The sequence below is a fragment of the Brevibacillus borstelensis genome (genome assembly GCF_037834415.1).
GTDB classification, from domain to species: domain Bacteria; phylum Bacillota; class Bacilli; order Brevibacillales; family Brevibacillaceae; genus Brevibacillus; species Brevibacillus borstelensis_A.
In genome coordinates, this window is record NZ_JAUMSJ010000003.1 from 56,778 (window position 1) to 113,348 (window position 56,571).

Here is a 56,571-nt window from a genome sequence, read left to right on the forward strand (position 1 = left end):
TTTTTGTAAAGACGGCTGACCAGGGAAAAATCGCGGATGAAAAGCCGGTCTGGAGGATACGCGTGTTAGTCTTGCCAATTGTTCACGTAATTATTTCCCCGTTTGCCAGCATGCATGCGAAAGAAGACCTGTCTGAAACATTGCCTACCATGCTCAAGGAGCAAATGATGCTCGGTGTGTGATTCGGTATACCTTCCGCTGACTTGTATACCCTTCGACCAATTCAATATCTTGGTCGTAGACGCGGTATCTCTTTTTGAGCAGGGAGCGGAGATCGGCATGTGTCTTGCTGTCCCCGGGAGCGCCTGTCGCCTCTACGACCAGCATCCCCTTGACGGTTTCTCCTGTTACCGCCGTTCTTTTTTTCCCCGGCTTGACCCAGAGAATCAGCTCTGTGACCTCACGCTTCCACGCCCCTGCCTTCTCCCATTCTTCACTGATGATCTGAAAAGACTTTCCGGGCGACTGCTTTCTCCTCGATGCTTCTATCTCCCTGCTTGCGGCTCGTGCGGCTCGCTTGGCGGAAACGGCTCGGCTCGGCGTGATTTCGATGGCTTCGACTCCGCAAATCTGGTCGAGCATTCCTGGCAAACGGTGCAAAAACCACATGATTGTATCATAAGGAGGTTCTTCGCCGCAGCGCTCCGTGACAACTTTGTACAGTCCGTTTTCCACCATTTCGGCGATCATCAGCCAGCCCGGTCCTTCCGCTTTTCGTACGGTCAACTTCATCCTTCACACCCCGATTGGTTGCATATACAACTATAAGGGTAGCAAAATGTAGTTGCATGTGCAATCAGTTATTTCTCCAAGTGCTCTCGAAGCCTGAGGACCATACTCAGGAATACGCCTTGCTCTGCTTTTGAAAACGGCGTAAACACTTCTCGCGTGAAATGATCCCGCACTGCTTCCAATGTCTTTTCCATAACCTCTCCTTTATCAGGGGACAATTTCACGATATAGCTGCGGGCGTCCTGGGAATGCGGCTCCGTTTGCAACCAGCCTTTTTTCAACAGCCCCGGCAAAATTCGCGAGATCGTTGTTTTATCGCGCAGCGTTCGCTTCCCCAATTCGGAAGGCGTAAGCCCGTCCGTCTGTGCGATTGCGACCAGCAGCTGCCATTGCTCAGGGGTTATGTCAAACGGTTCAAGCACTTTGGCTGTCTCTTCCCTGATCAGCTGACCTACGCGATGCAGATTGTGCCCGAGACTGTCTCGAAAGCGGTCTGTCATGTACCTTTCTCCTTTGTCGTCATTTTTTTTGCCGGGTAGCTGCTGAACTCATCGTTTCGTTCGAAACAACGGAGCCGCCTCTTTCCCCGATTATCATTCTGAAAATTGCCAACCGAAACAATCCTCTTTCTTTTATATCAGAGCTCCCTTATACTTGTATCTTACTAAAAAACCTTTTACGGGAAGAGAGGAATTTGTAGCATGGCTTGGCTGCAGAACATCATCTCACGCTATGATACCACGATTTGGATACGCGTGATCGGAACCATCCTGACAACGTTTGCCGGTTTTATGCTCCGCCCTTTTCTCGCTTTCTATCTGTACGATCGGATGGATGGGAATCTCCTCGTAGCAGCAATGGTTACAAGCCTCCAGCCTCTCACCAGCATCGTCGCCAGCCTGTATGCCGGCGGACTTGCCGACCGCTATGGACGAAAGCCCTTGATGGTCGCTGCCCTGATCATTGAGGCCATTTCCATGGCAGGCTATATTTGGGCCGAATCCTTGCTTGCCTTTGCCTTGCTGACCATTTTGAACGGCATCGGAGCCTCTTTGTTCTGGCCTGCCGCCAGCGCCCAGGTGACGGACGTCGTGCCGGAAGAAAAGCGCGGCGAAGTATTCGCTTTGCTCCACACCGCTTTAAACATAGGGGCTGCCGCCGGACCTCTTATCGGCGTCACCCTTTACAAAATCAATCCGGCGATCGCCTTCGGAATTTGCTCGGCGGCGCTGATGATCTATTGCCTGCTGATCATCTGGAAAATCCCTGAGACACTGCCCATGGAAAAAAGAGCGTCCGGAAAACAGGGGGGAGAACAGACGGAAGCTGTCCAAAATACACCCAAGCTGCGCCTGCGCGAGCATACCACCCTGTTGTGGATGACATTGGCTGCCGTCCCCGTCTCTCTGTTGTACTCCCAGGTGGAAATCATCCTTCCGCAGCATTTGCGTACACGCTTTGACGACTTTTTGACGGTGTTCGCCACCTTGCTCACGATCAATGGGGTGCTGGTCGTCTGCTGTCAAATCGCCATTGCCAAGTTTGCGGAGCGTTTCCTGCCGGAGCGAATTATTTTCGCAGCCTATTTGCTGCTCGGCTGCGTCGGATTCGGCTATGGGTGGGCTCCTGTTTTCTGGCTCCTCGTGGTGGCAGAAGCCATTTTTACGATTGGCGAGATGCTGTACGGCCCGCAGATCCAAAAGGCCATTTCAGTCTTGGCGCCAGTGGAGCTGCGCGGCAGATACTTTTCCATCTTCGGCGCAAACTGGGGAATCACCGGGACGCTCGGGCCTTCCACCGGAGCCGTCGCTTTTCGCAACATCGGCGGTACCTACTGGTTTTCCATTGTCGGCCTGCTCTTGTTCATCGCCGGTCTGTTTCAGTACCGTTTGGTGAAAAAGGCGGTGAGAAAGTCGTCTTCCGTACCGGCTGAAACGGTGGTGAATGTATCCGCATCTTGAGCTAAAACCGCACCGGCAGTTGCCCGTCGAAATGAGAGAGCTACATAAGGTTTCTACGATCCTCGGCGGGTTCATCAACCTCGCCGTTTCCTTACAAGCCAAGGTCTGGCAGCTGCCCGGACCTCGGCTTGTTTTTTCTTGTCAATTAGCTGTGTGCCGCGTATCGCAATAAAACAGGATTGCCGGAACGGCGTCTGGGTGATTATGCGGCCCGATCATCAACATATCACGAATGTATTCCTTCTGGTAGGGAAAAATGGGAGTACTTACCTTTTAGAGGAGGTGAGAGCGATGCCGCGGATTAAAGCGGCTGCTACCGCCGTTCCAGCAAATGAAGTGTCCCAAGAGGCTTCCCAGGCCTTTGCCCGTCTGTTGTTCCAGGATGCTTTTCCCGACATCGACCGGCTGATCGGCGTCTTTTCCCACAGCCAGATTCAAAAGCGCCATTTTTGCATGCCGCTGGAATGGTTCGGACAAGACCACAGCTTCGCCGAGAAAAATCGGCTGTACATCGAACACGCAGTATCCCTCGGTGCCGAGGCGGCAAGACGCTGCCTTGCGAACGGCCATTGCACAGCGAATGATGTCGATTGCCTTGTGTTTGTGTCCAGCACGGGTATATCCACACCGAGCATCGACGCTCACCTGCTGAATCACCTCGGACTGCGTTCTGACATCACGCGAATCCCTCTGTGGGGGCTCGGCTGCGCCGGGGGAGCCATGGGGCTTTCCCGCTCCTGCGAATACGTCAAGGCATACCCAAAGCGACGCGTGCTCCTGCTCAGTGTGGAGCTATGCGGCCTGACTTTTATTCGTCAGGATGTCTCCAAAAGCAATCTGGTTGCCACCTGTCTGTTTGGCGACGGCGCTGCCGCTGTGCTCATCGAAGGCGATGAAGCGGCGGAAACTGGCCCTTCCGATCAGCCGCAGATTCATTTTTGCGCAGCGCGTTCAAGGACTTGGGCAGGCACACTGGATGTCATGGGCTGGGAGGTAATCGATCCGGGACTTAAGGTCGTCTTTTCCAGAGACATTCCTAGCCTGATCCTCCGGTCTATGCATGAGGACGTGGCGAGCTTTTTGACGTCCCTCGGCACAGCTGTGGAGCATCTGCGTTATTTTATTTTCCACCCGGGCGGCGCGAAAGTGTTGGCGGCCTACCGTGAAGCCCTGCGTCTCCCCGCTTCCTCGACCCGTTTTTCAGAGGAGGTGCTGCGGGATTATGGAAACATGTCATCTCCTACTGTCCTCTTTGTGCTGGAAAAAAGTTTGGAAAAGCCCTGGGCAAAAGGTGAACAAGGCTTGATAGCGGCTCTTGGCCCCGGCTTCAGTTCCGAATTAATCCTGCTGGAAGCGAGGTGAGACTGTGCCTTTTTTCCTGACCGTCTATTTTGCAGTGGTCCTCCAGCGCATTCTGGAGCTCAGACTCGCTTCGCGAAATGCCCGGCACATCCGTTCAATGGGCGGCTATGAAGTGGGGGCAGACCACTACAAATACATTGTGCTTTTGCACATCTGCTTTTTTGCCGCGCTGCTGGCCGAGGGCATATGGCTGCAAGGCAAGCCTGCTCCCTGGTGGCCCCTGTCTTTTTCGCTCTTTCTATTGGCGCAAATTCTTCGCTATTGGTGCATCCTTACTCTCGGAAAACGCTGGAACACGAGAATCTTCATCCTTCCCGGCGCCCATCCCATTCGGCGCGGCCCTTACCGCTTCCTCCGGCATCCCAACTACTGGATCGTGACAATCGAGCTCCTGACTCTGCCGCTTACCTTTTCGGCCTGGTTCACTGCCGTTTTCTTTACGTGCTGCAATCTGTGGCTGCTGCTGCGAGTCCGTATTCCCGCCGAGGAAAGAGCCTTGTACAAGGAGCGTTAAAAAAGCTTCAATCGCAGCCCTTTCGAAGCAGGCTGGTTCTTTGCTAGAAGAAACCTTTTATGCGATTCAACAAGAGTTTCGCATTTTAAAGCGACCAAACTTCCCTGCACGATAAAAAAAAGAACCCGAAGCTTCATTCGGGTTCTTTTTGCATGTTTATTTCGCATCATTTTCGGGTAGTTAAGAAGAAGGTTTTTTCGATTTTTGGGATTCCCACTACTGACACGAGGTGACCTGTTTTGAAAACGACCAGCAAAGAAGGCCCCCATGAAGCAAAACACATCATTATCCGTGACTTTACCAATATGATTGAGCATTTGCCTGATAACGATCAAACCGCCACCATTCAAAAGTTAGTCCGCTACTTGCAGGGGCTGCTCCGCATTAAGCAGGTAATCCCGCCTGTGGTAGAGATCATGACCCTAATCAAGAAGGCGAAACCTACCCTGCACAGCGCCACACGAAGAACCGTTTCAACGACCAGCAATTTGTACATGCTGTTTCAGGTTGACATGGACCCGGTTCTTGCCGAAGAGCGGATGCGGGATTACATAAAATAACCGATCAGGAGCTGAGGTTTTCCGGGTTGAGGCACTCCAGTTCCAAAATGACAAACCGGCCGTCCTTTCGGATCAGAACATCGTCAAACCAGATTTCTCCTCCGCCCCAGTCCGGGCGTTGGATCGTTACCATATCCCAGTGGACAGAAGATTTGTTGCCGTTGTACGCCTCTTCATAGCACTGTCCCGGAGTAAAGTGAAAGCTGCCGTCAATCTTTTCGTCAAACAAGATATCCTTCATCGGATTCCGGATCAGCGGGTTTACACCGATCGCGAACTCCCCGATATAGCGGGCGCCCTCATCTGTATCCAAAATGGCATTCAGGCGTTCCGTATCGTTGGCTGTCGCCTTGACAATTTTGCCCTGTTCAAAATGGAGGCAGACCTGTTCAAAGGTAAATCCATTATACGGGGTTGGCGCGTTATGTGTAATCACGCCCTCTACGGAATCCCTTACCGGCGCAGTGTATACCTCTCCGTCCGGAATATTGCGCAATCCGGCGCATTTGACAGCCGGAATGTCCTTGATGGAGAAGCGCAAATCAGTCCCGGGCCCAACGATGCGAACCCGATCTGTTCGGTTCATCAACGCAACAAGACTGTCCATCGCCTTGTTCATCTTGCTGTAATCAAGGTTGCACACATGGAAATAAAACTGTTCAAAGGCATCCGTACTCATGTTGGCCAACTGCGCCATGGACGGATTCGGATAGCGCAGCACTACCCACTTTGTGTCGGGGACCCGTACATCCATGACAGGCAATTCGTAAAGACGCGAGTACAGGCCCATCCGGTCAGCCGGCACATCTGCCATTTCGTTGATGTTGTCTGCTGCGCGAATTCCGATATAACAGTCCATTTGCCGCATAAAGGCTGCCTCATGCTCCGCCATCAGCGTCAGCTGTTCCTCTGTACACTGTCTGGCGAGCTCCCTTTTAATCGCCGGATTGACCAATTGGACATACGGCTTTCCTTTTGCCAGATACACTTCCCGAATAAGCGCCTGAACCAGCTCAGGTGTATGGCCTACCGCATGTATGAGTACATTTTCTCCCGGCTGCACGCGAACCGAATAAGTAACCAGGTTTCGCGCCAGTTCCTCCAACCGCGGGTCTCTCATGTTTTCACCTCTTTTTTACATTTTCTGACTCCCCTCTATTTTTCTTGAACAAACTTTGCGTGTCAATAAAATTTTTTTTACCAAACAGGCCGCTTGGACCGGTCTGTCAATGTCTCCGATCATTTTCACAAATCGTTTTCGACCGTTTCCCTATGATTCTCGGCTGATCGACCGGGATCGCTGCTTATAGGAATATCAGAAAGTCAAATGAAAAAGCAGCCTCCGTGGAAAGAGACTGCTTTGTCTTCATTCGCTTATCGCCTGCTTGTTATTTATCGCTATCAGATTCAGGAGCGGACCATACCCAGCCGGAACGAGTCCCTGTATCGGCACCCTTGCCGGAAATGACGATCGTATTGTCCTCTGTCGGAGCCGCTACCCAACCGGTGCGTGCGCCTTCCTGGCTGACAGCAGGGGAGATGACGATGGTTTCATCTTCCTTCGGCATTTGAAGCCAACCTTTCGGCTGAACATTTTGTGTCTGACCTTGTTTCGAGCTGAACCACTGATCTTCCAAAGGCAAGTTGAGCCAGCCGTAAACCGGTGCCGTATTCGCACCCCGGTCGTTGATTACGATCGTTTGATCTTCCAGCGCTGTATTTACCCAGCCTTTTGCTGGCGCGTTGGTGTCAATTTTATTGGTGATCGTGACCGTTTGATCTTCCTGCGGCATGTTCACCCAAGCGCCTTGACCGTTACCGAACACAGGTTTTGCAGGTTGAGTCGCTGCTTCTTTTGCAAATGCAGCGTTTGTAAACAGAGCTGCACCCAGTACCATGCTTCCGAGCATAAGAGTTGTCATCTTTTTCATGGTTCATACACTCCTGTCGTTTTCTTACGCTGTCCATGAAATATTCTTCGCTGCCATGCGATACCGGTACCCTGCCAGGCAAACACGGAGTCCTTATTCTTCGAGGCTTTGCTTCATTTTTCGCAAAAAGGTTGCGAACTGCTCAAGCTCTTCGTCGCTCAAGCTCTTCAACAAGCCCGTCATCAGGTTCCTGCGCTTGCACAGCAATCGTTCAATCAAGGGGATCGCTTTATCGGACACGGTCACCCAAACAACCCTCCTGTCCTGTTCGTCGCGAATTCTGTTGACGTATCCGGCTTTCACCAGACGGTTCAAAGCAATCGTCGTTGCACTGTTGGATTGCTTCAACACGGTTGCGAGATCAGAGACGGTACTGCGCTCCTTGTCATAGAGGACACGAAGCAAAATGAATTGTTTAGGGCTGATCACTTCTTCTTCATCCAGCAGCCAGTGGCTGATAAAGTAACGGGCCATGTCTATAAAGGCCTGATCCAATTCCTCGATTTGAACAGCGCGAGACATTTCGCTCACATCATCACCCATTTTCAGAAAGTAAATACTTTTACTATAAAACTATAAAGGGTTCGGTTCCATCGTGCAAGTATTTCGCTATTTGCTGCGTATCATGCATCTGCCTGAAAATAGGTTGATGGGAGTGGACAATACGTTTACAGTTTAATATTTTTACCATAAAATTAATTTGCAATGTCATATTACCTCAGAATGAAAAACATGGCAAGATGTTTAATGGTGACGAATTTGTGAACACGCGACCAGTCCCATTTTCCACCGATTTCCATGAATCCGGCTTCTTCTTCGCTCTGAAAGCATGTATAATAAGAACATCTGTCGGTTTTTTCCCCAAAACATTTGACCCACTGCCTACAGAGATATCCGACGGAGAAACTTGTATATGGGAGATTGCTTATGGAACAAATTCAACGCGTTGCCAAGTGGAAAACTGAATTGCTTGACTGGGTGAAATCGTTTGTCTTGATTGGCGGACTCACCGCTTTTATCTATGTATTTGTCATGGCGCCTTATGTGGTTCAAGGACGCTCCATGGAAAGTACGCTGCACGACCGTGAGCGCGTGATCGTAAACAAGGCTGTCTTCTACTTGAAGAACCCTCAAATTGGCGATATTGTCATCATCCACCCAGATGCCTCCGGGGAAAACTGGATCAAGCGGGTTGTCGCATTGGCCGGCGATACGGTGGAAGCGAAAAACGACCAATTGTACGTGAATGGACAACCTGTTGACGAGCCGTTCCTGACAGCCAACAAATTAAAGGCTGCCGCCGAAGGGGTCACGCTGACCGAAGACTTTGGACCGATCACGGTGCCAGAGGGACATATCTTCGTCATGGGTGACAACCGCAACAACAGCATGGACAGCCGTGCGATCGGGCCTGTCAGCCTGGACCATGTCGTTGGACGGGCCGAGCTGGTCTACTGGCCGCTGGGAAGCATCCGGCTGCCCAAGTAATTGCGCAAAATAGTTATGAATCCTTATCCTTTCGCTCATCCTATGATGGTACGGCATAACGATCATCAGGAGGGTACGAAAGATGCACACTATGCAACATGCTCAACAGCAAATCGCTCAGTGCAAGCAAATCGTGCAACAAATGATTCAGCAAACGATGCAAGCCAGCAATACGTACCGGCAGCTGATGCAGCAGGAGCAGCAAAACGCTGCGACTCTGCAGCAGCTTGCCGCTCGTGAACAGCAAGCGGTCCAAATCATTCAGCAAGCCCTGCACGGCCATGACACGTCTATCAGGCAGATGCAGCAGATCATCTCCTATTGCGACCAAATGGAACGCGAGCTGCTTCAAAGCACATATCAGCAGCAACAGCCAGCCATTTCACAGCCGTCTCTGACCGCCTTTACGGGAAGGCAGTAGACCGGGCATTGGAGAATTTGCTCGCGATTGCTGTTCATGGAAAAACGACGCGGGATATGCTTCCGCGTCGTTTTTCTGCGTTGGCTAGCCGCCTGTTCTTTTTATCCCTTGCTGACTACTTTCCTTTATACAACGCCTTCCCGGACTTGCTTTGATGTTCGCTTATTGTCCATACTGCGTTTTGTTCATCCCATTTTAAACGGAAAAGATGATCTATTCCTTCTACTGTCTTGTAGGCACTTACTACCTCAACGCTCCCTCTTTTTATAAACAATCCGGGGAATAGATCTCCTGCCCGCAGCTTCACCTCGTCTCTTATCCACCACACTGGGCTTAGTTCTTCCGCTGCCTTTTCTGGCAGACCTGCTATCTTCTGTTTGCCCTCCGGCCATTTGAGATATTTGTACTCATTGATGTTGAGTCCAAAGTTCCTTAATACTTCCCGGTAGTTTTCATAGGAGGTAAACATATTTCGAAAATCCGAGACGAACTCGCTATTGCTGGAAAGCACGAGCAAATTGTCATGCGTAAATTGATAAGTCGGCCCCTTCGCTCTAAGCGGTGCCACGCCGTCTCTCAATTCGGCTCCGGTAAACGTAAACGTAATATTTCCACGCACGGCAAAGTCCTCGTCAATCTCTACCTTCTCGGCTTGACCCGGATTCGGGAAAAACACTAGATCAACCTTCCCTCGGTTGGTTTCCAGCAAAACAGCCTGACTCGTGTCTTTAAAAACCTTTGAAAACGGGGAATCTGTTATTTTTTTCACTTCAAGCTCGGTGTACTCCTGGACCAGCTCAATAAGCTCTGCTGCAAATGCGAATTTCTCCTCGACAACAAGCCCTGATTCATTGGGCATCATTGCTTGTGACGGGCTAGCTTGCTTCTGAGCGGCAACGGGATTCTTTGGCGTTCCGGCTGTCTGAGGGGGCTCCTTTTGAAAGGAGAGCAGTTCCCCTTGTTCCGCCGGAAACCCGGCTAGGACTCCAATCATAACAACAAGCGCGCACAAAACGAGGGAAACAGGAATAACCCCTGTTCGCACGCCTTGCTTTGGCGTCTTTTTCCGGATCGCATTCTTCAGCCTCGCAAGCTGAATTCTGTCAGGCATAGCCGCTTCTCTCTTTGCTTTTCCCAGCTCCGTCATCCTTTGATCAATGTCCATTCCCCGCCCTCCTCTGCGATCAGTCGTTTTTTCAGTTGTTCCCGCGCCCGGTGCAGGCCAGTGTAGACCGCACCGGTCTTCATGCCGAGAATCTCGGCGATTGTCTCGGCCGACAGCTCCTGGTAGTAGTACAAAACGATCAGCTGCCGATAGCGAAACGGCAGCTCGTAAACATGCCGTTCCAATCGATTCGCTTCCGCCTTGCTCATCACTTCCGACTCGACATCGGTATGTTCAAAACTTTTCAGCTGAGAAAAATATCTCAGCTTGCGGAACGACCAGGAGCGGAGATAGCGCTTCGATTCATTCACCGCGATCCGGTAGAGCCAGGTCTCGATCTGGCTTTCCCCGCGAAAGGAGTCCAGATGCTTGTAAGCCTGGATAAAGACCTCCTGGGTAATATCCTCGGCTGCTGTTTTGTCCTTGACAAGCCAGCAGCAAAGGCGGTACACCTTGGCCAATTGCCCCTCCATCAGCTCTTCAAAAGCATGCGTGTCTTTTCGGGCCAAGACATTCACATGGGCGTGCAACGATTTCTGCTCCAGCCTGCTTCCCTCCTCTCTTCACTCTTTTAGATACGGCATAGGGGAAAACCTTACAGTCCCGATTGCTTTTTTCCGGATTTTTTACACCCGGGGTCGAGCTCGCCGTTTGCCCACACCAATAAAAAAACACCGCCAGATAGCGGCTATCTGGCGGATTGGTCTGTGTAAAGCTTTTTTGCTTTCTTCCCTTACGATTGGGATTGCACAGCAACTGCATCCTGGAAATATTCCTCCAGCGTGATGCCCTTCTCCATGATTTCTTTGGCCATGCTTGTACCTACATAGCGCAAGTGCCACGGTTCATACGCATAACCCGTGATGTCTTCCTTGCCCTTTGGATAGCGGATGATAAAGCCGTACTCCGCACAATGAGCCGCGATCCACTTTCCTTCCGGCGTATCGGCAAAAGGCTCTTCCAGCCTCGTTCTGGAATCCGCTCCCGATACGTCCATGGTAAGTCCGGTCTGGTGTTCGCTCTTGCCCGGATTGGCGCTGTAACGGGAGGCGTGCTCTGCTCCCTGCGTCTTTACATAGCCGTCAAAAAGCGATTTTTGCGTCCGGTAGGAACGATATCCAGACACGCCGTACAGCTGGATTCCGTCTTGCTGCGCGGCGGCAAACAGCGCTTCCAGCGCCCGTGCGGCCGGCTCGCGAAGAAGCTTCTTCTCTGCCTTGCCGGAAAACGGAAAGGGCACATCCGGTTCCGTCAATCCTGGCGGGATATAATCCGCGGGCAGGGAGCGCTCCTTGTTCACGACAACGGCAAGATCCGTAGGATTGGTCACAGTCGGAACATTGTCTACCATCATTATGGTTTCAGCCAGCGATGATTTTACCGTAATCTGGGTAGTCTTGCTTTTTCCCTGATATTCTACGGTCACCTCCGCCTTGGAGCCGATTGCCGCGTGCTCGGAAATGGCCAGCTTGCCATCCGGCGATACAGTGGCAACGTCCGGTGCAGAGGTGTTGTATGTGACCCCTTCTCCGTGAGGCAGTGCCTGCTCGCTTCCCGGAGCGAGGACAAATGTGTCCGGAATGGCATTCCAGTCGATGGCTGGCGCCTCTGGAGCAGTCGTCTCCTCTCCTGCCGCTTGTCCTTCTGGAGCCGTAGTCGATTGTCCGCCTGAACCGGAAATCCACGTACTGATGTCCGGAGCTTCACATCCTCCCAAAAGCGCGCCAGAAAGTGCGGCTGCGACAGCGAGAGTGACTGTTGGTTGCTTTTTCATTCGATTTTGCCTCCTGGTTTCCATCAAGACAAATACAGTCTTCAGTGTCTTTACTACCTTACCATGTATGATGACGTATGAAAAGAATGGAACGTAACGGGCGAATTTTCCCCCACCTTTTTTTATTTCGCTGCCAACCGCTGAATCAGGGGCACAAGCCAATCAGAGAGCGCCCCAAACGCATAGCCTTCGTTTCGCGCCTTTTCCGTATCCAGAACATACGAATCGGGAATCGCAAATGGCGACAGCTGTTCGGCCACACCTCCAGTCAATACCCTTGCCGATTTGCCGACCGCCTCTTCGACTTTGCCGATCAGCTCGGGAAGCGTCCATGCCTCGTCCGAGCAGGCATTGTACGGACCGCAAGCCTGCGCGGACTCGCCTGCCCATTGCAAAAACCGCGCCGCTTCGTCCGCGTCGATAAACGACTGCCTCGCATCCGGATTGCCAATGTACACGTCTTTCTGGTCCCTCACATGGTCCACATAAAAATGCAGCCGTCTGGTGTAGTCCTCCACGCCTAAAACGATCGGAAATCTGACGGCAATTGCCGGAAAGCGGGCTTTTTGAAACAGGACGGCCTCCGCTTGCCGTTTGCCCTCCTCATAGGAGACATCCTCTCTCGTACCGGCTGCGATCGGGTACGTATACGGATCGAAATCAGTCTCCTTCCTAATCGTCGGAGAGTGGTCGTATACGGCCCTGGATGAGGTGACGATGAACCTTCCCACCCTTCCTTCCAATACTTGTGCAATGTGGCTTGCATTTGCTTCCGAGTAGCAGAGACTGTCAAAGACCAGGTCCCAGTCCGAGCACGCGACCCGTTTCAAGGAATCCAGATCGTTCCGGTCTACCTGCAAGCGGGCAATCTCGTTTCCAAACGGGTCGGCCTGCCTCCCTCTGGTAGCGATCGTGACGTCATATTCGGCTTCTATGAGACCTTTTACCAGCTTTTTGCCAAAGAACCGCGTTCCACCCAATACCAGTACTTTTTTCATCTCGGCGCTCCTGTTTCTTTTATAGGTAGTCGGTAAACTACTTCTCCTTATCGTCTCTCATCCCCTTTCTTTTTCATGAGAAAAGGGAGCCCGCCCCGAGCTCCCGTCTTTGTCTTTCATTATTCTCTTTCTTTATCCTGCCGGATTTCAGCCTTCCCTCACCGCTTTTGCAAGGAAATGACTTTCTCCTTGGCATCCCACTCAGCCGTATAGCCCAATCCCTCCGCCACTTTTTTGACGGGCAGGTACATACGGCCGTCGATTGCGGCTTGCTCGCTCTGGAAGGCATCTGGCTCTGCGTGCAAGCCCAGAAGCAATTTGTCTGCCTGGACATACGGCTCTCCTTTGTACCAAGTCAGCTGCTCCGCCGTAAACGGGTACAGGTTTCCGTTTACCTTTACCTGGAAGGCTCCTTTTGGCGCTTCTTTCGGGGAAGGCGGCTCAGCGGACGTATACGCAACCGCATCTACGCCGAGAACGGTTCCCTCCCGCGTATTGTCGGCTCCGCCGTACATCCTTCCGCTCTCCAGGTCGTAGATGATCGCCTGGACGTTCCCAATGTTTTCGGGCTGGGCCTGAAACACGTGTCCCATCGCCATCAATTGGAGGATCACATCCTGATCGATCCCCGCCTCCCAACTGACTGTCGGATAGCTGCTGGAGAATACACGCGGAGAGAGGATCGCTTCCTGAATCGGCATATCGTGCTCCAGCACATTTAAAATCGTCTGGGAAACGGATGCAATGATCGTCGAGCCGCCTGGCGATCCTACTGCCATAAACGGCTTGCCGTCCTTCAGCACGATTGTCGGAGTCATGCTGGAACGCGGCCGTTTCCCCGGCTCTACCTGATTTACCCCTCCCGGAACGGCATCAAAGTCAGTCAGTTCATTGTTCAGCATGAAGCCGTAGCCCGGGACCATGATGCCGCTGCCGAACACGTCCTCAATCGTCGTCGTGTACGAAACCAGGTTGCCCCACTTATCCATCACGGCAAAGTGCGTCGTCTGTTTTACCGGAGAAACCTCGACCTGGGACATGGCCTTTACCGCTTTTTTCCCTTCGTAAGGCCATGGATCTCCCGCTTTCACCTCGCTATTTGCCTTGTCCGGCTTGATCAGCTTCCTCCGCTCTTTGATATAGTCATCATCGATCAGTCCCTTTTTCGGCACGGGATAAAAGTCTTCATCCGCCATATAGGCCGCCCGGTCCGCATAGGCCAAATGATTCGCTTCGATCAAGCGATGCAAGTAAGCGTCAGAGAGCGGGCCGTCCTTCTTGTTGTCGAAGCCTTCCATCAGCTTCAAAATCTGGACCAGGGTCAAACCGCCGGAGCTCGGTGGCGACATGGAAACCACTTCATACCCGCGGAAAGTGCCTTTCACCGGCTGTCTCTCTTTTACTGTGTAGTTTTTCAAATCCTGCATCGTCATGGCTCCGCCTGTGCGCTGGACTTCCTTGACCAGCGCCTCGCCGATCTCTCCCTTGTAAAACGCGTCCGTTCCTTTTTCCTGAATCTGCTTAAACGTTTTCGCCAGCTCAGGCTGGATCAGAAGCTCTCCTGCCTTCAACGCTTTGCCGCCCGGCGCAAACACCCTGCCTGCCGTATCGTGCTTTTGCAGCTTCTCTCTGGAAGCCTCGATATGCTGCGCCGTAATCCAGTTTACCGATACTCCTTTTTCGGCCAACTGAATGGCAGGATCAATGACTTGTCCCAGCTTCATCGTCCCGTATTTTTTCAAAGCCATATCCAGCCCAAGCAGGGTACCCGGAACCCCGACCGCCTTTCCGTTCGTATGACGCTCTTCAAACGGAACGGGCTTCCCGTCTTTGCCCAGAAACAGCTTGGGGTCAACAGCTTGCGGTGCCATTTCCCGGCTGTCGATGACTGTGATCTTCTGTTCATTTTTCAGGTAAATCATCATGAAGCCGCCGCCGCCAATGCCGGACATCTGCGGCTCGACGACATTTAGCGCCAGTTGGATGCCGGCGGCCGCATCGACCGCATTACCGCCTTGCTGCAAGATGTCCTTGCCCACCTGTGCGGCGGCCGGATGGGACACGGCCACGATTCCTTTCGTCGCTCCCGTCGTTCCTTCGGGAATGCCCGGAACCTTAGCCTGCACGGGAGCAGCCAGCAGCAAAAAAGCAGCCGCGGAGGAAACTATCGCCTGTACCTTTGCCTTCGTAGTCGCTTTCACCTTCCTCATCCTCTCCTTCCTGTCTATGTATTGCCTAGCTTCATTATAATTTTGAATATTCCGACCAGTCAACGTGGAGAAAGTCTTATCTGCCTGGAGAGGACGTCCGAGACGCAAAAAATCCCTTCCTCGTCTGCAGAAAAAGATGTTCTTTTCCTGCTCGCGAGAAAGGGATTCCGCCTGTTATTTCAAAGCTGTCATGGCAAGATCACCAAATTGCTTGATACCGGCCGCTGTTTGCCCCCGGATGGACGGTTCAACAGCTTGCCGTTGTAGTAAAAGGCACTGGAGCCGCCGCCGTCCAGATTATAGGCGTCAACGACGTGAAACTCCTGCAGCTTCCGTTGAGCCTCTTCCAAAGTAACGCCGTTGCTCCATCCTTTGCGTCGGCCGTCGATGACGATAAGCAGCAGATCGCCATTGTCAAAGTGACCAATCAGTGTCCGCGGCTGGCGGGCATTTGCCCATTGCTTCGGTATCGTCATCCGCTTGCCGTTTTGGAGCAGGGTCGGCAGGAAGCTCGCTCCTTGCAAAATGCCTTTTTTGGTAATTTCATTCTGAGAGGCAATTTTCCCTCCCACCAGGCGTCCATTTTTATTGAAGCCGACGAAGCTCAAATCCGTATTATTGGAAAACGTGCGAATCTTGCCGTCAACGACAGTGGTGCCGATCGGCGTCAAATACCCGTCCTTACTCATAAAGCCGCCTGCGTTGATCGCCAGCACGGCGCCAGTCCGCTGGGCTGCACGACTCGTCGTCTCTCCGTGACTTTTAACCGAATCGCCCGCGAGCACCATCTTGAGGGCATTTGGATTGTTTAAACGAACTTTGGCCATGTACCCGCGATAGCCTGCTTCCTCCAGGGAGTAAACCTTGACCGTTGCATTTTTGCCAAAGGTTTGCCCAATCGGGTTGCCGAGCATGTTGGCCAGGAGCTTGTCCAAGACGTCCGCCGACTTTTGCGTTTGCGATTTGCTGGCTTCCAGAAGATTGTTGATCGATTGATTCTGCTTCTCGTACTCTTCTTTTTCCTTTGTGGCTTTCTTACGGATGTCCTCGATCAAAACTTCCGTATTGCGAAGCAGATCTTTCGTCTCGTTCAACTGCTCCTGCAGCGTGGTCGCCTTCTCATGCGAAGCCTCCGCCGTGAGCGCCAACCCTTCATAAGGCAGCTTGTCCACCGGATTGGCCTGGGAGAACGCCAGCAAAAAACCGACAGCCGGAGCAAGCAGGAAGGCGAAGAAACGATGAATCTTACCAAGCACGAGCCGCATCCTCCAATTTTTTCAACGATGCTTTCAAATCGACCAGCTGCTTGTTCAGCTGATCAATCCGATCCTGCAGGGCTTGCTTCGTCTTATTGCTTCCGCCGAGCGTCTCTCCTGTCAGCTGCAGCTCTTCCTCGATGTTGGAAAGACCGCTTTGGACCTGTTTCATCTCATCCTGAACCAGTGCGATCTGCTCCTCCATCCCCTTCATCTGTTGATTGTTCTGGGCCTGTATCTGCTCGATTCGCTGGTTGACCAACAGCTGCTGCTTGTCCAATGTATGTACGGCAAAAGCGTACCCGGCGTAAGCCAGCCCTCCCCACAGCACAACGGCCAGGACGATCGGGACAACAGACCGTTTCTCTTCCGACCGGGGTGAGATCGTGTAAAACAAGCTTTTAAACAGACCGTTGCGCTTGCGTCTTCCCTGTTTGCTTTGGTCGGGGACGTGCAACGTGGTGGATGGTGACGATGATGCGGACAAAAACTTGTCGCTCATCAGCTCCCCCTCCTTTCATGTGACAAAGAATGAGGTTTTATTATACCATAAAACATTTTTCGACACCTCTTCGCGTAAAAGATCAGGACCATCGTCCTGATCTCTACCTGCCGATCATCCATTCATGCTTCAGCTGCTCGTGAAGCCGCAAGACAAAACCGATCGGATGAGCTTCCGCCGCCTGCTGCTCCGCCCACTCGATCCGCGTGCAGATGCGGCGGACAATCTGCATGGCCAGCTCGATCCGTTTCCCCTCGGACAAGGCGGGAAGTCTGTCAACGAAGGTGGCCAGCAGGTTCCAGTCCTCACGGGTAATGGCCTTTTTTTGCCGTTCATCAAGCTGTATTGGCGGGGCTTCTGCCTTCCATTTCTCCACCTGTCTGCCCCACCGCCCGCGAAAACGCGTACGCGCTACGCCTTCCTCTACCACGACGATCGTCCCCGCTACCAGATCGCCAATCCGCTTGTCTCGCGGATGAAAAAACGAAACGAGGCTGCCCAGCAAATAACCGGTCGGCAGACTGTCGATAATTCGAAACAAATTGCGGATCACCGCTGATAAAAACGTCAGCGATTGGCCATTCTCCTGGATCACGCGGATGCGCATCCACTTTTTTCCTGGAGTCTGCCCGGCCCGAAAGTACTCCCAGATAAAGAAGTAGCCAAAATTGAACAGGAACAGGGCGATCATCATAATGGCAATTGCATAACTCTCCGACTCCAGGAAATTACCATCATCATTTCCAAAAACAACTATGCCAAACAGAATAAATACAGTAAGATTAACCAAGAGAAGCAGCCCTGTATCGATCAGATGAGCAGCCGCCCTGCTACCCAGACCGGCTGTCTGAAACCTTAGCTGGACGTGCTCCGGTGTGACGATGGCTACTTCCCGTCCCGCCGGGTTCGGTATGTGTTGATCATTCATGCTGGCGCTTCACCCTTCCTGTACTCTTACACTCTTTATGAATTTGAAAGGAGGCCCAACCGTGAATCTGACATCATTTTGGCAGGCGCACAAAGCAACCTGGGCTGAGCTCGACCGCTTGCTGGAACATTTTCAAAAGCGCCCCCGTTCCATCGGAGCGGCGGAAATAGACCGCCTGACGCTTCTGTACAAAAAAGCTTCCGCCCATCTGGCTTACATCCGGACCTACTATCCAAACGATGAGGTGACCCGCTATTTGAACCAGCTGGTGGCGCGGGCCCACAACACAGCGTATCAGCAGCAGTCAAGCAGTCTCGGCCAGCTGTCCCGTTTTTTCTGGGTCCATCTGTTTTCGCTCGTGCACAAGCGGATCTGGTTTATCGCTTTGGCCGGACTGCTGTTCGCAATCGGGGGTATCTCCGGCTTTGCGGCAGTCATGGTCGATCCTCTGAATCTGTATTACGTGCTGCCCGATGGAATGGCCGCCCAAATCGATCCCAGCAGACTGGGAGAAGGCCACGATGCCATCGACAGTCCGCTGATGTCGACTGCGATCATGCTGAACAACATCAAAGTGGCATTCCTCGCCTTTATCAGCGGCATTACCCTCGGGATATTTCCGGTTTACCTGCTGCTCTTCAACGGCCTCTTGGTCGGCGCGTTGGCAGCCGCCTACAGCCAAGCTGACAGCAGCTATGCCTTTTGGGCTTATATCCTTCCTCATGGCGTCATTGAATTGACAGCGATCTTTATTGCCGGAGGAGCCGGACTCCACATGGGATATCGGCTCCTCGTACCGGGCGTGTACCACCGAAAATTCCAATTCTTGCAGGCAGCAAAGGAATCGGCTCAGTTGCTGCTGGGCACGATGCCGCTGTTTGTCATCGCCGGGATCATCGAAGGGTATATTACCCCGTCATCCCTCTCTCTGGAAGCGAAGTACAGCGTTGCCGTGCTTACGCTCCTGGCCTTGGCCGGCTGGTACCTGTACGGACTAGGCCGCCATCGCCGTAGCGCTCACAACGCTTCTCTCGACTTGATGTCCAAATAGGAGTTCACGACAGTGAGCGTCAACTGATCGGCCGGAATGTCCAGCACCTGGATGCCCGCGCCGATCATTTTTTGTTGAAACGCTTTGCGGTCCAGCCAAAAGCGCTGCGCCAGCGCCTTGATGTAGGCCAGTCGGCTGTCTTTGGTCTCCTCCCTGCTCCACTCATGCAAAAGCGGATCAGCCAGCGAGAGCAACAGCAGCAGATGGCTCCGCCGCAGTCTCCATAAATAAGCTCCCAATTGATCCTCCAACAAGTAATTCTCCATGTCGGAAAAAAGGATCATCAGGCTCCGCCTCTTCTGCTGCCGATGCAGATATTCCAGAGCCTGCAAGGGATTGGATTCGACAAAATCGCTCTTCAGATCGTAAACCGCTTCCACCAGCGTATGCAGGTGGGCAAGCCCGCGGCCTGGCGGCACATACGTTTTGATCTCGTGGGAAAAGGCGAGCAGCGCAACTTGATCACCCTGCTTCAACGCTACAGCAGCCACGGTGAGCGCCGCCTCTATCGTCAAGTCCAGCTTCGTTTTTCCCGCCAGCTCGACTCCCATCATCCGCCCGCAATCCAAAAGAATCGTCAACACTTTGCCTTGCTCGGGACGGTATTGGTTTGTCATCAGCCGTCTGCTCCGTGCTGAAGCCGACCAGTTGATATAACGCGGATCATCATCCTGCACGTATTCGCGAATCGCATGAAATTCCGTACCGCTTTTCGTCCGCAGGAGAATTTTCTTCCCGTCGACGATCAGGCTGTCCTGGAGCGACTGCAGGTAGCCCCGGACCGCAGAGAGGTCCGGGTAAACTTTGATGGTTTGTTCGCAAGCGATTTTCACCTGCTTTTCCCACAGCCGCAGCTTCCCCTGATAGCGCAAATACAGATAGGAAAGCGTGTACAATCCCCGCTCGTTTCCTCTTGTCGTATAGGAGATGGCGTCATAGGTCTGGTCCAGGATGCCTTCTACCGCTTCCGGGCGGTCAAAAGAGATCGGCAGATCGTCCTTCAGCCTGTAGCGAACCGGTTGACCGCTGTGGTTCTCAAGCGCGATCGACACCGTCAGCTCTTGCCCGATGTCGGTCTGCTCGGGCAGCTTGCGAACCGCGACAATATGTTTGGCTCGCGGCATCGTGTACCAGTCCAGGATGCTCGCCAAAAGCAGCAGGGCATTGTACATCCAGAAAAGCGCGTAGCCAAGTCCCGCCAGCGAACCGGCCGCTGCGACCGCGGCACCGCATCCGAGCAGGAGAATTATTCTCTTTGTAGGCAAAATGCCGTTGTCCAGCAGCCTGTTAACGAGGGACCGGAATGGCCGCGAGCGTTTCGTCGATGATGTGGTCACTGTTTCCCCCCTCCAATTCCACTTGTGGTGCCACGATCAGACGGTGGCGCAGAGCTGGACGAGCCACTGCCTTGACATCGTCCGGAGTGACATACATCCGGTTATCGAGCAAAGCCCATGCCTTGCTGGCCATGAGAACCGCGATGCCCGCCCGGGAACTGGCTCCCAGCAGCAGTCTTTTTGTCTCCCGCGTCTTGCGGATGATCGTCGTGATATAGGCGAGAATCTGCTCTTCCACCACGACCTCTTCCAGCTTTTTCCGCTCTTGGACGATTTCCTCAATCCCGCATACAACCGATTCGCTCTCCTTCTTTTCGGCGAAGAACGGCACATGCTGCTTCAAAATCTCCAGCTCCTGCTCCTGTGACGGGTAATCAACCTGCAGCTTAAACAGAAACCGGTCCAGCTGCGCTTCCGGCAATACGTACGTCCCCTCGTATTCAACCGGGTTTTGGGTAGCCATGACAAAAAACGGATTGGGGAGCGGATACGTGACTCCGTGGATCGTCACCTGACGCTCCTCCATCGCTTCCAGCAGGGCTGCCTGGGTCTTTGGCGGCGTGCGGTTAATCTCGTCAGCCAGCAGCAAATTCGAAAAAATCGGCCCTTTCAGCGTTTCAAACGAGTTTTGCTGCATATTGAAAACGACGTTGCCGACAATGTCGCTCGGCATCAGGTCGGGGGTAAATTGAATCCTTCTGTATTCGCCGCCAATCAGCCGGGAAAGCGTCCGGACCATTTTGGTTTTCCCGATGCCTGGCACGCCCTCCAGCAGGACGTGGCCTCCAGCCAGCATGGCAGTGATCAGCAGCCGAATGTTTTGCCGCTGACCGAATACGTGTTTCTCCATTTCCTGTAGCAATTGCTGCACGTTTTGCTTCACTCCTTCTCCAAGCGCTTGGTCACATCATCTAAAAGCCGGCTGTCAGCAACCAGCCGTTTCGTCGTGTAATGCCGGTCTTGCTTGGCACCCTCCAGCAGGGCAAGGGCGTGGCTCAGCTTGCCGGCTTCTTGCGCCGTCCAGTGGCTTTCGGCTGTCCGGACAATTTCGTAATCGGTCGTGCCCTTGTGCAGTCCCCATCGATCCGCAAGCAGCTGGCGCAGGTACGCTTCGCGAATCTGCAAAGCGTCACTGGACAGCCGCCGCCGTTCGTACCAGCTGGAAATCGCCAGCAGCGTCTCGTCTCCACGGCGAACCGTCCACTCTCTCAATGTATAAACGGGGCCAAACCGCTTGCCCTGCCGCCAGATAAAAAACAACAGAGCAATGGCGAGCTGGGCCAAGCTGACGATCAGCCAGTCCGGATAGATGGCGAGTATTCCCGGTCTCTGCTGATAGCCGTGATGGTACTCATCGATCCAAACAACGCTCCAGTCTCCCTGCAGATACGGCCAGATCAATTCAAAGTGGTTCAGTTCCATAATCCGACCGTTTGTCAGCCATTCCGGGACGAGAAACAAGCTGACCGTGCCTTCTCCTACCTGGCGCCGTCCTGCGAGAATCCCCTTCTCGTCAGACAATAGCGGCTCCATTTCGTCCGACGGATCAAGTCGCCACTCTGTTTCAGCCTGTCCGAAGCCGGGACTTGCCAAGAGCGAGCTGTCTACCTTTTGTTTTTCAGATCGGTATTGTCCAACCAGGCTGGCACTCAGGTCGGCATCCTCCCATCCTTCCGGCTTTCTTTGAAAAACGAACAAGTCGTTCCCTTTTTCCACCCATTGCAGGAGCTCTTCCTGCTCCTCCTCCTGCAAGCTGTAAGGCTCTACGAGCAGCATCGCCTGGCTCGTTCCTTCCGGGAGAAATCCCGTGGGCTTTTTCCACTCTTTGATTGCCTCTCGTTTCTGTCCGAGCAGTTCAATCACGGCCTTGATTCCATTCGGGTTGGGAGAAAAAGAGACATACGCGGAGTAAGATTGGCTCGACGGTTTGAGCAGCATGATTCCCGCCAATAAGAACAGCAGGATCGCCGCCCCCAGAACCAGCCTTGATTTAACGGCGTTCGTCATGGTTTCCCTCCCCGTTCAATCTCCGCTCGACTTCGCTGAGCGATTCCCAAAACTGAGCGGGAGCCAGCTCCGTTCGTCCGTACCAAACCTGCTCAAAAAGACGGGCCTGCGCGCGGAAAAACGATTCCCACCCGGGCTTTTTGGCCTGCAGCTCATCGAGGTATTCCCAATTTGTTTTCCAGGTCTCGATCCGAATCCAGGAGCGTTCCTGCATGAAGCTGAGCAGCGCCAAGAAGGAATAACGCATGCCTTCGCGCCAGTCTTCTTTTTGTCCCCTCTCTTTTGCTTCGCGCAGGTAATCGGCGTACGTGCGGATCTGTTCTTCGCGGGCGAGCAGCTGGTTTTCCCCCGAACCTCTGCGGACCATACGCCTCCACCATATAAACAGGAAAGCGATGACGCCGATCACAGCCGCTGCGACAATCACCTTGGACAGCACGCTTGCTGTCCCCGGGCTGACATCAGCCGATTGCAGCATGCGGGCAATCGCATCGAGGATTTTCTCGAGAAGGGTATCCAGCCAGCTCTTCCCCTGCTTTTTTACTTCCCCATATTCGTCTCTGGCCAGAATCTCCGCTAGCCTTTCCTTGTCTCGGGTGAGCAGCTCCGCGTCAATCATGGCCGATCGCCCGCCTCCGTGGCAGTCCAAGCTGGTTCAGTCTGTTCTGTAAGAAGCGCTTCCACATCCGTCCCGTCATGACGCACCTTCAAATCCAGATAGGCAAGCGAGTAGACAATCATCATCCACGGCGTCAACAGACACGAGAACAGCACCATCAGCAGCTGGCCCAGCACAGATACGCCAAATACGCCCATCAGAAGGGCCTGAATGCCTCCGGAAAAAATCGTGTAAATGACCGTGAGCACCAGGTACAGCCCGACTAGCCGCCAGAAGTTCCCTTTCGTCAGCCTCCAGCTCCGCCCGATCCCGATCCCGTCGCGTTCTACCAGAACAACCGGCAGAAAAAATGCCCACCGCAAGAGGAAATACCCGGGAACCAAAATCATCAGGACTAAAAACAGCAAATAGGCCAGGATGGCCAGGATGACGATAACAACAGGATTGGGATCGTCGATATCAAACAAGCTTCCGATCCCAATCCCCAACATCGACAAGAGAAAAATGGCCACGCCAAACGCGAGCATAATGCCGACTGCGATCAACATGTAGACGATGGTGCTGCCTGCCATTGGCCAAAACCTTCCGAATGATTGCTTTAGAGAAGCTTTTAGAGAGGTCGCCTCTCCGTATACCGCCGCTTGCGTAACAAGCAGCGTCGCCCCCTGCAGCTGCGGGTAGACGATCAGGATACTCAGCGGTATCCACAGCAACAGATACACCAGCAATTTGCCGATGTCGTCCGTCATCGCTTCATCCGTATCGATAAATCGATTTTGCAAAAACGCTTCAAAACTGCTCGAATTATCGTCCGATACCAACAGCGGCATGCTGCCTACATCATTTAGCAGCACTTCCTGCAGCAACAGCAGCGGAGCAAACAGGATTAGGGCCAACAGGATAAACGTGGTAAAATGTTGGCGATACACCGAAAAGCTCCGGTCCAACAAGCCCCCCACTCCCATGGGTTCAAGCCGCTTTCGATCCATTCATGAAACCTCCACTATCTCTGTATTTGGGATTACCCGACCATTATACACGATTTTCCTCTTTTTTGAAAAAATCCCTCGCTATTTGACACATCATGTCGGCTGACCGTAGGCGTGCACAAGGAAAGCACCGCTTTCGCAGTGTTTTTTTCAAACATTATACAGCTATTTGTCCGTGACGCGGATAACCGTACTCGCGCATGATTTCCTCTGCTTTGTAATTCCAGAAGATTTTATGATCCTGTCATTGATCGATCTTGTAGTAGACTACCAGGTAGATTTCGTCTCCCGCTTTCATGGTCGCTTCGCTTGGACTTATGTAGACATCTATTTTCGCGTGGTCCTTGACGGTAAACTCTGCAGAGGAAAATTTTCCAATTTTGCAAATAAAAACAGCGCTTTTGCACAAAAAAATTCCGGCCATTGAATCAATAGCCGGAGATGTAGTACGTGAATGCTATTATTATATAAAAGAAGCTTGAAGGTTTCCTTCGTAGCTTGTTGCCAAGTCAGGTAACTTTGCCTTCTGCTGGTGTTTCTATGAAAAACACATCCGTACAATGGGCAGGCGGATTTCTGCGTAACTTTCTCCAAACAAGGAACCGTTCTACTGGTTTGCGCTTGCCGAGTATTCATCCTTGAACTGTTTATTGTACGAAGAGATCAGACTCACCTTTCGCAGCAGCTCCTTTAAGGTATAGCTGAAAAAATCAGGCTCCTTATACCCGTCTACATGACCGACAGCAACGGACACCGAAACTCCTTCGAGCACCATTGGCCGTGCGATTTCCCGGAGATATTCGCGTACCTGTTCTTCATCGGATAACGAAATCAAGACAAATTCGTCGCCCGCATACCGACACAAAAAATCGTCCTTTTCTTTTGTGATCACAGAAAGCCGCTGGGAAAGAGCCCGGATGACGTCATCGCCAAATGGATGGCCATATTCCTTGTTGATTCGCCCAAAATCGTTTATATCCACAAAGATCAGGTGGAACGGCTGCTCTTGCTTGAGAAACTCTTCTCCTATGTACTGTATGTACGGGGCGCGGTACAGGCCTGTATGCGAATCCATGAACTCTGAAAGCTTTCGCATCACTTTTTCACGGGTCACCAGCCCTCTCAGCTTCGTCTCCTCCATGACGGGAATCCGCTCGATCCGATTTTCCGTCAGCATGCGATACGCATCCCAAATATCGTCATCGGGACTGATGGTAATGGGATTGCGAGTCATGGCATCCGCTACGATCCGATTGGGATGGGATGCGCGCACATCTCTGGATGTAAGAATTCCCTGCACCTGATCATGATCCACAACGACCAGCGACCCGATCTTCCATTCGTTCATTTGCTCCGCCGCATAGGCAACGCTTCTTCCCGATGTGATGGTGTGAACGGAAGCAGTCATGATCTCGGAAACCTTCATGTCAAATCCACCTCACGCTGAACGGAGACAGCTATCTTCAATTCTGAGCGAAGAACCATGGAATCGCTGATCATGTTTTCCGCTTCCTCCAAAATGATGTTCATCAAGACATCCCGGTCGAGCATCTGCATCAGCGAGTTCCGGATAAGAACCGCCTCGATTCGGGGATGATCGATCTTCACCAAGGTAAATTGCTCCGGTGAAAGGGCTTCTGCCATTCGCCTAACAGCTTCTGGACCGATAGGAGCCTTTCTTCCCACGATCAAGAGGTCTTGCATCGGCGGAACCTCAAATTCTGAGATTCGCAAAGAAAGCGTCGCTTTCCGGGAATACACGTTTCTGTCACTCATCACAAATTTCCTCCAGTATGTACACTTTTCATGTATATCGATTCAGTCGTTCCGGCTTCCCGAGGTAGTACCCCTGACCGGTTTTGACGCCCAAGCTGGCGGCACAGTGAAAATCCTCCTCGTGCTCAATCCCTTCCAAAATAAGCTCAGCCTCATCCCGGCAGTATTCAACCAAAAGCTGCACCATTTTTTGTTTCTTTCCCGAAACGGCCAGGCCGTCTGAAAAGAACTTGTCCATTTTAATAAAATCAGGCGAGATTTCGACCATCTTGCGAAAGGTCGTCACTCCTTCTCCGACGTCATCCAGCGCGATCTTGAAGCCGAGCTTTCTCAGCGTGGAGATTCTTCTCGTAAACAGCGGATTCAGCCACACCTTTCGCTCTACAATCGACTCGTTGATCTCCAGAACAATCTTGCCCAGATTCGGACGGAACCGGCTCATGATGTCGTCAATAAATGCGGGAAACTGATCTTCCACAATGGTGGACGGATAAATATTGACAAAGAGAAGCTCGTTTTTTTCTTGCCCCTGGTTGGGCGTGAAAAAAACTGCCAATGCTTGTGAAATAGACAGGGTATCCAATTCAAATAACTTGTTTTGTTCCATCGCCTTTTGGAACAATGCTTCAGGACCGATAGGGGATACGCTGCGAATCAGCGCTTCATATCCAATAACCTTTTTTTCCGGAAGGTGACAAATCGGCTGGAATACGTGGTAGAATCGTCGATTTTCAATAAATTCTGCTATACTCTCCATCGTCTTACCTTCCTTACATGTTTGATGAAATGATCGCACCCTGCACCCTTTCATGCGGACACGCCAACTAGTTTGTAGAACCACTCCGATCATCTGAATAGGCACATAGACTCACGACTTTTGGATCAACCTTTTGACAAATAGCGCCATTATCCCTAATTATTCGCTAATTTTTACCTAATTCCCTTCTTTTTTATGTAATTTGAACTATCCGACTTGTTTTTTTCCTTTTTCTCCAAGAACTGTATCTATCGTAAACGCTTTCTTTTCTACGCAAAAAAACCTTTCTCCAGCCGATTTTCCGGTGAAGAAAGGTTCGCTTTTTGATGTTTTTGTCGGCATGCGTTTTATGACATCAGGTTTCCGCTTGCTTTGCTTTTTGTGACGATGTGGTGGCCGACGGGCAAGCCCCGCTGCTGAAGTTCGTCGGACGTCAAAATCTGAAGCGTCTCATTTTTGCATGGCATTGGCATCAGACCGCCGAGAGGGCTCATCACTCGCCCGTTTGTGTCTGTTTCGATCACGACATACAGCCCTCTGCTCTCCAACTGCTGGATAAAATCTGTCCAGCGCTGGGCGCTCATGTGCCCCACGTGCTTCGTGAAAATGACACCCATTTCTTGTGCTAACATGTGCAATCCCCTTTGGTTCCCATCAAGTTTGATCAGGTAAGACATTCTAACGATACAAGGAAACATTCCCTTCTGGCAAAATGCATTTTGAACAAAAATCTGCGAAAAAATCCGGTTTTCCCCCGCTTATCGTTGCTAAGGCTTCGCCTCGTCACCGTACACAGCTTTTCACCGCGCTTCGTTGTTTTTCGCTCTTTGCCCTTGTCCTCCCTGTTTTTACCGATAGGTGATCGCTTGTTTTCCCAAAGCTTCCCAACTGTTCTTCAGCGCAGAGTGGGCGACCCGCCGCTGTTTTCTTGCTGTCAGCGGATCGTTGACGTAGGCGTGAGTCTTATCGTATCCAACCAGCAGTACGGCATGCTCGTCAAAAGGAACTACGATCTGTTTGCCATCGCTGTCCCAGTACTCCCACTCTGTCGGCGGCGTAAAATCCCCGGTCGCCCATATAACCACCGGAAAGCCTGCCGCCACACTGTCCAGCAGCGTCTCGTAGCTTGCTCCTGTCAGATTGACTGTCCGCTCCCCTAAGTAACGCCTGAGTAATTCCTCCAGCGGTTTATTGTAAACGGCAAATCCTTTTTTCTTGCCTGTCATATCCCCGACAAAGCCCTCAGCCGGGTCCCCCCATTTTTGAATATCGCCATTTTGCTGCACGATCGGCTCCGGGTCTTTTTTTACCTGCCGGGCCAGTGTCATTTTATCTACGGGATGACCTGAATGGCGCAGCAGCATCGCCAAGCTCGTCACCTCGCAGCCGTTCTTTAATTCCGGATTTTGCGCAATAATGGGAACATCCAGCATCGCTTTAGAGGGTGTGGCTGTATTTGTTTGCAAGGTCAGCCTCGGTACGGGAATTGCCGATTGTTCGCTGTTTTGCTCCTGGCTGCTTTGCTGCTCGTTGCGTGGAACAGGCTGGAATTTTTCCGTTTCCGGCGCTGCGGCACCACACCCTGCAAGTAGAATCCCCCATGCCGCCAGTATGGTAATGGCCTTCTGTCTCACCTGATTGTGAACTCCTTTGATTTTTATCCACAGGATACCCCGAAGCCTTGCGGGCCATGCACAAGCTCTTTCAGGGGGTCGCTTCCAGCTCAACCGCAAGCAGGCTGGAAAAGGGAATCCAGACAGTCTTCTCAGCTGTGTGCAGCTTTATCTTTTTCACTGCCTGATCGACGTGGGCAACTCTCCCCGTCAGACGGCAGGGACGCTTTCCGTCAAAATAAGTCAGCATCGCACTCCGGCCTGTTTGCAGCGCCTCCCAGACACGTCCGCTCATCTCGGCCATTTTCTCCTCGTCGAGCTCGGGCGGAACGTAACGAAGCTCTTCCGCTTTGATCCTGATGTACATCTCCCGGTGTTCGGGCAGCACAAAACGGCTAGCCACGAACAAATTGTCCCGTTTGGAAACGCGCTTTTCCCTCATGTCCTTCTCTCCTCTTTGCTGTCTGCGCTTTGTTCTTCCCGTCGCCTCTGGGGCATTACACGCGGTGCATCCGCAAAGGATTTCGATCTTGTCGTCATGCAGGAGCGGGCCAATTCCTGGCACTCGGAGCGGAGCACCTCGACGGAATAGACTGCTTCTCTGACGTAACCGCGGTGTCGATACTGCACCACATAGGCGCCATTGTGCAAGGCCGCCGTCAACACGGCGCATCCCTTTTGCCGAAGCCGGCGCCGGAGCTGATGATGCTCCCTCTCAGCCCAATGGGACAGCTCCTCAAAAAACCAGTCATACGAAATTTTGAAGGGAACGGTCCGTCCTTTTCCCATATCCACCATCGCAACCCGGAACAACAGGCCAAACAACACATACAGGCGGACCAGTTCTTGCTCTTCCTCGGCATCCTGCCTCTCGGTCATTTATAGTGCCCCCCGATCTTGCGCGCCCGTTCACGCGCCTGCCCGGCTCCCGACATGGAAGCCGCGCGCAAAATCGCATCCGCTCCGTAGCGATTGCGGATATCGTCTACAGCACGGGCAAGCGAGCGCTGTTTATGGGTATCGGCAAAGAGGTTGAGCTGCACCACGTTGTCGGGCACCAGCTGCGCCAGATTGACTCCGACGCTGCGAACGGGGGTTTCCTGCCAGTGCCGGTCAAACAGGCGGCAAACAGCCTCATAGAGCGTCATCGCGTCATTCGTCGCCTCCGGAAGCTTTAGCTGGCGTCCAAAGCCTGCAGGCACGTCAAAGTCGGCACCCCGGCATCCAACCGATACCACCCAGCCCATCAGCTCTTTGCTGCGCGCCCGGCGGCATACCTCTTCACACAGCTCCAGCAGCACCACCTTGATGTCGGCAGCCGTATGGTAGTCGCGCGGCAGCGTCATGTGGTGACCGATTCCTTTCTGCGTGTCGTGCGTGCGAGGGGAAACCGGCGAGTCATCCATGCCGTGCGCCGTCCGCCACAGCACCTCTCCGTTGACCCCCCAGCGCCGGGTCAACACAGCGGGCGAGAGCTGAGCCAACTGCCCGATCTGGTATACGCCCATGCGGTGAAAATGCCGCTTCATCCGCGATCCCACTCCAAACAATTTTTCTATCGGAAGCATCCAGAGCGTCTCGGCGAGCTCCTCACGCTTTAGCCAGAAGATGCCCGCCTCCTGCTTCTTGGCAAAATTGTCGCAAGCCATTTTCGCCAGCACTTTGTTTTCCCCGATGCCGATCCGGGAATTGACCCCCGTCTCCAAACGGATGCGCCGCTGAATGTCCTCCGCAATTTTCCACGGATCTCCGAACAGCCGAATACTTCCCGTCAGATCCAAAAACTGCTCGTCGATCGAATACGGCTCCACCAGATCAGTAAACGACTCGAATATGCGAGTGATTTGTACAGCTACACGAATATACGTCTCCATTCTCGGACACACCACTACCAGGCGACGGCACTTTTGCTGGGCCTGCCACAAAGCTTCTGCCGTCGTCACGCCGTACGACTTGGCAATCGGACAAGCGGCGAGCACTACCCCGCTTCTCCGCTCGGGATCTCCTGCCACGACGATTGGCTTGTCGCGCAGCTCCGGCCGGGCCGCTTTTTCGATGCTGGCATAAAAGCTCTGCATGTCAGCGAGAAAGATAATCCGTTTGTTGTCATGGGACATCACAACCATCTCCTGAATGGGAACTAATGTTCTTGTTGTTCTGTTAGTAGTATAGCAAACGAATGTTCGCTTTTATACCACGCACTTCAAAAAATGGGCTGGAAATTGAAGGAAGTCACTCAGGCAAGAGAGAAGTCAGTAAGCGCTGCAAAAAAGTGTAGAGTGAGTCAATCAAGCGTCCTGATCGCTAGTCCAGACTCAGCGGCAGTCCGATCAGGCGCATGGACGAGCAGAAAGGGGAAAAGTATGGGGATTCGTCTGCGTCCCACTGCCTTGGCAGATGTTCCGCATGTATACGAAATCGAACAGATGGATGAGAATCGCGCCTGCATCCTGCCGTGGGAGAGCTCCCGGCATCAGCAGTCTTTGAGAGACCCGGATATCCGCCATTTGGTCGCGGAAGATGCGAAGACGGGAAAGATGGTCGGATACGCAATCGTGGCAGGACTGGCTAATCCGCACAGAAGTGTCGAATTGATGCGGATTGTCGTATCTGAAAAAGGAAAAGGGTACGGACGCCAGGTGCTGCAAGAAATCAAACGGCTCGCTTTCGACGAATGGAGAGCCAACCGTCTTTGGCTGGACGTCAAGGAGGAAAATCGCCGGGCGCTTCAGCTCTACCTGTCGGAAGGCTTTATCATGGAAGGAAAATTGCGGGAGTGTCTCAAAGCGGATGATCGGTACGAATCTCTGATCATCCTCTCCATGCTCGCCCGGGAGTACAATAGCTGACAGCAGCGGATTGAACAAAGAGCTGTCCACCAAAGTCAGATACGGTTTTGCTAGCGGGAACACCGCTGGGCAAGGAACAGAATGTACAGATTCGAGCCTGACAAAAAGCGAGTCGGCTGGAAGCAGCGGATATAAGCAATCTGCCGCTTCCCCTGGCCGACTTGATTTTCGCATCAGCAAACCTCGAGGCGGCTGCCACGAAAAAGTCGCGCTGTTTATGGAACCATCCCCTGAAAAGCAGAAAGTCTTTCACGCTCAGCGCAGCTGAAGCTCACCTGTGCTCAGCAAATACAGCCATTGGCCGTCGGCACTCGCTCCTATAAACCGGAGCCCAGTGGGAAGATCTTGGATAAGCGTGTCCGTCTTTCTCTCATCAGCGTCAAAGACCACGATGTCTACGGCAATCGACTGCCCTTCCCTATTTTCTTTATGTTTGGTAAACAGATACCGATGACTGTTTGGGAGCCATATCCCCTCTCCCTGGGAATCCATCAGGTACTCCTGGCCTTTAAACAGCCCCGCATTCCAGTACATCTGATACATCCCGTCATCCGTTTGCGTATAGCCGGCCCAAACGCCTTTGGGAACAGGCGGGTTCCACGCGCTGACCTTTTCCGTCTTCCAGTCGAAGCGGTAACGCAATTCGTCAAAGGACCCGCGGCTTTTCCGCATCGCAAAGGTGAACTGTCGCCCGTCATCCTGAAAGGAAATGGGCATGACCTCGCCGTGCATTTCATCTATGGGCACAAAGCCTTTTAACGCGCCGGTCAATCGCTGCTTTTCTCCGCTTTCCAGATCCAGCAGCAGCAGGTCCAGATTTTGCTCCTGATCTTTGGGCCCAACAGCCATGATCAGCTTTTTGCGGTCGTGGCTAAAGTCAGCTCCATGAACGAATTCCCCTATCTTGACGGGAACTATGCTTTCACTGTCAGGCACTTTTTCCCCCTTCTGTGGTGCCGCATAAAAAAAGCCGCGCCGATCGGCAACAAATGTGCCTTCTCCCCGGTAGCTGGTCAACAGCTCCACCGGATAACGAGTCACCTCGTTCGTCTGCCTGTCGTATATGCCGTACAGGAATGGAATCCGGGCGTCACATTCACAATATTCCGTGTACCGCCACAAGAGCAGATATCGCCGATCCGGATCGAGAAAAGAGTCGCTCCCATACAGGCCGGGATAACCGCTGATCCGTTCCCGCACCTTGCCGTCCAGGCTCACCTTCCACAATTGGTTGGGAGCGAGGACGACAGCCGAGAAACCGGGCGGTTCCGCCAAAACATGGCCGCTGGCGGTGCGTGCGCCTTTTACGTCCAATACATACTCCTGTATTCCATCTCTCGGCTGTATGTCCGTCTTGGGTGTCGCCCGCAGGTGAAGCTGCTTGTCGTGGACCCAGCGGAATTCCAGGCCAGGTTCGATAAACCACTCCTCGGAAGACCCCCTCTCTTTTATCCGTGACGTAACGGCTTCTTCCACACTGCTCCGGTCCATCGCCTCGCGAAAGAACAGCGTAAATGTCTGCGGTCCGGTACCAACCGTGGTCCTGACCGGAGATTGCAGTACTGGCTCCTCATCCAGTCGGATCAAGACGTCTGCTTTCATTGACGCATAGTCAAACGGGATTTCAGCTGTATTCCACTCGACCGAGGAAGGGCTCGGCGGATGAGTGGAGGAGGAATTCGGAGTTGTCCTCTCTGGCGCTGGCGTTTGCGAATCCGTCTGTTGCTTTCCGTCGCCGCCGGATGGCGGTGTGCTTGTGTTTGCAGTAGGACCGCAGCCGGTCAAAAGCAGTGTACCTGCGAGGAACAGCGCGAATGCCTGTGAACGTATGATCTGAACCATGATCTCGCTCCTTTGTTATCTTAACAATATTTCCCTGTAAGACGTTTGGAAAACGTTCTTCGTTACAGCTAAACGGCCAGAACAGACGGGAATGTCGGCGGAAGTGGCTGATTGAAAGCATTCACAACCTCATCTTATGCAGTCCCGATCCCTCGTTCCTTCGATCCTTCGATGAACGGTGATCATTTCAACAAAAAACGCCCTTCCGAGTCCATTTACTCGAAAAGGCGTCAGGTCTGTCAGTCTTCTCCCATCCCTCGCGTTACGGCTGCCGATGATCAATCAAAGACGATCCCGTCCAAAACGCCTTCGCGTTTCAGATAGGCACGCAGCCAGACGTATTCCTCGTTTTTCCAAAACTCTTCCTTCTCTACCAGAGAAGCCGTCTCCTGGCGAGCCACTTCCAATGCCTTGAAATCACTCATCAGATCGGCCACCTTGAATTCGGGCAAACCGCTTTGCTTCGTCCCGAAAAAGTCGCCCGGACCGCGCAGCTCCAAATCGCGGCGCGACAGTTCGAAACCGTCTGTCGTTTCGCACATGACCCTCATCCGCTCTTTTCCGATCTCCGATTTGGGGTCGGCGATCAGGACGCAATACGATTGCTCCGAGCCGCGGCCGACACGTCCTCTGAGCTGGTGCAGCTGGGCAAGTCCGAACCGTTCCGCATCGTACACAATCATGAAGGTCGCGTTGGGAACGTTTACCCCCACCTCCACAACCGTCGTCGAAACCAGCACCGCGTACTCCCCGGAGAGAAAGGCCTGCATCACCGCATCCTTTTCCTTCGCCGGCAGGCGCCCGTGCATGAGGCCAATCCCGTATTCAGGGAAAACCTGGGAGAGCTGCGCATGTACGTCAATCGCATTTTGGACGTCAAGCTTTTCCGACTCCTCAATCAGCGGGCAGATGACGTACGCCTGCCTGCCCTTCCTAAGCTCGCCCCGCATTTGCTCCAGCACCTGATGAAACTGCTCATGCTTTCTCCACGTCGTCTCAATCGGCTTGCGGCCGGCCGGCATCTGGTCGATCGTGGAGACGTCCATGTCGCCGAAGGCGGAAATCGCCAGCGTGCGTGGGATAGGCGTAGCAGTCATAAACAACACATCAGGGGACAGTCCCTTGTTTCTCAAAATTCTCCGCTGCTCCACCCCGAAGCGGTGCTGCTCGTCCGTAATCACCAGACCGAGCTTTGCGAAAAACACATCCTCCTGAATCAACGCATGCGTCCCGACGACAACGTCGATCAAGCCCATTTGCAGGGCACCGATCGCCTCGCGACGCCGCTTGGCCGTAAGCGAGCCGGACAGCAGCGCCACTTGGATTCCGTAAGGGGAGAGAAGTGCCGTCAGCGACTGGACGTGCTGCTCAGCCAAAATTTCTGTCGGCACCATCAACGCTCCCTGAAAACCGGCTTTGACAGCCGCAAACAAGGCAATCGCCGCCACTACCGTTTTTCCCGAACCGACATCGCCCTGGAGCAGCCTGTTCATCGCATACGGGGAACGCATATCGGTGAGAATCTCCTTGATGACCCGCTTCTGCGCATCCGTCAGCGGAAACGGCAACGCCTTTACAAAGGCGCGTATTTCCTCCATCGGAATTTGCAGGGCCGTCCCTTCCGTCTGTTCCCGGGTAATCCGGCGGAGTGCCTGCATTTTCAACTGGAATAAAAAAAGCTCTTCAAACATGATCCGCCGCCGGGCCTGTCGTCCATTCTCCGCATCCCGCGGAAAATGGATCGACCGAATCGCCTCCGGACGGGGCATGAGCCGATAGCGGCTGACGATGTCCGCAGGCAAAATCTCCGGTATCTGCTCGCTGAACTGGTGCAGCCCCTGCTGGATCGTCTTGCGCAAAAGCGTATGGGTCACATCTCCGCCGAGCGGGTAAATGGGGGCCAGCTCCCCTCTTTTCTGGGCACGGTCGGAGCCTGTTTCCGTCATTTCGCTGACGGTGATTTGCAGCTTGTGCTTGTCCCACTTCCCGGTGACGAGGATTTCTTTTCCCGGGGAAAGCTTGCTTTTTACAAACGTCTGGTTGAACCAGACCGCCGTCACCACCACTCTATCCATGACCAGCTTGACCGAGATGCGCGATTTTCGCTTGCCGTAAAAACGAACAGAGGGTTCGCCGTAGACCGTGCCTGCCAGCGTTACCCTCTCTCCGTCCTTCACCTCTGTCAAATCGCGCACGCGGTAGTCCTCGTAGCGGCTCGGGAAATACTCCAGCAGCTCACCCACAGTCTCGATGCCCAGACCGGCAAAAGCTTTGGCCCTTTCCTCGCCTACCCCGTGCAAGAGCGAGACGGGCGCTTCATACCATTCGTTCATTTACTTCTTCTCCAGCTGCACACCGAAGATTTTGGCTTCGATTTGGCGTCCGGTTTGCGTCGCGGCCAAACCTCCCTGTGCTGTCTCCTTGAGGGTAGTCGGCATCGAGCAGCCAATCCGGTACATCGCTTCGATCACTTCATCGGTCGGAACCACGCTCTTGATCCCGGCAAGCGCCATATCGGCGGCTACCGTCGCGATAGCGGCACCCATCGCGTTCCGTTTGACACAGGGAACCTCCACCAGTCCGGCCACGGGGTCGCAAACCAGACCGAGCATGTTCTTCAAAGCGATCGCGACGGCCTGGGCCGACTGCTCCGGCGTGCCGCCTGCCATCTCGACGATCGCGGCGGCAGCCATCGATGTCGCCGAGCCCACTTCTGCCTGGCAGCCCCCGGCAGCGCCGGAAATAAACGCGTTATTGGCGATGCAGTAGCCAATCGCTCCGGCGGTAAAGAGGTAGTTGACCATCTCCTCGCGCGTCGGCTTCAGCTTGTCGGATACGGCAAACAACGTACCCGGCACAATCCCGCAAGCACCTGCAGTCGGTGTCGCCACGATCGTCCCCATCGCCGCGTTGACCTCGTTTACCGCGACCGACATGGAGACGGCATTGAGCAGCGTGGGACCGGACAAAAACGGCTTTGTCCGCATGTACTCCTGCAGTTTTTTTGCATCGCCGCCAGTCAGTCCGCTGTGTGAACGGATGTCCTCCGTCAGTCCGCGCCGGACGGCTTTTTCCATCACGTCCAGATTCGTGTACATGTCCGTTAAAATGGCCTCGCGTGTCCGCTGGGAAACGTCCATCTCCGCTTCAATCATCACCTGCGAGATTTTTTTTCCTTGAGACTCAGCCAGTTCTACCAATTCTGCTACGTTGCGAAACATGTCTGTTCACTCCTCTCCTCCCGCTTTACTGTAAAGAAAGCAGTGAGACATCAAAAATATACGGGATTTTCCCAATTTCCTCCAGCACCTCGGGCGAGACCACAGAATCCGTCTCGATCGCCATCAGCGCGCGGGAACCGCGGTCATGCCGGGACACTTCCATCAGTCCCACGTTGATCTTATGCTGCGTGAGCACCTTGGCTACGCCCGCGATCATCCCGAAGCGGTCTTCGTGCAAAACCATCAGTGTCGGCGTATCAAAGCCAAGCTGGAAGGCAAAGCCGTTGAGCTTCGTTACCTCGATCTTTCCGCCGCCGATGGAAACGCCGACTACCTCCACTTGCTTCTCATCATCGCTCAAGCGAATCCGCGATGTGTTCGGGTGGCCGGTCAACTCGTCGGAGATGTTGATTTCGACGTCGATATTGAGGTCTTTGGCGATTTGCAGGGAGTCCTTCAGCCGCAGATCAAACGTATCAAAATCAAGAATGCCCGCGACCGTCGCGACATCCGAGCCATGCCCTTTATACGTCTTGGCAAAGGAACCGTAAAACGTAATCTCCGCTTTTTGCGGCTGACCGCCAAAAAGCTTTCGGGCTATCCGTCCGATCCGGGCAGCGCCGGCTGTATGGGAGCTTGAAGGTCCGACCATAACCGGACCGATAATGTCAAATACACTTTTATATTTCACCCGGTTCTCCTCCTGAATACAAAGGGGTTCTCCACCATAAAGGTTCACTCTCATTGTATCTTACCGCCTGTGAAAGCGCTACAGGTTCCTCGCGATGAAACTGGGCCATCACCCATTCCCGCCCTGGCTTCCTTTTGCGGGATCGGGAACCAAAGGGGCCCAAGATGCTGACGGCTATTGCCCAGTCTTCCATGAAACTGATAGAGAAACAAGCCTTCGGGGAAAACGAACTCCTTTTGCTGATCACCCGCAACGGGGCGATGGTCCTCGGGGAGGAAAAAAGACAGTTCAGGGAGAAGCCGCTTGTGGCTCCCCCCTGTCATCATCAAATACTGGAAACTGTTCGGCGCTCTCTCCCATTAGCGGCGATAACTCCCTAGAGAACTTTGGACGCTCCTGAAGTAAGCAGCCCGTACGAAGCCGGCTTACGGTCACGCAAGTAATGGGGCAAGTTCCGCGCCTCGTTGATTTTATCCAAATCAAATGCAACCAGATAGCCGGACACAGTCTGGTCGCCAAGCACAAGCAAGTTTCCATACGGATCGGCCGCTGCGCTTTCCCCGAAGAAATATGTCGTCTCTTCTGTCCCGACGCGATTGGTCGTCGCCACGAATATCTGGTTTTCCATGGCTCTCGACTGGATAAAAATCCGCTGCGAATGTTCCAGGGGACTCATGTTGGCCGTAGGAGCCAGTATCATGTCCGCCCCCTGCAGCGCCAGCATCCTGGCCGTTTCCGGGAACTCTGTGTCGTAGCAGATCATAATGCCGATCCTCCCGATGTCCGTTTCCCAGACGCGGCCAGACTCCCCTGCAGAAAAATACTTGTATTCCTCGTCCCACAGATGATTTTTTTGGTAAGTGCCGAGAATCTGCCCGTCATTGTTGATGAAGCAGGCTGAATTGTACGGCTTCACCCGAGCTTTCTCGACGAAGCCGAAAATGACTTTCAGGTTGTATTCCATTGCCCACCGACGCATTTGGCTGATGCTTGGTCCCTCCACATCCTCTGCCATCGCTCCGGACTTTTCCCGGGTAAAATAACCGGTCAGCGACAATTCCGGAAACAGGATGAGATCAGCTTGCTGTTGCGCTGCCCGCTCCATACAGCTTTTCATTGTCAGGAGATTTTTCCCCTTGTCTAGCAATTCAGGCATCATTTGGGCCAAATATATTTTTGCCACTCATTTCTTCCCCCTTCTCCCTTACATCCCGCTTTCACCTGTTTTGGAAAGCGGTTTTCCCTGCCGCCTTGCGATCTTCACCTGCTCGACAATCTCGCGAATGGATACGGCAGCGATAAACAGCATGCCGATGCTCCCCCAGATAAAGATGAACCAATTGTAGGACGTGTACGCCGCAAAAGACATCATTCGGTCCCCCTTACAGATTGACTTTATGTTCTGGCTGATATTCCTTGAGCAGCGCAAAATTATACTTGTGTTTACTGAACGGCAGCGATAGAAGGATGACAACAAACGGTACTCCGAGCGAGAGCATATTTCCGACGAACCAATTCAAATCCTGATCGGCAATGGCGAAGTAAGCTGTTAAGCCCGAGATCAGCCCTCCCAGCACGGAAAGAAAGGCAGCTTTCGTGTTGAGCTTATTCGACCAGAGACCGATAATGAGCGAAGCGGTAGGGGCGGCAAACAAAATCCCGCTGAAAATATCAATTTTTAGTAAGGACAAACCCTCCAAAAGCGCCGCCGCTATGCCGATCATCACCCCGGAAAGGAACGTGACCCTCCGCCCGAAGTTTGTCTGCTCTTTTTCCCCCGCGTGTTTGTTGATGAATTTTTTATAAAAGTCAATCGTAAACATCGCCTGAATGCCTGCCAATCCGTTGCCCCCGGTGGTGAGTCCCGCCATAAAAATCAGGATAACAAAGGCGATAGCACCGTAATTTCCCAAAAAGTGGCTGAAAATGTACGGAGCGGCTCCCGAGGAGACGGACATTTGCTCTGCCGTAACCTGCAAGGAATAGACGCCGCCGCCCACCACGTTTCCAAAGAGAATGGGGATTGGCAGCCAGGCGACAATGGTGCCGATCAAATACGCCCACAGCAAGCTTTTTGAACTCGAGGCGGAGGCTGCCGTTGAGTAATACCCCTGGCTGAGCAGCACCTGTCCCATCGCCACGACGACCGCGGAAAAACCGTAGCTCAGTCCGGCTCTGCTCATAAAGGAAAGCGCTTCCGGATTGTGGTTTGGATTCGCTGCATCAGTCGCTGCCTGCAGGAGTCCATTGTACATATTGTCAAAGCCGATTTCTTTGATAAGAAACGGAACCGTGAAAAATACCGTGATCATAATGATAAAAAATTGAAAAACGGAGTTGTAAATCGATCCGCGCAGACCGGCGATAGCGATGTATCCAGAGAACAGCACCGCGGAAACAAACGCCACTAGCTTGTAGCTCATGCCAAACGTGTACTGAAAGGCATAGGCAATTCCGACCGATTGCATCACACAGACGTATAAAACGAGCGCGATCCCGAACACAAAAAACAGATTGGCTAGCTTCTCCCCAAAACGCTCCCGGATGAATTCAACAAAGGTAGTCGTATTGGGCATGATCTTGCGCAGGCGCAAAGCAACGGGAATGAAAATGATAAACGGAATGATCGCTCCCCATCCGTAGTTGAAGCCGCCGCTGACACCGTACCAGACACCCGCCTCGGAAGCTCCCATAATGGTTCCGGTCCATACCCATGCCGTAAAAACACTGGCAGAAATGATGCCAAACGGCACCCGTCTGCCTGCCGCCAACAATTCGTCGACATCGTCAATCGGAAATCGCTTGTTGATGAAAGCGGCGATCAGCATCAGAACAGCTGCAAACAAGAAGAAGATAACGTAACCCAGCACAAAATTTGACATGGAATCCCCCCAGTGCGTGTTATTGCAACAAGTTGATTCTTCTCCTTACAAAACAGATTTTTGTGCAAGAACCATACCAACTCTTGTACTACGCGCTTTCAAACGAACGACTTGTTTTTAATCTTTAAAATAATGAAAATATTCATTATAATCAATAGCGAGACACTAAAAAATGCTTCGCTCGATTGATTAATGAAAAAAAGCATTGTAATGATTTTTTTCATCGACGGAGGTGTTCCCTATCCAACCCTCGCTCCGCTTAAATCAAGACTGGATGGTAACGCGGCTGGAGAAGGAAGAAGCAGCAGGCTTCAGCGAAGCTCAGCTGCGGACATTATCGCGTTCATTTACGTCAGACGCGATCCAGCACTTGAAGCAAAGCATAGCTGCCCATCTCCCTGAATTGGATGATTACCAGGTCATCGAACTTTTTTGTTCCTCTCATCGCTTCCTCGTTTGGAAGGACATCAGGCATGTTGTCATCGCCTTGACAGAGGGACACGATCATAGAAACCCGCAATCGGATACCAGTCCGGGCCATTCTGTGGACAATGAATATTTTATCGCCCAGTCCGCTGCCATGAAGCAAGTGATGAACATTATCCAAAAAGTGTCTTATGTAGATTCTACAGTCCTGCTCCTGGGCAAATCTGGCGTGGGGAAAGGAGCGATTGCCAGACTGATCCATACATCGAGCAGGCGAAAATCGGAGACCTTTCTGTCGATCAACTGCGGAGCCATCCCCGAGTCGCTAATGGAAGCCGAGCTGTTCGGTTACGAGGCAGGGAGCTTTACCGGAGGGAATAAGAACGGCAGAAAAGGACTTTTTGAAGCAGCCCACAACGGAACGATCTTCCTCGATGAAATCGGAGAGCTGCCTTACGCCCTGCAAGTAAAGCTGCTGGAAGTCCTTCAGGAAAAACAGATCAGGCGTGTAGGCGGCACGGAGAATATTCCGGTAAATGTGCGGATCATTGCCGCAACCAACCAGGACTTGTCCCGGCTCGTCGCAAGCAAGAAATTTCGCGAGGATCTCTACTACCGCCTTCATGTTGTTCCCATCGAAATTCCCGCCCTCAAAGAACGATCAGATGACATCTCTTTGCTTCTCCACTACTTTTTGCGAAAATACACGACGCAATATAAAAAATCCAAGACGATTCACCCGGAAGTTCTGCAGGCGTTTGTCCAATACGAATGGCCGGGCAACGTAAGGGAGCTGGAAAACATGATCGAACGGCTCGTCATTACGACAGAAGATCAGGAAATACAGCTGCATGATCTTCCCGCCTCCGTTCGTTCTTGCCAGAGCACAAGCTTGCTTCCCGTCCTTGACAGTCAAACTGGCCTCCTCTCTTTAAAGCAAGCGAAAAAGCAGCTGGAAAAAGAGATGATCCTGAAAGCCTATCAACTTTACAAGAGCTCCTATAAAGCTGCAGAAGCATTAGGCGTCGATCAATCCACGATCGCCAAAAAATTGAAAGAATATCGGAAAAATGGCTGGTGATTGTAACGTGAGCAGGCTGACAATCGCACTCGCCCAGTTGCGGGTGATTCCCAAACACAAAAAAGCAAATTTGCAGCGAGCTTTGGCAACGTTGGAGGAAGCAAAAAAGCGAGGAGCAGACTACGTTCTTTTTCCTGAAATGTTTTTGACCGGTTTTTATATTGCCGATGCGATTGAACAACTGGCAGAGCCGCTCTCCGGCGAAAGCATCCGCGCGATTCAAAATCATGCCAAGAGGCTGCACATCGGTGTTTTATTGGGGTTCGCCGAAGCATGCGCAGACGAATTTTACAACACCGCCGTTTTTATTGGCAAAAACGGAGAAATTCAAGGCGTCTCCCGGAAAGTCCATCTCTATGACAAAGAGAAGGAATACTTGCAGCATGGCACCGAATGTCAGGTTTTTCAAACGGAATACGGAACGATTGGCTTTATGATCTCCTATGACATGGAATTTCCGGAAATCCCCCGCATCTTGGCTACGAAGGGAGCTGAAATCATTTTCATCCTTGCTTCCAACATGGTTCCGTTTCAGCACTATCAGAACATCCTCCTGCGGGCCAGAGCGATGGAAAACCATATATTTGCCGCACTGGTGAACAAAGTGGGGTTGGAGGAAGACATCTTGTTTTTCGGGGAAAGCGAAGTCATTTCCCCGGATGGCAGCAGCCTTTATCTCGGAGGAAACGACGAAGAACTGGGGATCGTCACGCTTGATCTGTCGGAAATCAAGCGGATAAAGGAGCAGTACCCGTTTAACTACATGGAAAGCCGTCGGAAAGACATATATAAAGCGAATCATTTGGTGTAACCTGCGCCGTCAGTTTCGGCCTGTTTCAACCTCTTCAGCTTTGCCGCGCAAGAGAGTAGAGCGCAATATGTTTCCCGTTGAACACGACCTCGCGTTCAAAGTCCATTCCTATTTTTCTCGCCACGTTGACGGAGCTGTGGTTGTCAAATTGAATAAGCGAGACCAGCCGCATTTTTCCCAGTTGAGAAAAGCCGAAATCCCGCAAAGCCAGGGCTGCTTCCGACGCATAGCCGTGCCCCCAATGCTTTCTCGCGACCCAATAGCCGATTTCTGTTTCTTCCCGCTCTTCCACGAGCTGGGGAACGAGTCCCGCATGTCCGATCGGTTCACCGTCAGACCTTTTGGCAACGACCATCAGTCCGAGACCTAGCCCCTCTTCGCGGCGCCTGATCCATGCCCGCAGCCGTTCGGCGGTCTGCTCTTTTGTCCAGACGTTGCCTTGACCGATATACCTCATGACCTCTGGATTGCCCGTCATCGACATCATCTATAGCGTATGAAAACCTCCTCGAAGCGCACGAGGAGGTTTTCTAGGTGGAAGACGTCTATTCTTTTACCATCACAAAACCGAGTAATCCCGGACCTACATGGGTACCGATCACCGGGCCAATCTCCAACATGTAAGAATCGGTGACCTGGAACTCTTGCTTGATCGCCGCCAAATGCTCCGCCGCTTGATCAGGTACGGCACTGTGCAGCATCGCTACCTTCACCGGCTGGCCGGAGGCGTATTCCATGAGCGCCTCCTTGACGCGCGCGATTGCTTTTTTGGTCCCTCTTACTTTGTCAAAAGCAGCGACGTACCCCGCCGGGTCCAAGGTCAAAATCGGTTTAATATTAAGCAAGGAGCCGATGACTGCCGAAGCTTTTCCAATCCGGCCTCCCTTTTGCAAAAATTCCAGCGTATCGACGATAAAATAGACCTGTACTTCATCGAGATAGCGGTCGATCATGTCGAGGATCTGCTGCTTGCTTTTTCCGTCGCGAGCAGCTTTTGCCGCTTCTACGCAGAGCATCCCGTATACGAAAGAAGCTTTGCGCGAGTCAATGACGGTGATATCGAGCTGCTCTTCCATCATCGATTGAGCAATGACCGCAGACTGATATGTACCGGACAGTGAGCCGGACAGCATGATCGCGATGATTTGTACGTCTTTGCCGTGCTGCTCCCGGATTCGTTTGTACGTTTCAGCGAAGTCCAGCGGCGACGGCTGGGATGTGGTCGGCATCACATCCGTATGCTTCAATTTTTCAAAAAACATGGCAGATGTAATGGAGACCCCGTCCATGTAAGTCTCTTCTCCAAACATCACCTTCAGCGGAACTGACACGATTCCGAGCGATTCGCGCAGCTCAGAATCGATGTCAGCCGCACTGTCCGTTACAATCACAATGGACATGTACACAACTCCTCTCCTCGGAAGCGAGTCAAAAGGACATCCCGGTCTGACTACTCCACAGCGAAAATAAACGGATAAAGCGGCTGTCCGCCCACATGGATTTCCACGTCCACGTCCGGGAAAGCTTCATCCAACGCCTGAGCGAGTTCTTCCGCCTGCTTCTCTTCGGCGCCTTCCCCGATAAAAATCGTCACGATGCCTGTCTCGTCATCGACAAGCTGAAACAGCAGCTCTTTGGCGATGCCCATCGGATCAGGGCCTGATGAGATAATCTCTTTTTCGGCAATCCCGATGAAGTCCCCCTGCCTGATCTCGACATCGCCCATTTTTGTATCGCGTACCGCGTGGGTCACCATGCCTGTCTTTACCTGTTCGATGGAGGAAGCCATTGCCCTCTGATTTTCTTCCAGGGAGGCTCCCGCATTAAAAGCGATCAACGCGGCCATCCCTTGGGGAATGCTCTTGGACGGAACTACCGTAACAGACTTGTCCGCCAGTTCGGCTGCCTGTTTCGCCGCCATCACGATATTGCTGTTGTTCGGCAGGATAATGATCTCTTCCGCATTCAGTTCGTCAATGGCCGAAAGGAAGTCTTCCGTGCTCGGGTTCATCGTTTGGCCGCCTTCCACGACGATGTGAACACCCATGCTGCGGAAAATATCGGCCAGACCAGGGCCAGCCGCAACGGCGATCAATCCATACGGAAGCGAGGCTGCTTCCGGAGCAGAAACAGGAGGCTCCTGAGCAGTCTTTCTCTCCTCCTCGCGCAAAATGTTGGCGTGCTGTTCCCGCATGTTCTCGATCTTGATCCGATGCAAGCTGCCAAACTGCTGGGCATATTGAAGCACGTCCCCCGGATGCTCGGCGTGTATATGTACTTTGACCATGTCCTCATCAGAAACGACTAAAAGCGAATCTCCCATCTGGTCCAGCCGGGAACGGAACGCCGCTTCCGAAAACGGCTTTTTGTTGGCTTCCGTGCTGTGTGTCAGCCAAACCATAAACTCGGTACAATAGCCAAAATGGATGTCCTCTGTTTTCATGTGGACTTGAGCATTGTGCTGCTCGTGAACCAGCTCTTCCATATTCAGCTTGGCAGCGGGCGCCTTCGCTTCCCTGACCTGATCATCCGTCTCGCCGCGAAGCGCCCGAATAAAGCCTTCGTACACAAACAGAAGTCCCTGTCCACCCGAATCCACTACGCCTACCTCTTTTAAAACGGGCAGCATGTCGGGAGTTCGCAGGAGTGTCTCTTTTGCCTGCTCATACGTTTTTTCCATGACCAAGCGAACATCGTCTGTCGAGCGTGCCGTTCGAACAGCCGTTTCGGCCGCTTCACGGGCTACAGTCAAAATCGTGCCCTCGACCGGCTTCATCACCGCCTGGTAGGCTGAATCTACTCCGGCCTTCAACGCTTCGGCAAACTGGCGGGCGTTGATCTCGTCTTTTCCGTTTACCGCTTTGCTGAATCCGCGAAACAACTGGGAGAGAATCACGCCGGAATTCCCCCTCGCTCCCATCAACAGTCCCCTGGCCAAAGCGGCCGCAGACTCTCCGATCTTGGGAGATTCCTTTCGTGCAAGCTCCTCTGCTCCCGATGTGAGCGTCAAATTCATGTTTGTCCCCGTGTCACCATCCGGAACGGGAAAGACGTTTAATCCATCCACCACTTTGGCGTTGCTGGACAGGAGCCTCGCCCCCAGATAAACCATCCGGCTAAACAGCACGCCGTCAAGACGCGTATGTACCAACTGATGTTCCTCCTTACGTATCCCTGTCTGTACGGACTCCCTGTACAAAAATATTTACAGCCGTAACATCGATGCCTACCATCTGTTCCAAGGTGTAGCGTACGCGCCTTTGAACATTGCCAGCGACTTCGGAAATTTTCACGCCGTACGTGACGATAATATGCATGTCCAGAATGACTTCGCCGTTCTGATTATGGACGACTACCCCTTTGCTCAGGTTGTCTCTGCCCAGCATCTCGGCAATCCCGTCTTTGAGTGCTTTGCGGGAAGCCATGCCGACCAAACCGAACACTTCCATAGCGGCCCCTCCAGCTATCCGCGCAATCACATCTTCAGTCACATCGATTTTTCCAAGAGGTGTGCTCATCTCCACTGTCATGCAAGGACTCCTCCTTTTTTCAAACGGCATCGCCGTCGATTGTAACAGTAACCGTACCAGTAAGCATGTACGACATTGCCGCCGTCCATACCGCATAGATCTGCTCCGATATCCGCTGGCCTGTACAAAGTGCCCCTACAAGACAAATACCGCTTGCAAAAAGAACTTCTTCCGAACCGAAGAAGCGGCAACCCATGCATTTCCATGCTTCTCCCAATTTTACACCATGAATAAGTAGAAATGAAGCGATTTTGTCGAATCACGGCCAAAACAGAAGGAGAATGGCTTTTCCTCATGTCAAGTATTGCAATTGACAGGGGCGTATGCTAAGATAAGCAAGTGTTTGTATTATCTAAACAAAACAAGGTATCCCGTTTATATGCATCGAGGGAGGTGGATCGTAATGGCACGTCGCTGCTTTGTAACTGGCCGTTCTGGCAAAACTGGTAACGCTCGCTCCCACTCCATGCGCGCAAATCGCCGCAAATGGGGTGTTAACGTACAAAAAGTGCGCATTCTCGTAGATGGTAAACCGAAGCGCGTTTATGTAAGCACTCGAGCGCTGAAATCCGGTCTGGTAACTCGCGTATAGTCACGCGTTTTCAACCGAACATCAGTAAAAAAAGCACCCGCGAGGTGCTTTTTTGCTTTTCCCTGCTGCTTCCCCTGCTTCGACTGAAGGAGACCGCTGCCTTCATTTCTTCTTATTAAATGCCTCGATGACAGCGCGAATCATGCCACCTATAAACTTCGGCAACTTGATGGTGTAAAACCGCATGACTACCCCTCCTTACCGAAATTACTTCGTGTGATACAGATACCAGCCAGCCCCGATGAGTCCTGCCGCCAACAGGCTATACCAAACCCACGGAGGTGCCGAGTACAATAGAATGGTAATACCTCCGACAGCCAATGCCACCCCGAGAACACGTCGCAAGGCGCCCCCCTGTCGCAGGCGAAAGGAGCGCAATCCCATTTCATGCCGCACCTCCTTCGGGCGTTCTTTCGATACGTGCATATTACATCTTATTCCGCTCTGGGATAAACATGTGTCTCACCTTGTCGAAACAAAAAAATTCAGGCAACATTTTGCTGCCTGAATACTCTATGCGGCAGAAGCCGCCAATATGCGTGTTTCTTCAGAAAAAATGTGGCTACGCCAGTCTGTTTCGCACCGGGAACAGGAGCTGAGGCGCGCTCGACAGGACGACAGTCAAAACAATCCCTGTAATGATCATCTCCGGAAGCAGGTAGGTGATGTTGTAGACGAAAGAGTAAACAGCCACCGGTATACCCTCTGGCGTATATTCACCGAACCAGTATACTCCGGAGAAGAAATGGCACAAAAACCGTCCGATCACGCCGACGAACAGGACGCTCCACAGAGCCGTTACCTTGCTCGTATACTTCTCGATCGTCGACAGGCGAACCAGACCGGCCAATCCGAGTGCCCCGAATGCGACCGGATAATCAAGCAGCAGTTGGATCGGATGAACGTAACCGCTGCCAAAGAAGGTTTGCAGCATACCGACCAGCATGCCGCAGATCACACCTGGCAAAAGACCGCGACGGACCGCAATCAGAGCGATCGGCACCATCACGAGGGAAACAGACCCCCCTTGCGGCATTTGATATACCTTAATCTCGCTGAATACAAGCGCGAGCGCTGTCATCATGGCCATTTCCAGCAAGATAAGCAATCGTTGCCTGGACATTTCATCTCCACTCCCTTTTTGTTTGTATAAGGAAATACCGAATATAAATAGCAGAAAAAACGCAAAAGCTACTCGGTTCAACCTGATTCTAGCCCAAGGCCGAATGTCTGTCAAAAATGAAAACGCCCGCAGCCTATAGGCTCCGAGGCGTTGCATTCGCTTTTTGTTTACAGCATTTTTTCCAAGAACTGCTTGGCTCGCTGGCTCTTGGGACTGACGAAGAATTCGCTCGGAGGCGCGTCCTCCACCAATCTTCCTCCATCCAGGAAACAGATCCGGTCAGCGACCTCGCGGGCAAAATTCATCTCGTGCGTAACGATCGCCATCGTCATCCCTGTATGGGCGAGCCCTTTCATGACCTCCAGCACCTCTTTGACCATTTCCGGGTCGAGCGCCGATGTCGGCTCGTCAAACAGCATGATTTCCGGTTCCATCGCAAGCGACCTGGCGATGGCAACCCGCTGCTTTTGTCCACCCGAGAGCCGGTTGGGAAAGACATCCGCCTTGTCGGACAACCCGACACGGGCCAAAAGCTCCCTTGCTTTTGCTTCCGCCGCTCCCTTGGAAAGTCCCTTCACCTTGATCGGAGCGTAGGTGAGATTGTCCAGAACGCTCATGTGCGGAAACAGGTGAAAATGCTGAAACACCATGCCGATCTTTTGGCGAATCCGCATCACGTCTGCCTTCGGATCGGTGATCGCCTGCCCGTCGATGACGATCGTCCCCTTCGTCGGCGTCTCCAGCAGGTTCAGACAGCGCAGAAGCGTCGATTTGCCGGAGCCGGATGGACCGATGATCGCCACGACGTCTCCGCGGCCGATCTCCGTGGAGATGTCATGCAACACATCGAGAGAACCGAATGATTTGCTTACATTTTGAATCTTAATCACTGCGCCTCATCCTCCTCTCCAGCACGCGGGCTACCCATGTGAGCAGCATGACCATGACGTAATAGAGCAAGCCTGCCAGCAGATACGGTTCAAAATAGCGGAAGATCGTCCCTTTGACGATGTTGGCGTTCTGCATGATATCCGCCAGGCCAATCGTGGAGACGAGCGCCGATTCCTTCAGCAGCGCGATTGTTTCGTTCACCAGCGCGGGCAGGATGTTTTTCACCGCCTGCGGCAAAATGATGTCCGTCATCATTTGGCGATACGGAACGCCGAGAGCCTTCGCCGCTTCCCACTGTCCCTTGTCGACCGCCAAAATCCCTCCGCGGATCGTCTCCGAAATGTATGCGGCGGAGTTGAGCGTAAAGGTCAAAACAGCCGCTTCAAACTTGGAGATGTCATAGCCTATGAGCTGCGGAGTGGCAAAGTAAATGAGTGTCAGCTGCAGGATGAGCGGCGTGCCGCGAAAGATAGAAGTGTAGGCGACCGCAAACGCCTTCAGCAGTCGAATGTTTGATATTTTGATGAGTGCAAGCAAGGAGCCCCAGATAAAACCGAACACGACCGACAGGAGTGTTACCTGTAATGTGACCTTTATCCCGTTTAGTATAAAGGGGATATAGGGCACTATTTGCGCGAAATCCAAACTCATGCCCTCTCGACTCCTTTTCGAATGAAACTGCGCTTTTCAGATCGGGACAGACGCCCTTTTGTCAGCGGATTACTGGCCGAACCACTTTTTGATCAGCTTGTCCATCTCGCCGTTTTCCTGCATCGTTTTAATCGCTTTGTTGAACTCTTCCACATGAGCAGAGCCTTTCGGGAATGCGATGGCGGAGCCGTTGACTTCATCGCTTTGGATCGTAGTGAACTGCAGTTCCGGATTCGCTTCCACATAGCCCTTGGCGACCGTATCCTCCAGGATTGCCGCATCTACGCGGCCCGTTTTTACTTCTTCCACGATTTCACCTGTTTTGTTCAGGGAAACGATTTCCAGTCCTTGCATCGTCTTTTGCAAGTCTTTGGCTGCGCCTTCCTGAATGGAGCCGGTTTGTACAGCTATCTTTTTGCCCGCAAGCTGCTCCGGCTTGGTCAGGTCGCTTTCCTTTTTGGAGACAATCGTATTTTTCGCATCGTAGTAAATCGTGGAGAAATCGGCGTTCTGCAGACGCTCAGGCGTAGGCGTCATGCCGGCCATGACGAAATCGGCGCGCTTTGACTGAAGAGCAGGCACGAGTCCGTCAAAGTTCATATCGACCACTTCGATTTCATAGCCGAGCTCTTTTCCGATGTACTTGGCGATGTCAACGTCAAAGCCGACAATCTCGTCCTTCCCGCTGGACAAGTCGTGGTATTCATACGGCTTGTAGTCAGCAGATGTAGCCATGACAAGCTTCTTTCCGCCTCCGGCCGCTTGTCCGGCAGGCTCTTGGCCCGCAGGCTGCTGTGCGGTGCCCGGCTGGTTTCCTGTGCCGCAGCCGGCCAGTACGGCTACTGCCAGAAGAGAAGAAAGTGCAAGCGAAGCAAATGCGGATTTTTTCATGGTGAATTGAATCCCCCTTTTGTTGTTTCGTATCTTCCAAATTGGTCAGCAAAAACATAAGCGCAAAGCTGTCTGGTACGAAAAATAAAAATTACTTTGCCCGACAACTAATATTTATACAACGAAATGAGTAATTTAATCAATACTAAAATTATTCCGCTGAATATTCACAAAATTCATAGCCACCAAGTCCTCTTTCACCACTTTCAAGTCCACAAAGACATATAGTTGCTGCATCAGCACACGCTGCCTCTTGGTCGGCTATTATTAAATGTAAAACGTCATGAAAAAGATGATAGATCATGAACAAATTTACAGAAAAAAAGAATCATTTGTCAGCCGCTTTCTGGCATAATGAATAAGAATCGAGAAAAAGACAGTCACAGGAGGACGAAAACATGACCACGAACTGGACAGCATACTTCCGCGAGCAATTGCCGGACATCCTGGAAGAGCTTCGCCGTTATGTGGAGATGGAGTCGCCTACCCACAACAAAGAGGCCGTGGATCAGGTGGGTGCATTCATCGCTGACCGATTCCGCGCCCTCGGCTGCAGGGTGGATACATACCCGCAGAAGGAGTACGGGGACCAGCTTCGCGTGGAATACGGGGAAGGCGAGGAGCAAATTCTTATCCTGGGTCACTTCGATACGGTAAAAGAGATCGGCACCTTGAGCCGAGAACCGTGGCGCATCAAGGATGGAAAGGTGTACGGGCCAGGAACATATGATATGAAAGCGGGCATTGTTTTTTGCTACTACGCCTTGCGGGCCATTATCGAGCAAAAGCTCCCGCTCTCCCGAAAGCTTGTCTTCTTCTGGAACACGGATGAAGAGACAGGCAGCCTATCTTCGGAAGAATTGATCAAGGAAGAGGCCAAGCGGAGCCGCTGTGCGCTTGTGATCGAACCGGCAGCCGGAGACGGCTCGCTCAAGACCAGCCGAAAAGGCGGCGGCGAGTTTCTGCTGAAGGTCAAAGGCCGGGCCGCGCATGCTGGAAATGATCATGCCAAGGGAATCAACGCGATCGAGGAATTGGCCCATCACGTGCTGGCGATTCAATCCTGGACGAATTACGAGGCGGGCACCACTCTGTCTGTCGGCACCATTCAAGGGGGCAGCGTGAGCAACGTCGTGCCTGATTATGCAGAAGCGGTCATCGATGTACGAGTATCTTCGGCTGAAGAAGCGGCGCGGATTACCCGCTCCATGGACCAGCTGCAGCCGGTATTGCATGGCGCCGAGCTGATCGTCGAAGGCGGTATTCCCAAGCCGCCAATGGAGCGGACAGCCGGGACGGAGCGACTTTTTTTGCATGCCCGCGAAGCTGCGCGTCTGGAAGGCTTCGATTTGACAGAAACAGGGGTAGGCGGCACGAGCGATGGAAATTTTGCCGCTTCGGTCGGCACTCCGACACTTGACGGCTTGGGACCAAAAGGCGATGGCGCCCACGCTTCCTACGAGCATGTCGAAATCGACAGCATTCCTCAAAAAACCGCTCTCTTGGTGAGATTGTTCACAACCTTGTAATTTTTCCCACCAGTGCATATAATGGGAGAAGAATATATAGGAGTGTGACAACATGGAAACTGTAAAACCACTGCCTAGCAACCCTGTCGGTTTTTGGCGAAGACTAGGCGCGAACCTGCTTGATGGAGTTATCATTGGTATTCCGTTGGTACTTCTTACCTGGCTGATTACGGGAGGCTTTGAGGACAATCTCGTCTCCAACCTGATCTCTACCCTGTATTCCTTGCTGGTGCCGGTTTTTTGGTACGGCTATACCGTAGGGAAGAAAATCGTCGGGATTCGCATTGTAAAGATGGATGGCAGCCCTGTCGGCATCGGAACGATGCTGCTTCGCCTGATTGTCGGCATGGGACTCGTATACGGCCTTACTTTTGGAATCGCCGCTATCGTCAGTGCCATCATGGTTGGCGTTCGCGAAGACAAACGCGCCATTCACGATCTGATTGCAGGAACGTATGTAACATCCAATAAGCCATGATTTTGATTATCGCCATGCAATAGAAAAAGACCGGGAGCTTCATGCCCCGGTCTTTTCCATGCGCTTTTTTACCCGCGAATCGCAGCAATCGCCGCTGCCCGGTCCGCTTGATTGAACACCGCGCTGCCAGCCACGAGAACGGTAGCTCCCGCTTCTTCGCACAGCCGTGCCGTCTCTGTGTTTACACCGCCGTCAATTTCGATCTCGACGTGTCCCCAACCTAGCTCATCCAGAACTCGGCGCAGCTCTTTGATCTTCGGCACGACACTGTGGATGAACTTCTGACCGCCAAATCCAGGGTTGACAGTCATGAGCAGGACGATGTCCAGATCGCCCAGCATCGGTTCAATCGTCGCGATCGGTGTAGCCGGGTTCAGGACGACACCGGCTTTCACTCCCTGCTCCTTGATCAGATAGATCGTTCGATGCAAATGGCGGCAAGCCTCCTGATGGACGGTGATCCAGTCCGCTCCGCTTTTGGCGAATTGCGGGATGTAGCGGTCTGGCTCTTCAATCATCAGGTGCACATCCAAAGGCAGCTTCGTTACGGGACGAATGGCGTCGACGATCAAGGGACCAATCGTAATATTGGGAACAAAATGTCCGTCCATTACATCTACGTGAATCCAATCCGCGCCGCCGCGCTCAACATCGCGAATCTCCTCGCCCAGACGGGCAAAATCGGCGGACAGGATAGAAGGGGCGATTTTTACCATGGTTTGTTCCTCCGTTGGTATTCTTTCAGTTCTTCCCGAAATTGCTTGTAGTGCTCATAGCGCTCCAAATCGAGCTTGCCTGCTTTCAAGGCGCTCTGGACAGCGCAGGAGGGTTCGCTGACATGAAGGCAGCCGCGGAACTTGCACTCGCCGCTGAGAGCGGCAAAATCACGGAATGCCTCCGCCAGGTCCAGCTCGTCGATCCCGATGAATTCCAGCGAGCTGAATCCCGGCGTATCCGCTACATAACCGCCGCCTTCCAGCGGAATCAACTCCACGTGGCGGGTGGTGTGACGGCCTCTCCCGAGCTTCTGGCTGACATCGCCTGTCTGCAGACTCGTGCCCGGGAACAAGGCGTTGATCAGGGAGGATTTCCCCACACCGGACTGGCCGGCAAAGACAGAGATTCGACCGCGAAGCTCCTCCCGCACCAAATCGATCCCGCGCTCCTGCTTCGTCGACGTAGGGATGATGCGGTAGCCGATCGCTTCGTACTTGCGGACGATCGCTTCCACTTCGCTGTCTGGCGCCTTGTCTGCCTTGGAGAGAACGATCACGGACTCAATGCCGGCATGCTCCGTATGCACGAGAAACTTGTCCAGCAAAAAGGAAGTGAATGCAGGCTCGACCATGGAAAAGACAAGGATGGCCTGATCCACATTGGAGACGGGAGGACGAACCAGTTCATTTGTCCGCTCGCCCACTTCCATGACGTATCCTTCCGTCTCACTGGTCGGATCGTACACGACCCAGTCCCCGACCAGCGGATTGATTTTGGCTCCTTTTTTCTTGAACAGCCCCCGCGCCCTGCATTGGTAAACCCGGCTGTCATCGTCCACATAGTAGAACCCGCTTAACGCTTTGACGATCCGTCCTTCTGGCATTCATGTCCCCCCAACTGCTTAGTACATAACATTATCGTAACTGATTTCGTCGTTTGATGTTTCTATTCCAGCCCGGATAACCTTGATCCTTGCGTTTTTCTTCGGAGAAACCACGATCGGAACATCGAATGTATGGCTTTCCGTAATTTTAACATCTTCAACGACAATGTCGTCTCCACGGGCATCACTGACAGTGATTTTTACCGGTACTTCTCCTTCACCTTCCAGCACCTCTACGTAAACCGGGGTGCTAGTGACCTTGGCGTCAGCCGGATATTGGCCGTTGCTGACGGTGACCGGAATCGCTGTGCCCTTTGTGACCATCATGCCTGGATCATACGGATGGGTGTTCAAAACCATATTGGGCTGGCTGCCATGCTGGTACGACGGCTCCGCTTTGATCGCTGTTTCGTCGATCAAAAGACCTTCCTTGAAGAGCCTGATCCGCGCTTGCTCCAATGCTAATCCTCGCACCTCTGGCATCTTTACCTGAGCCTTTCCTTTGCTCACTTCCACGAGCACTTCCGTCTTGCCCGGCACGACTTCCTGATCAGGCGGCGGGAACTGATTGATGACCTCGCCCGCGGGGACTTCATCCGACTCTTTTTCCGTGAATGTCTTGTCGGTTATTTTGAATCCTTTTGACTTCAGCTCATTTTCCGCGACGGTCCGCGCCTTTCCGGTAAGGTTCGGCATTTTAATCGCCTCTTGTCCAATGCTGACATACAAAGTGACGACGGCATTTTCCTTCAGCTTCATCGGCGGCGACGGATCCTGGCTGATGACCATCCCCTTCTCCACCGTGTCATGGGCTTCCTCCACAACCTTAGGGACCAGCTTGGCCGCCCGTATCTGTTGTTCCGCCGCCGTCCGCTCGCTCCCTTGGACAAGCGGCACATCAACTTCCGGTACGGAGGGAAACAGCTCCATGACCAGATTGAAGCCCAAGAAGGCAAGGACGAAGAACAATCCGACTGCCCCTGTCCACAGGGCTGTTTTCATCCACCACGGACGGGACTTCTTCGCTTCGGTGGCCTCCTGGCGCGACGACGTTCCAGTCCGCCCCTTGCCTTCCAGCATTTCCTGCGTAATGACGGGATACGCTTTGGTCGCCTCATCGTCAACCGGAAACTGGATTTTTTCTTCATGCAGCCGCTCCGGCAGCAGGCACGTCTCCAAGTCCTCGAGCATTTCCCGGGCAGACGCGTAGCGCAGGGTCGGGTCCTTGACCAATGCCTTTAAAATGACGTTTTCCACGCTCTGCGGGATGTCCGGATTGACCTGGCGCGGCTCCGGCAGCGGCTCCTGCAGGTGCTTCAGCGCGACAGAGATCGGGGAATCGCCGGAAAAAGGCAGCTTGCCGGTTACCATTTCGTACAGGACGATGCCGAGCGAGTAAATGTCCGATTTTTCAGCCGTAATGCCGCCGCGCGCTTGTTCGGGCGAAAAGTAATGGACGGAGCCGAGCACGGAATTGGTATGGGTGATTGTCGTCGAAGTGACGGCCCTCGCGATACCGAAGTCCGTCACCTTGATGCGGCCGTTTTTCCCGATCAAAATATTGTGCGGCTTGATGTCGCGGTGAATGATCTGATTGGCATGCGCGTGTTCCAGCGCATCGCATATTTCTGCAGCGATCTCGACTGCATCCTCAACCGGGATCGCACCGTTTCGGTTTATCAATTCTTTCAGCGTATACCCTTCCACGTATTCCATGACCATGTAATGGGTATCGCCATCCTGTCCCACATCGTATACACCGACGACATTGGGATGAGACAGGCTTGCCACCGCCTGAGCTTCCCTGCGGAAACGGGTGACAAAATCTTCGTCCGTTCCAAATTGCGAACGGAGCACCTTGACAGCTACCGGCCGATTCAAAACCAAATCCCTGGCCTTGTACACAATCGCCATCCCGCCTCCTCCAACGCGGGCTTCAAGCTGGTAGCGTCCCCCCAGTCGTTGACCTTCCATCTCTCTCACCCCTCTTTCTGAACGGTGTCAACCTTTGCCTGATTGCGTATGGCCACCAATGTGATATTGTCCTCGCCGCCTGCTTCCAGGGCCTGATGAACCAGACCGTCCACCTGATCCTGCAAGGATACGGGTTTTTTCAGCCAGTCTATTAATGCCGGGTACTGCACCTTATTCGTCAAGCCATCTGAGCACAGCAGAACGACATCGCCCTCCGACCACTCAAATTGGCCAAGGTCGATGCGTACGTTCGGCTCGGTTCCGAGCGCCCTCATGATCACGTTGCGCTGCGGATGAACAGATGCTTCCTGCGGAGTGATCTGGCCGCTTTTCAACAGCTCGTGAACGAGAGTGTGATCCTCTGTTTTCTGCACCAGCTCTTCATTTTGAAAGTGATACAGGCGGCTGTCTCCGATGTGGGCGGTAACGACGCCTGCCGGCCCAAGCAAAGCGGCTACGACGGTCGTTCCCATGCCGTTGCATTCGGGATGCTCCTGCGCGTATCGATAGACTTCGTCGTTTGCAACGAGAAGAGCGTTCATCAGGTGCTCCCGTTCGTCTTCCCCGTCAAGCCCCGTTTCCAGATGACGCAGTTCTTTTACTATTCGCTCAACGGCGAGGCGGCTGGCCACATCACCAGCCTGATGCCCGCCCATTCCGTCTGCTACGATTGCCAAAACCCGTCCGCTCACATCGGCGATGCACGCGTAAAAATCTTCGTTAACCTGGCGTACGCAGCCGACGTGAGATTTCATTGCCATTTCCATGGAATCACCCCACGGTTTCTTTCGCATATTGCGCTCGTAATTGTCCGCAGGCAGCCGCAATGTCGCTGCCCTGCTCGCGCCGAATCGTCACGTTGATGCCTCTGTCTTCCAGAATGTTTTTGAACTGGAAGATTTCGTTTCGCGGAGTCCGGACGTAATCCCGCTCCGGCACGTAGTTTACCGGGATCAAATTGACGTGGCACAGCATGTCGCCGATCAGATCGGCGAGCTCCTCGGCGTGCTCGGGCTGATCATTGGTCCCCCCGAACAAGCCGTACTCAAAGCTGATTCTGCGCCCTGTCTTGGAGATGTAGTAGCGGCATGCCTCCAGCAGCTTTTCCAGCGGGAAGCCGCGGTTGATCGGCATCAGCTTGGTCCGCAGCTCCGTATTCGGAGCGTGGAGGGAGATTGCCAGATTGACCTGTCCGCCGCGATCGGCAAACTCGTAGATTTTCGGCACGATGCCGCTGGTGGAGACAGTGATGTGGCGAGCCCCGATGTTCAGGCCGCGGTTGTCGTTAATGATTTGCAGAAAGGCAATCAGGTTCTCGAAGTTCTCGAACGGTTCGCCGATCCCCATCACGACGACGTGGCTGACGCGCGCTCCTTCTTCGTCCAGCTTTCGCTGGGCCATCAGCACCTGGGCAACGATCTCCCCGGCATCCAGATTGCGCTTCAAACCGCCCAGAGTGGATGCGCAGAACGTGCAGCCGATCCGGCAGCCTACCTGGGTCGTCACACAAATGCTGTTGCCGTAGCTGTGGCGCATGATCACAGTCTCGATCGCATGA

The 56,571-nt window shown here is 52.9% G+C and carries 61 protein-coding genes (1 of these 61 cut by a window edge); 13 read left to right on the forward strand and 48 right to left on the reverse strand.

Annotation, left to right across the window (positions count from 1 at the left end):
• Positions 1–153: 153 nt before the first annotated feature.
• Positions 154–732 carry a DUF167 family protein gene (locus Q3F21_RS03815; protein WP_340250147.1) on the reverse strand — a complete coding sequence of 193 codons (579 nt, stop codon included), beginning with the start codon at positions 730–732 and terminating at the stop codon, positions 154–156.
• 68 nt (positions 733–800) lie between these two features.
• Complete coding sequence (locus tag Q3F21_RS03820) at positions 801–1,232, reverse strand: MarR family winged helix-turn-helix transcriptional regulator (RefSeq protein WP_340250148.1); 432 nt, start codon at positions 1,230–1,232, stop codon at positions 801–803.
• Between the two features lie 201 nt (positions 1,233–1,433).
• On the opposite strand from Q3F21_RS03820, the gene Q3F21_RS03825 reads away from it, so the two are divergent.
• The 4 genes from Q3F21_RS03825 to Q3F21_RS03840 all read left to right on the forward strand — a co-directional run bounded on the left by Q3F21_RS03825 (position 1,434) and on the right by Q3F21_RS03840 (position 5,129).
• On the forward strand, positions 1,434–2,693 hold the full coding sequence (locus Q3F21_RS03825; RefSeq protein WP_340250149.1) for an MDR family MFS transporter: 1,260 nt from the start codon (positions 1,434–1,436) through the stop codon (positions 2,691–2,693).
• Between the two features lie 291 nt (positions 2,694–2,984).
• Complete coding sequence (locus tag Q3F21_RS03830) at positions 2,985–4,055, forward strand: type III polyketide synthase (protein ID WP_340250150.1); 1,071 nt, start codon at positions 2,985–2,987, stop codon at positions 4,053–4,055.
• Between the two features lie 4 nt (positions 4,056–4,059).
• On the forward strand, positions 4,060–4,569 hold the full coding sequence (locus tag Q3F21_RS03835) for an isoprenylcysteine carboxyl methyltransferase family protein (RefSeq protein ID WP_340250151.1): 510 nt from the start codon (positions 4,060–4,062) through the stop codon (positions 4,567–4,569).
• A gap of 239 nt (positions 4,570–4,808) precedes the next feature.
• On the forward strand, positions 4,809–5,129 hold the full coding sequence (locus Q3F21_RS03840) for a hypothetical protein (RefSeq protein WP_340250152.1): 321 nt from the start codon (positions 4,809–4,811) through the stop codon (positions 5,127–5,129).
• Between the two features lie 4 nt (positions 5,130–5,133).
• Here the strand turns inward: Q3F21_RS03840 and Q3F21_RS03845 are convergent, their stop codons facing one another.
• The 3 genes from Q3F21_RS03845 to Q3F21_RS03855 form a co-directional block, all read right to left on the reverse strand.
• Positions 5,134–6,249: an aminopeptidase gene (locus Q3F21_RS03845; protein ID WP_340250153.1), complete on the reverse strand. Its 1,116-nt coding sequence runs from the start codon at positions 6,247–6,249 to the stop codon at positions 5,134–5,136.
• Positions 6,250–6,517: 268 nt separating this feature from the next.
• On the reverse strand, positions 6,518–7,060 hold the full coding sequence (locus Q3F21_RS03850) for a hypothetical protein (protein WP_340250154.1): 543 nt from the start codon (positions 7,058–7,060) through the stop codon (positions 6,518–6,520).
• Positions 7,061–7,153: 93 nt separating this feature from the next.
• A complete protein-coding gene (locus Q3F21_RS03855; RefSeq protein WP_340250433.1) occupies positions 7,154–7,582 on the reverse strand; it encodes a MarR family winged helix-turn-helix transcriptional regulator in 429 nt (142 codons plus the stop codon).
• A gap of 405 nt (positions 7,583–7,987) precedes the next feature.
• On the opposite strand from Q3F21_RS03855, the gene lepB reads away from it, so the two are divergent.
• Positions 7,988–8,548, forward strand: coding sequence for a signal peptidase I (gene lepB / locus Q3F21_RS03860; RefSeq protein WP_340250155.1), 561 nt, complete (start codon positions 7,988–7,990; stop codon positions 8,546–8,548).
• A gap of 82 nt (positions 8,549–8,630) precedes the next feature.
• Positions 8,631–8,969 (forward strand): hypothetical protein, encoded by a 339-nt coding sequence (locus Q3F21_RS03865; protein ID WP_340250156.1) that lies wholly within the window; start codon positions 8,631–8,633, stop codon positions 8,967–8,969.
• Positions 8,970–9,084: 115 nt separating this feature from the next.
• Here Q3F21_RS03865 and Q3F21_RS03870 read toward each other — a convergent pair whose 3' ends face one another.
• From Q3F21_RS03870 to Q3F21_RS03905, 8 genes are all read right to left on the reverse strand, one after another.
• Complete coding sequence (locus tag Q3F21_RS03870; RefSeq protein WP_340250157.1) at positions 9,085–10,134, reverse strand: hypothetical protein; 1,050 nt, start codon at positions 10,132–10,134, stop codon at positions 9,085–9,087.
• Positions 10,113–10,664 carry a sigma-70 family RNA polymerase sigma factor gene (locus Q3F21_RS03875; RefSeq protein ID WP_340250158.1) on the reverse strand — a complete coding sequence of 184 codons (552 nt, stop codon included), beginning with the start codon at positions 10,662–10,664 and terminating at the stop codon, positions 10,113–10,115. Before Q3F21_RS03875 ends, Q3F21_RS03870 begins: the two co-directional genes overlap by 22 nt.
• A gap of 203 nt (positions 10,665–10,867) precedes the next feature.
• Entirely contained in the window at positions 10,868–11,908 is a 1,041-nt protein-coding gene (locus Q3F21_RS03880) for a M15 family metallopeptidase (protein WP_340250159.1), read from the reverse strand.
• A 122-nt stretch (positions 11,909–12,030) separates the two neighbouring features.
• Complete coding sequence (locus tag Q3F21_RS03885; protein ID WP_340250160.1) at positions 12,031–12,906, reverse strand: NAD-dependent epimerase/dehydratase family protein; 876 nt, start codon at positions 12,904–12,906, stop codon at positions 12,031–12,033.
• A 158-nt stretch (positions 12,907–13,064) separates the two neighbouring features.
• Entirely contained in the window at positions 13,065–15,116 is a 2,052-nt protein-coding gene (gene ggt, locus Q3F21_RS03890) for a gamma-glutamyltransferase (protein ID WP_340250161.1), read from the reverse strand.
• A gap of 188 nt (positions 15,117–15,304) precedes the next feature.
• Positions 15,305–16,372: a phosphodiester glycosidase family protein gene (locus tag Q3F21_RS03895; RefSeq protein ID WP_425341208.1), complete on the reverse strand. Its 1,068-nt coding sequence runs from the start codon at positions 16,370–16,372 to the stop codon at positions 15,305–15,307.
• Positions 16,362–16,874 carry a hypothetical protein gene (locus Q3F21_RS03900; protein ID WP_340250163.1) on the reverse strand — a complete coding sequence of 171 codons (513 nt, stop codon included), beginning with the start codon at positions 16,872–16,874 and terminating at the stop codon, positions 16,362–16,364. The genes Q3F21_RS03895 and Q3F21_RS03900 overlap by 11 nt, the downstream gene beginning before the upstream one ends.
• Before the next feature lie 103 nt (positions 16,875–16,977).
• Positions 16,978–17,802: an RDD family protein gene (locus Q3F21_RS03905; RefSeq protein WP_340250164.1), complete on the reverse strand. Its 825-nt coding sequence runs from the start codon at positions 17,800–17,802 to the stop codon at positions 16,978–16,980.
• A 61-nt stretch (positions 17,803–17,863) separates the two neighbouring features.
• Between Q3F21_RS03905 and Q3F21_RS03910 the strand changes: the two genes are divergently transcribed.
• The gene (locus Q3F21_RS03910) at positions 17,864–18,853 is read left to right on the forward strand and encodes a stage II sporulation protein M (protein ID WP_340250165.1); all 990 of its coding nucleotides are present in this window, start codon (positions 17,864–17,866) and stop codon (positions 18,851–18,853) included.
• Here the strand turns inward: Q3F21_RS03910 and Q3F21_RS03915 are convergent.
• The 13 genes from Q3F21_RS03915 to Q3F21_RS03975 form a co-directional block, all read right to left on the reverse strand.
• Positions 18,820–20,190 carry a DUF58 domain-containing protein gene (locus Q3F21_RS03915; protein WP_340250166.1) on the reverse strand — a complete coding sequence of 457 codons (1,371 nt, stop codon included), beginning with the start codon at positions 20,188–20,190 and terminating at the stop codon, positions 18,820–18,822. The two genes, Q3F21_RS03910 and Q3F21_RS03915, sit on opposite strands and share 34 nt — an antisense overlap.
• A complete protein-coding gene (locus Q3F21_RS03920) occupies positions 20,141–21,061 on the reverse strand; it encodes an AAA family ATPase (RefSeq protein ID WP_340250167.1) in 921 nt (306 codons plus the stop codon). Before Q3F21_RS03920 ends, Q3F21_RS03915 begins: the two co-directional genes overlap by 50 nt.
• Positions 21,062–21,069: 8 nt before the next feature.
• The gene (locus tag Q3F21_RS03925) at positions 21,070–22,197 is read right to left on the reverse strand and encodes a DUF4350 domain-containing protein (RefSeq protein ID WP_340250168.1); all 1,128 of its coding nucleotides are present in this window, start codon (positions 22,195–22,197) and stop codon (positions 21,070–21,072) included.
• A complete protein-coding gene (locus tag Q3F21_RS03930; RefSeq protein WP_340250169.1) occupies positions 22,181–22,816 on the reverse strand; it encodes a DUF4129 domain-containing protein in 636 nt (211 codons plus the stop codon). Before Q3F21_RS03930 ends, Q3F21_RS03925 begins: the two co-directional genes overlap by 17 nt.
• Entirely contained in the window at positions 22,813–23,805 is a 993-nt protein-coding gene (locus tag Q3F21_RS03935) for an ABC transporter ATP-binding protein (RefSeq protein ID WP_340250170.1), read from the reverse strand. The genes Q3F21_RS03930 and Q3F21_RS03935 overlap by 4 nt, the downstream gene beginning before the upstream one ends.
• 607 nt (positions 23,806–24,412) lie before the next feature.
• The gene (locus Q3F21_RS03940; RefSeq protein ID WP_340250171.1) at positions 24,413–25,231 is read right to left on the reverse strand and encodes a CBS domain-containing protein; all 819 of its coding nucleotides are present in this window, start codon (positions 25,229–25,231) and stop codon (positions 24,413–24,415) included.
• On the reverse strand, positions 25,228–25,581 hold the full coding sequence (locus Q3F21_RS03945) for a hypothetical protein (protein ID WP_340250172.1): 354 nt from the start codon (positions 25,579–25,581) through the stop codon (positions 25,228–25,230). Before Q3F21_RS03945 ends, Q3F21_RS03940 begins: the two co-directional genes overlap by 4 nt.
• A 28-nt stretch (positions 25,582–25,609) precedes the next feature.
• The gene (locus Q3F21_RS03950; RefSeq protein WP_340250173.1) at positions 25,610–26,338 is read right to left on the reverse strand and encodes an EAL domain-containing protein; all 729 of its coding nucleotides are present in this window, start codon (positions 26,336–26,338) and stop codon (positions 25,610–25,612) included.
• 347 nt (positions 26,339–26,685) lie between these two features.
• Positions 26,686–26,970 (reverse strand): hypothetical protein, encoded by a 285-nt coding sequence (locus Q3F21_RS03955; protein WP_340250174.1) that lies wholly within the window; start codon positions 26,968–26,970, stop codon positions 26,686–26,688.
• A 216-nt stretch (positions 26,971–27,186) separates the two neighbouring features.
• The gene (locus Q3F21_RS03960) at positions 27,187–27,972 is read right to left on the reverse strand and encodes a C39 family peptidase (protein WP_340250175.1); all 786 of its coding nucleotides are present in this window, start codon (positions 27,970–27,972) and stop codon (positions 27,187–27,189) included.
• Positions 27,973–28,042: 70 nt separating this feature from the next.
• Positions 28,043–28,393, reverse strand: coding sequence for a YolD-like family protein (locus Q3F21_RS03965; RefSeq protein WP_340250176.1), 351 nt, complete (start codon positions 28,391–28,393; stop codon positions 28,043–28,045).
• A complete protein-coding gene (locus tag Q3F21_RS03970) occupies positions 28,390–28,830 on the reverse strand; it encodes a hypothetical protein (protein WP_340250177.1) in 441 nt (146 codons plus the stop codon). Before Q3F21_RS03970 ends, Q3F21_RS03965 begins: the two co-directional genes overlap by 4 nt.
• Entirely contained in the window at positions 28,827–30,068 is a 1,242-nt protein-coding gene (locus Q3F21_RS03975; RefSeq protein WP_340250178.1) for a DNA polymerase IV, read from the reverse strand. The genes Q3F21_RS03970 and Q3F21_RS03975 overlap by 4 nt, the downstream gene beginning before the upstream one ends.
• Before the next feature lie 246 nt (positions 30,069–30,314).
• Here Q3F21_RS03975 and Q3F21_RS03980 point away from each other — a divergent pair, with 246 nt between their 5' ends.
• Entirely contained in the window at positions 30,315–30,800 is a 486-nt protein-coding gene (locus Q3F21_RS03980; RefSeq protein ID WP_340250179.1) for a GNAT family N-acetyltransferase, read from the forward strand.
• Between the two features lie 255 nt (positions 30,801–31,055).
• Here the strand turns inward: Q3F21_RS03980 and Q3F21_RS03985 are convergent, their stop codons facing one another.
• From Q3F21_RS03985 to Q3F21_RS04015, 7 genes are all read right to left on the reverse strand, one after another.
• A complete protein-coding gene (locus Q3F21_RS03985) occupies positions 31,056–32,642 on the reverse strand; it encodes a hypothetical protein (protein WP_340250180.1) in 1,587 nt (528 codons plus the stop codon).
• 278 nt (positions 32,643–32,920) lie between these two features.
• Positions 32,921–34,975 carry an ATP-dependent DNA helicase RecG gene (gene recG, locus Q3F21_RS03990; protein WP_340250181.1) on the reverse strand — a complete coding sequence of 685 codons (2,055 nt, stop codon included), beginning with the start codon at positions 34,973–34,975 and terminating at the stop codon, positions 32,921–32,923.
• Entirely contained in the window at positions 34,976–35,863 is an 888-nt protein-coding gene (gene sdaAA, locus Q3F21_RS03995) for an L-serine ammonia-lyase, iron-sulfur-dependent, subunit alpha (protein WP_340250182.1), read from the reverse strand.
• Positions 35,864–35,888: 25 nt separating this feature from the next.
• On the reverse strand, positions 35,889–36,554 hold the full coding sequence (sdaAB, locus tag Q3F21_RS04000) for an L-serine ammonia-lyase, iron-sulfur-dependent subunit beta (RefSeq protein WP_340250183.1): 666 nt from the start codon (positions 36,552–36,554) through the stop codon (positions 35,889–35,891).
• A gap of 376 nt (positions 36,555–36,930) precedes the next feature.
• A complete protein-coding gene (locus Q3F21_RS04005) occupies positions 36,931–37,737 on the reverse strand; it encodes a carbon-nitrogen hydrolase family protein (protein WP_340250184.1) in 807 nt (268 codons plus the stop codon).
• Positions 37,738–37,758: 21 nt separating this feature from the next.
• On the reverse strand, positions 37,759–37,926 hold the full coding sequence (locus Q3F21_RS04010) for a hypothetical protein (protein ID WP_340250185.1): 168 nt from the start codon (positions 37,924–37,926) through the stop codon (positions 37,759–37,761).
• A 10-nt stretch (positions 37,927–37,936) separates the two neighbouring features.
• Entirely contained in the window at positions 37,937–39,436 is a 1,500-nt protein-coding gene (locus Q3F21_RS04015; protein WP_340250186.1) for a sodium:solute symporter family transporter, read from the reverse strand.
• 274 nt (positions 39,437–39,710) lie between these two features.
• Between Q3F21_RS04015 and Q3F21_RS04020 the strand changes: the two genes are divergently transcribed.
• Both Q3F21_RS04020 and Q3F21_RS04025 read left to right on the forward strand, forming a co-directional pair.
• On the forward strand, positions 39,711–40,943 hold the full coding sequence (locus tag Q3F21_RS04020) for a sigma-54 interaction domain-containing protein (RefSeq protein WP_340250187.1): 1,233 nt from the start codon (positions 39,711–39,713) through the stop codon (positions 40,941–40,943).
• A 7-nt stretch (positions 40,944–40,950) separates the two neighbouring features.
• Positions 40,951–41,754 carry a carbon-nitrogen hydrolase family protein gene (locus Q3F21_RS04025; RefSeq protein WP_340250188.1) on the forward strand — a complete coding sequence of 268 codons (804 nt, stop codon included), beginning with the start codon at positions 40,951–40,953 and terminating at the stop codon, positions 41,752–41,754.
• Positions 41,755–41,788: 34 nt separating this feature from the next.
• Here the strand turns inward: Q3F21_RS04025 and Q3F21_RS04030 are convergent, their stop codons facing one another.
• From Q3F21_RS04030 to Q3F21_RS04045, 4 genes are all read right to left on the reverse strand, one after another.
• Entirely contained in the window at positions 41,789–42,232 is a 444-nt protein-coding gene (locus Q3F21_RS04030) for a GNAT family N-acetyltransferase (protein ID WP_340250189.1), read from the reverse strand.
• Positions 42,233–42,299: 67 nt separating this feature from the next.
• Entirely contained in the window at positions 42,300–43,154 is an 855-nt protein-coding gene (locus Q3F21_RS04035; protein ID WP_340250190.1) for a DegV family protein, read from the reverse strand.
• 50 nt (positions 43,155–43,204) lie between these two features.
• The gene (locus Q3F21_RS04040; RefSeq protein WP_340250191.1) at positions 43,205–44,905 is read right to left on the reverse strand and encodes a DAK2 domain-containing protein; all 1,701 of its coding nucleotides are present in this window, start codon (positions 44,903–44,905) and stop codon (positions 43,205–43,207) included.
• Between the two features lie 13 nt (positions 44,906–44,918).
• The gene (locus tag Q3F21_RS04045) at positions 44,919–45,284 is read right to left on the reverse strand and encodes an Asp23/Gls24 family envelope stress response protein (protein ID WP_003386122.1); all 366 of its coding nucleotides are present in this window, start codon (positions 45,282–45,284) and stop codon (positions 44,919–44,921) included.
• Between the two features lie 403 nt (positions 45,285–45,687).
• On the opposite strand from Q3F21_RS04045, the gene rpmB reads away from it, so the two are divergent.
• Positions 45,688–45,876, forward strand: a complete 189-nt coding sequence (gene rpmB / locus Q3F21_RS04050) for a 50S ribosomal protein L28 (protein WP_003386124.1) — start codon at positions 45,688–45,690, stop codon at positions 45,874–45,876.
• A gap of 102 nt (positions 45,877–45,978) precedes the next feature.
• Here the strand turns inward: rpmB and spoVM are convergent, their stop codons facing one another.
• The 6 genes from spoVM to Q3F21_RS04080 all read right to left on the reverse strand — a co-directional run bounded on the left by spoVM (position 45,979) and on the right by Q3F21_RS04080 (position 49,432).
• Complete coding sequence (spoVM, locus tag Q3F21_RS04055) at positions 45,979–46,062, reverse strand: stage V sporulation protein SpoVM (RefSeq protein ID WP_003386125.1); 84 nt, start codon at positions 46,060–46,062, stop codon at positions 45,979–45,981.
• A gap of 21 nt (positions 46,063–46,083) precedes the next feature.
• Complete coding sequence (locus Q3F21_RS04060; protein WP_340250192.1) at positions 46,084–46,221, reverse strand: hypothetical protein; 138 nt, start codon at positions 46,219–46,221, stop codon at positions 46,084–46,086.
• A 217-nt stretch (positions 46,222–46,438) separates the two neighbouring features.
• Positions 46,439–46,999, reverse strand: a complete 561-nt coding sequence (thiT, locus tag Q3F21_RS04065) for an energy-coupled thiamine transporter ThiT (protein WP_340250193.1) — start codon at positions 46,997–46,999, stop codon at positions 46,439–46,441.
• A 167-nt stretch (positions 47,000–47,166) separates the two neighbouring features.
• Positions 47,167–47,889 carry an amino acid ABC transporter ATP-binding protein gene (locus Q3F21_RS04070; RefSeq protein WP_340250194.1) on the reverse strand — a complete coding sequence of 241 codons (723 nt, stop codon included), beginning with the start codon at positions 47,887–47,889 and terminating at the stop codon, positions 47,167–47,169.
• The gene (locus Q3F21_RS04075) at positions 47,882–48,541 is read right to left on the reverse strand and encodes an ABC transporter permease subunit (protein WP_340250195.1); all 660 of its coding nucleotides are present in this window, start codon (positions 48,539–48,541) and stop codon (positions 47,882–47,884) included. The genes Q3F21_RS04070 and Q3F21_RS04075 overlap by 8 nt, the downstream gene beginning before the upstream one ends.
• A gap of 69 nt (positions 48,542–48,610) precedes the next feature.
• Entirely contained in the window at positions 48,611–49,432 is an 822-nt protein-coding gene (locus tag Q3F21_RS04080) for a transporter substrate-binding domain-containing protein (protein WP_340250196.1), read from the reverse strand.
• Between the two features lie 398 nt (positions 49,433–49,830).
• On the opposite strand from Q3F21_RS04080, the gene Q3F21_RS04085 reads away from it, so the two are divergent.
• Together Q3F21_RS04085 and Q3F21_RS04090 are read left to right on the forward strand one after the other, a co-directional pair.
• Positions 49,831–50,961, forward strand: a complete 1,131-nt coding sequence (locus Q3F21_RS04085; RefSeq protein ID WP_340250197.1) for a M20 family metallopeptidase — start codon at positions 49,831–49,833, stop codon at positions 50,959–50,961.
• Between the two features lie 52 nt (positions 50,962–51,013).
• Complete coding sequence (locus Q3F21_RS04090; RefSeq protein ID WP_340250198.1) at positions 51,014–51,439, forward strand: RDD family protein; 426 nt, start codon at positions 51,014–51,016, stop codon at positions 51,437–51,439.
• Positions 51,440–51,507: 68 nt separating this feature from the next.
• Here the strand turns inward: Q3F21_RS04090 and rpe are convergent, their stop codons facing one another.
• The 5 genes in view from rpe to rlmN are tightly spaced (at most 18 nt apart) and all read right to left on the reverse strand, a layout consistent with a single transcriptional unit that may run on beyond the window.
• The gene (gene rpe, locus Q3F21_RS04095) at positions 51,508–52,155 is read right to left on the reverse strand and encodes a ribulose-phosphate 3-epimerase (protein WP_340250199.1); all 648 of its coding nucleotides are present in this window, start codon (positions 52,153–52,155) and stop codon (positions 51,508–51,510) included.
• Complete coding sequence (rsgA, locus tag Q3F21_RS04100; protein WP_340250200.1) at positions 52,149–53,039, reverse strand: ribosome small subunit-dependent GTPase A; 891 nt, start codon at positions 53,037–53,039, stop codon at positions 52,149–52,151. Before rsgA ends, rpe begins: the two co-directional genes overlap by 7 nt.
• 18 nt (positions 53,040–53,057) lie before the next feature.
• Positions 53,058–55,013, reverse strand: a complete 1,956-nt coding sequence (gene pknB, locus Q3F21_RS04105; RefSeq protein WP_340250201.1) for a Stk1 family PASTA domain-containing Ser/Thr kinase — start codon at positions 55,011–55,013, stop codon at positions 53,058–53,060.
• 5 nt (positions 55,014–55,018) lie between these two features.
• Positions 55,019–55,780 carry a Stp1/IreP family PP2C-type Ser/Thr phosphatase gene (locus Q3F21_RS04110; protein WP_340250202.1) on the reverse strand — a complete coding sequence of 254 codons (762 nt, stop codon included), beginning with the start codon at positions 55,778–55,780 and terminating at the stop codon, positions 55,019–55,021.
• Between the two features lie 4 nt (positions 55,781–55,784).
• Positions 55,785–56,571 carry the 3' portion of a 23S rRNA (adenine(2503)-C(2))-methyltransferase RlmN gene (gene rlmN, locus Q3F21_RS04115; protein WP_340250203.1) on the reverse strand. 284 nt of this gene lie beyond the right edge of the window, so the window shows 787 of its 1,071 coding nt (coding positions 285–1,071); the start codon falls outside the window, past its right edge; it ends in the stop codon at positions 55,785–55,787.

Coding starts and splice junctions, on each gene's coding strand:
- Q3F21_RS04090 (WP_340250198.1), top strand. CDS start 51,014: ATGGAAACTGTAAAACCACTGCCTAGCAACCCTGTCGGTTTTTGGCGA.
- thiT (WP_340250193.1), bottom strand. CDS start 46,999: ATGTCCAGGCAACGATTGCTTATCTTGCTGGAAATGGCCATGATGACA.
- Q3F21_RS03940 (WP_340250171.1), bottom strand. CDS start 25,231: ATGAAGGTTTCCGAGATCATGACTGCTTCCGTTCACACCATCACATCG.
- Q3F21_RS03880 (WP_340250159.1), bottom strand. CDS start 11,908: ATGAAAAAGCAACCAACAGTCACTCTCGCTGTCGCAGCCGCACTTTCT.
- Q3F21_RS04035 (WP_340250190.1), bottom strand. CDS start 43,154: ATGTCCATTGTGATTGTAACGGACAGTGCGGCTGACATCGATTCTGAG.
- Q3F21_RS03865 (WP_340250156.1), top strand. CDS start 8,631: ATGCACACTATGCAACATGCTCAACAGCAAATCGCTCAGTGCAAGCAA.
- Q3F21_RS03870 (WP_340250157.1), bottom strand. CDS start 10,134: ATGGACATTGATCAAAGGATGACGGAGCTGGGAAAAGCAAAGAGAGAA.
- Q3F21_RS04030 (WP_340250189.1), bottom strand. CDS start 42,232: ATGACGGGCAATCCAGAGGTCATGAGGTATATCGGTCAAGGCAACGTC.
- Q3F21_RS04010 (WP_340250185.1), bottom strand. CDS start 37,926: ATGATGTCTTTTGCGGCGTACACGTCCTACAATTGGTTCATCTTTATC.
- Q3F21_RS03975 (WP_340250178.1), bottom strand. CDS start 30,068: ATGTCCCATGACAACAAACGGATTATCTTTCTCGCTGACATGCAGAGC.
- recG (WP_340250181.1), bottom strand. CDS start 34,975: ATGAACGAATGGTATGAAGCGCCCGTCTCGCTCTTGCACGGGGTAGGC.
- Q3F21_RS03855 (WP_340250433.1), bottom strand. CDS start 7,582: ATGTCTCGCGCTGTTCAAATCGAGGAATTGGATCAGGCCTTTATAGAC.
- ggt (WP_340250161.1), bottom strand. CDS start 15,116: ATGAGGAAGGTGAAAGCGACTACGAAGGCAAAGGTACAGGCGATAGTT.
- Q3F21_RS03885 (WP_340250160.1), bottom strand. CDS start 12,906: ATGAAAAAAGTACTGGTATTGGGTGGAACGCGGTTCTTTGGCAAAAAG.
- Q3F21_RS04020 (WP_340250187.1), top strand. CDS start 39,711: ATGGTAACGCGGCTGGAGAAGGAAGAAGCAGCAGGCTTCAGCGAAGCT.
- Q3F21_RS03850 (WP_340250154.1), bottom strand. CDS start 7,060: ATGAAAAAGATGACAACTCTTATGCTCGGAAGCATGGTACTGGGTGCA.
- Q3F21_RS03965 (WP_340250176.1), bottom strand. CDS start 28,393: ATGAGGGAAAAGCGCGTTTCCAAACGGGACAATTTGTTCGTGGCTAGC.
- rpmB (WP_003386124.1), top strand. CDS start 45,688: ATGGCACGTCGCTGCTTTGTAACTGGCCGTTCTGGCAAAACTGGTAAC.
- lepB (WP_340250155.1), top strand. CDS start 7,988: ATGGAACAAATTCAACGCGTTGCCAAGTGGAAAACTGAATTGCTTGAC.
- Q3F21_RS04015 (WP_340250186.1), bottom strand. CDS start 39,436: ATGTCAAATTTTGTGCTGGGTTACGTTATCTTCTTCTTGTTTGCAGCT.
- Q3F21_RS04110 (WP_340250202.1), bottom strand. CDS start 55,780: ATGGAAATGGCAATGAAATCTCACGTCGGCTGCGTACGCCAGGTTAAC.
- rpe (WP_340250199.1), bottom strand. CDS start 52,155: ATGGTAAAAATCGCCCCTTCTATCCTGTCCGCCGATTTTGCCCGTCTG.
- Q3F21_RS03905 (WP_340250164.1), bottom strand. CDS start 17,802: ATGAATGATCAACACATACCGAACCCGGCGGGACGGGAAGTAGCCATC.
- Q3F21_RS03930 (WP_340250169.1), bottom strand. CDS start 22,816: ATGATTGACGCGGAGCTGCTCACCCGAGACAAGGAAAGGCTAGCGGAG.
- Q3F21_RS03985 (WP_340250180.1), bottom strand. CDS start 32,642: ATGGTTCAGATCATACGTTCACAGGCATTCGCGCTGTTCCTCGCAGGT.
- rsgA (WP_340250200.1), bottom strand. CDS start 53,039: ATGCCAGAAGGACGGATCGTCAAAGCGTTAAGCGGGTTCTACTATGTG.
- Q3F21_RS03900 (WP_340250163.1), bottom strand. CDS start 16,874: ATGAGCGACAAGTTTTTGTCCGCATCATCGTCACCATCCACCACGTTG.
- Q3F21_RS03925 (WP_340250168.1), bottom strand. CDS start 22,197: ATGACGAACGCCGTTAAATCAAGGCTGGTTCTGGGGGCGGCGATCCTG.
- pknB (WP_340250201.1), bottom strand. CDS start 55,013: ATGGAAGGTCAACGACTGGGGGGACGCTACCAGCTTGAAGCCCGCGTT.
- Q3F21_RS03980 (WP_340250179.1), top strand. CDS start 30,315: ATGGGGATTCGTCTGCGTCCCACTGCCTTGGCAGATGTTCCGCATGTA.
- Q3F21_RS03820 (WP_340250148.1), bottom strand. CDS start 1,232: ATGACAGACCGCTTTCGAGACAGTCTCGGGCACAATCTGCATCGCGTA.
- Q3F21_RS03950 (WP_340250173.1), bottom strand. CDS start 26,338: ATGGAGAGTATAGCAGAATTTATTGAAAATCGACGATTCTACCACGTA.
- Q3F21_RS03945 (WP_340250172.1), bottom strand. CDS start 25,581: ATGAGTGACAGAAACGTGTATTCCCGGAAAGCGACGCTTTCTTTGCGA.
- Q3F21_RS04075 (WP_340250195.1), bottom strand. CDS start 48,541: ATGAGTTTGGATTTCGCGCAAATAGTGCCCTATATCCCCTTTATACTA.
- Q3F21_RS03825 (WP_340250149.1), top strand. CDS start 1,434: ATGGCTTGGCTGCAGAACATCATCTCACGCTATGATACCACGATTTGG.
- Q3F21_RS03955 (WP_340250174.1), bottom strand. CDS start 26,970: ATGTTAGCACAAGAAATGGGTGTCATTTTCACGAAGCACGTGGGGCAC.
- spoVM (WP_003386125.1), bottom strand. CDS start 46,062: ATGCGGTTTTACACCATCAAGTTGCCGAAGTTTATAGGTGGCATGATT.
- Q3F21_RS03815 (WP_340250147.1), bottom strand. CDS start 732: ATGAAGTTGACCGTACGAAAAGCGGAAGGACCGGGCTGGCTGATGATC.
- sdaAA (WP_340250182.1), bottom strand. CDS start 35,863: ATGTTTCGCAACGTAGCAGAATTGGTAGAACTGGCTGAGTCTCAAGGA.
- Q3F21_RS03830 (WP_340250150.1), top strand. CDS start 2,985: ATGCCGCGGATTAAAGCGGCTGCTACCGCCGTTCCAGCAAATGAAGTG.
- Q3F21_RS04085 (WP_340250197.1), top strand. CDS start 49,831: ATGACCACGAACTGGACAGCATACTTCCGCGAGCAATTGCCGGACATC.
- Q3F21_RS03845 (WP_340250153.1), bottom strand. CDS start 6,249: ATGAGAGACCCGCGGTTGGAGGAACTGGCGCGAAACCTGGTTACTTAT.
- Q3F21_RS03935 (WP_340250170.1), bottom strand. CDS start 23,805: ATGGATCGAAAGCGGCTTGAACCCATGGGAGTGGGGGGCTTGTTGGAC.
- Q3F21_RS03970 (WP_340250177.1), bottom strand. CDS start 28,830: ATGACCGAGAGGCAGGATGCCGAGGAAGAGCAAGAACTGGTCCGCCTG.
- Q3F21_RS04045 (WP_003386122.1), bottom strand. CDS start 45,284: ATGACAGTGGAGATGAGCACACCTCTTGGAAAAATCGATGTGACTGAA.
- Q3F21_RS04080 (WP_340250196.1), bottom strand. CDS start 49,432: ATGAAAAAATCCGCATTTGCTTCGCTTGCACTTTCTTCTCTTCTGGCA.